Origin of the sequence: Alicyclobacillus hesperidum subsp. aegles (assembly GCF_027923525.1) — a bacterium.
GTDB lineage: Bacteria > Bacillota > Bacilli > Alicyclobacillales > Alicyclobacillaceae > Alicyclobacillus > Alicyclobacillus aegles.
Map to the genome: position 1 here is coordinate 169,388 of NZ_BSBJ01000072.1, position 49,370 is coordinate 218,757.

The window sequence follows — 49,370 nt, forward strand, 5'->3', positions numbered from 1 at the left end:
CCAAGAAGAGAACGACATGGACTTGTTCGCCGAGGCGAACACGATGGCTGAGAAGCTGAAGGACGGCATCGATTCGTTCGAGCTCCAGTTAATGCTGTCGGGTGATTACGATGCCAACAATGCCATCGTCGAATTGCATCCAGGTGCAGGTGGCACGGAATCTCAGGACTGGGCATCCATCCTGCTTCGCATGTACACGCGCTGGGCGGAAGACCATGGGTACAAGGTTGAGGTCTTGGATTATCTGCCCGGTGACGAGGCTGGTATCAAAAGTGTGACGTTGCGGATTAAAGGCCATAACGCGTACGGCTATCTGAAAGCGGAAAAAGGTGTCCACCGCCTTGTGCGTATCTCGCCGTTTGACGCCTCCGGGCGCCGCCATACGTCGTTTGCGTCGGTCGATGTCATCCCTGAGATCGCAGAGGATGACACGACGATTGAAATTCGTCCGGAAGAATTGCGGATCGATACGTATAGGTCAACGGGGGCAGGTGGGCAGCACGTCAATACGACCGACTCAGCCGTGCGGATCACGCACCTACCGACAGGTATCGTCGTCAGTTGCCAGAGCGAGCGTTCACAGATTCAAAACCGCGCCGTTGCAATGGAATTGTTGAAGGCGCGTCTGGCTGCCAAGCGCCAGGAGGAGCGCGAGGCGGAACTCGCCGAACTGCGCGGAGAGCAAAAGGAAATCGCATGGGGCAGTCAGATTCGCTCCTACGTGTTCCATCCGTACTCGCTCGTCAAGGATCACCGCACGAACCAGGAGGTTGGCAACGTTCAGGCTGTCGTCGATGGTTTGCTCGATCCGTTTATTCACGCGTACCTGCGATGGCAGCTCGCGCGCGAACAGGCACGCGAGTCAGGCCATGCCGCGCAATAAGTCATAAACATTGGCTACGAGTCAAAAACTAATGCCAAGTCGGCATCATTTGCCGCTTGGCATCTGTATGATCGCAATCGCTTGATGTACAATGAGTCCCGGAATATATACAAGAGATTGGGGAAGTGGTTGGAGTGGAGATGGAGAACAACACTCGTCAATTGCCGCCGCACGTCTTTGTCCTATTCGGTGCCACGGGCGACCTCGCCCATCGTAAACTGTTTCCGGCTTTATACCAGCTTGAGAAGAAGGGCCTCATGCCAGAAGGGCTGAGCATCGTCGGCACGGCGCGCCGCGACTACACGACGGAAGCGTTCCGCGATGAAGTACATAAGGCGCTCGTCTCCTTCGTGAAGGAAGGTGTGGAAGACGACGTCTGGTCGCGTTTTATGGCGCGTGTCTTTTATGTTCCAGGCAATGTCGACAACGAGGACGACTTCCGCAAGTTGCATCAGTTTGTTCTCGACATTGAAAGCAAGAAAGACCACGGCGGCAATCGCTTGTTCTATCTGTCGATGGCGCCGCGTTTCTTTGGTGAAACGGCGTTGTATCTGAAGAAGGTTGGCCTTGCCGATACGAAAGGCTGGCGCCGCCTGATTATCGAGAAGCCATTTGGCCACGACTACAAGTCGGCAGCCGAATTGAACGACCAGCTCTCGAGTGCCTTCGCGGAAGAAGAGATTTACCGTATCGATCACTACCTTGGTAAAGAAATGGTGCAGAATATCGAGGTCATTCGCTTTGCCAACTCGATGTTCGAGCCACTTTGGGACAACCGTTCCATCGCCTCGGTACAGATCACCTCGAGTGAGACGGTCGGCGTTGAGGATAGGGCATCGTACTACGAGACGTCAGGCGCGTTGCGTGACATGGTGCAAAACCACATGCTGCAAATGGTCATGATGACCGCCATGGAGCCGCCTAGCCGCTTGCACACGGAAGCTATCCGCGACGAAAAGGTGAAGGTGTTGCGTTCCTTGCGCGCGTACAAGGAAGATGAAGTCGGCCAGTATGTCGTACGCGGTCAGTATACGGCTGGCGAGATCGGCGGCAAGGCAGTTCCGGGTTACTTGGAAGAGCCAGGCGTTGCTCCGGATTCCAAGACCGAAACCTTTGTTGCGGCAAAGCTGTTCATCGACAACTTCCGTTGGGCGGGCGTGCCATTCTACATTCGTACCGGCAAGCGGATGCCGGTGAAGTCGACCGAGATCGTCATCCAGTTCCGCAACATGCCGAAGCACCTGTACTTTAACCAGGACGGCAATCTCGGTCCGAACCTGCTCGTCATTCGGATCAATCCGGTGGAAGGCATGTACATGCAGATGAACGTCAAGCGCCCAGGTACAGACAACGTCGTCGTGCCGATTGCCATGGAATTCAGCCAATCGGCAGATAAGTCACCGGAGGCCTATGAGCGCTTGTTGCACGATGCAATGCATGGCGATTCAACGTTCTTCACGCGCTGGGACGAAGTATCCCTGGCATGGAAGTTTGTCGACCCCATCGCACACGCGTTTGCCAACAACACGGTACCGTTGCACACCTATAAAGCTGGTGAATGGGGACCAAAGGCTGCGCATGATCTCGTCAAGGAGCAGCCGGGTCTGTGGTGGCCTCTTTACGGTAATGAGTCGCCGATGGATAACCTTGAGCATGCGACCGGTCACCCGGTGGAGGTGAAACGGTAAATGGCGAAGTTCTATGATATCAGCATGCTGATCCATGCTGATATGCAGGTGTACAAGAATAAGGACGAAAAGCGTCCACAGTTCGAGACGACATCCGACTTCACGACTGGCAGTGCGCACGAGACGCGTTTGCATCTCGATGCGCACACCGGTACGCACATAGATGCGGAACTGCACATGGTTCCGAATGGAAAGACCATTGAGGCTATCGGGTTGGAGAAACTGATTCGGTCCTGCCGCGTGATCGACCTAACGTCGGTCACCGGAGGTATTTCGAAGGCGGATTTGGAGCCGCACAATCCGCAGGCAGGCGAGTTTTTGCTGTTCAAGACGCGTAACTCATTCGAGGAGACGTTCAACTTCGAATTTATCTACTTGGCTGCGGATGGTGCCGAGTACTTGGCGAGTATCGGGGTTGGCGGTGTTGGCATCGATGGGCTTGGCGTCGAGCGCGCGCAACCGAATCATGAGACGCACGTGTCGCTTCTGTCGAAGGACATCGTGATTTTGGAAGGCTTGCGCCTGAAGGACGTCCCGGCAGGTCGTTATTTCATGGTTGCGTTACCTTTGAAATTGACGGGGATTGACGCAGCACCTGCGCGTGTCGTGTTGTTTGAGGGCGTGCCGGAGATTACATTTGCATGAGCGACAAGTGTCGAGAGTCACGTGTTGTAAGCGGGGGCTTTATGCCGACTCTTGCCAGTGTGAACAGAATTTCGATTAAGTTGTGAGTAATGGGCGTGACAAGCCGGTGTGGCTATGCTATAATAAGCATTGTCGCACCGGGCCCATAGCTCAGTTGGTTAGAGCGGCCGGCTCATAACCGGTTGGTCCTAGGTTCGAGTCCTAGTGGGCCCACCAGTGAGAACTGTGGATTAACAGTATATGCGGGTGTAGTTCAATGGTAGAACTCCAGCCTTCCAAGCTGGTAGCGTGGGTTCGATTCCCATCACCCGCTCCATAGGTCTATAGAAAGAATTAAGGCCGTTGCCCGGTGTGAGGTAGCGGCCTTTGCGGTATGGTTACGAACTTTAGTGCATTTCTACTTAGAAACTTTAACTATATAAGCTGATATCCCGTCTATAGTATCCAATTTGTATCATCAAGGGGATTAAGTGTCATTTGGTCTTTACTATAGTCGTTAAGACCTCATACAAGTATGTTTACAACGACGCTGGACGATGTATTGGAGCAACGCATGAAAGTATTTTGAGTTGGGCCGAGCGTTCTCAGTTCCATATCAAAGTTTAATTACAATGCCCTAGATTGCGACTGTGGCGCTTCTTAGCCTTGGTCTGTTTATTAGCTTCCAGTAGTGCATTCACACTGAAGTGTCACGATTGTTTGAAATTGTTTGCATTGAAATGTTGTGTCTCACTAGGAATTTGGTAGTGATGGTTAGCGTGTCACGAAGCGGGTGCGTATCGGTATAATTGTGGCACCGAGCCCTACTTTGCCGCTCGTTATGGTGGTTGCCATGAAAAGGCGTGCATTAGCCTCATTCAAACGAAATTCGACGTAGGCGAGTTGCGCCTTTTTAAGTATGCTTAGTGCTGTAAATAAAAATCTATAACTTTGGGGGCCGAGAAGTTGCGTATTATACATACTCTTCCATTGATGGTGCGGTTGGCATCTCAAAATCAGGATGTTGAAATGTTAAAGACATGTCTGTCTACATTGGGTAAGTCTGAGGAGAACAACGTCGTTATTTATAACCAAGGTATCTTGTCGAACCATGATATTCAGCTCCTAGCGGCGCAGACTGGTGTTAAGGTGGATATCATAGGTGACGGGTTGAATGTTGGTATTCCCGAATCCAGACAGGCTATGTTCGAACATATATGGGATAGGTACCCGTCCATTCCTTATATATCAGAGATACACGTGGATATGGCGTTTCCGAAAGATTGGTACGTTGAATTGATAGATTTCTTGGAACGAACAGATGAACCTATGGTCTGCCCTGGTATTGTAACGCAAAACGGCTCAATGGAGCCTGATGGTGTGCACGGAATTGACTTGAGAGAGCTCTCTACCGAATTGCTTCTTCAGTTGTTGCGTAGTTTGCAACAAGATAAAGTTGCCCTGGGCTTTGTTCATCCAGTGATTCATAAGGCGGAAGTCTTAAAAGCGGTTGGTGGTTATGATACAGGTTTTTTAACGGGGAAACAGGGGTTTGAGGATGATAGCCTTCTGCTCGGCTATTTGTACTACATGGGGATTCGTACGGCTTGGCGTCCCAAGTGTGTTTTGAAGTCGAGAGTCTATCACGCGTATATGGCTCAACGAAAGCACTTAGAGAACATCCATGGCGAGTTGCAAAGAAATCTAAGTGGGCTATTTAACCAATATGGCGCCTATGGATTTAAGCACCTGAATGACATACATCCCGACAAAGACTTTTTCGAAACGCTGTATCAGCAAGTGAAGGTGTCATGGAAAAATACATAAGGTAGGTGTGATAAAACACAATGGTGACAGATGGCGTGGTGTGGGAAGGGCCTCAAATGGTCAATAGCAGTCTGGCATTGGTCAATCGATATTTGTGCTTAGAACTCATTCGTAGAGGTGTCCCACTTTCTGTAATCCCAACGCAACGTGACACATTACCGGATGACTGGTTTCAGGGTGCTACTTCGTTGAGATCCTGCTATGAAGCGAGTTGCACAGCGAATTGTATACACGTTCGACAGCAATGGCCACCAGTTTTAAAACCGTCGAATGCCCGGATCCAAATCTTTTTTCAGCCTTGGGAGTATGGGCCTATACCTGAGGATTGGGTATCATTTATACGTACGCACGTGCATGAGGTCTGGGTGAATAGTAAATATACAGAGCTCGGTTATTTGAGGTCAGGTATTCCTCAAGAGATGATATTCAGTTTTCCACTTGGAGTTGATACCGACATATTTAAGGTAGATGGTCCAATATATCCATTAGAAACTAGTAAAAAGTTCAAGTTCCTTTTTGTTGGAGGAACAATTTTTAGAAAAGGTATTGATAAGGTCCTTGAAGCATATATAACGGCGTTCAAGCCGAGCGACGATGTTTGCCTCGTAGTGAAGGATTTTGGAACTAGGACCTTTTACGCAGGGCAGACGTACCACGAAAAAATTTTGGAAGCCTCTCTAGATCCGAATTTACCCGAGATACTCTATATCGATGATGAGTTAGCGCCAAATGAGATGGCTGCATTGTACCGAGCTTGTGATTGTCTTGTGCATCCATATCGCGGTGAAGGTTTTGGCTTACCTATTCTGGAGGCTATGGCATGCGGCATTCCGCCCATCATTCCTGACTTGGGTCCTGCGGTTGAGTTCACATCGCCGAAATGTAGTTATCGTGTCAAATCGAAAGCCACCACTTTTTCGAACGCTGGTGACCTTAGGACCGCTCTTCCAGCAGAAATTATTGATACTGACGTGCCATGCTTGGTGAAAACCATGAAGTCTATTGTTCAACATCAGGAATTGAATCGTGCAGTTAGCCTCGAAGCTGCTCAGCATGCTAAGCAGTTTACTTGGAGTGCCATAGGGGATATCGTGCATCACCGACTGATGGGGCTGCAGGCGAAAATGACAAGTACCACGGATGCGACTCAATCAGGTTCCTTCAGGGAACTAGCAAAGCGTTCGCTAAGGATTTTAGAACGAAGATATAAAACGGATTTGGTTTCATTTGACACATATGCACCGATTTTACTTAAAGGATTGCACGAGCACGCTCATGTTTTGGACGTCGGTACGGAAAATTGTTCATGGGTAGAAATCATGCAGTATCATGGCGCTTCGGTCATGCAAACGGAACCTTCCGCACTTGTGCAATTGATAGATGAAGCCCCTTGTCACAAACGTCATATGGAGAAATTTGACGTTGTGTTTTTGCGAAATGTCATAGAAAAGTTTCAGCCAGATACATGTCTGGCAATCTTTCTGGCTCTGTTATCTCGAATGAGTTATCGAGGACGTATCTTCATTGTGACAACCGATAGTGAGAACTCGGCAGTAATGTCCCAAGTGTTTTGGACCAACCCAGCGAACGTACGATTATATCCGGCAAGTCTTATAACAAATCTGCTTATAGAGGCCGGATTCCGAGTGGCGGCTGCCGGTAAGATGCCGGGAGGCGTTGACAGCCTGGTATTTGGCTCCCGTTTATCGGACGACAATCCATTCTCATAAGCGATATACTACTTGGGCAAGGTAAAGTAGCCTTGTTACAGGGAGTTGACCTGTATTACGTCTGTTACGCCATGGCGATCTGTTCCCAGAGGAGATATGATAATTTAAGGCTGTTTTCGTAAAGATTGTTGCTATGCGACAAGAGCACGTGTTCTTCGTTAAAAATAGTCGGCTCTTTGAGCAAAGTTTTAAATTGAGCCACAATCTTTACTTCAACAGCCGAAAATAATCGGGTTTATTGATGTCTAAAAGCAACAAACTTTGCGAAATGAGCCTAATTTAAAAAGAGGTTGTTCTGCAATCCAGTGACGCTGCCCAGATCTACGGCCGTATCTAGACACCGGAAGATCCACCAGTACTGTGTGCCGACCACGGTATGGCGGAACATATTGTGCTCCGATACATTGTCTTTAAGCGTCAATTCAACCCCACATGGCGTTGGCCCTCCCGCTGCTTGAAAATGTCCTCATCAAGCCACGGGAGGGTTCTTGTATGCGAGATCACATGTCTAAGCAAGAGCGCCGTGAACTTTGGCGCGAGCGCATCTCCGCCTTCTACGACAGCGGTCTGTCCGCTGCCCAGTTCTGCGCCGAACACGCTCTAAACCTCACCAGTTCTGGTACTGGGCTCGGTGCTTTCGGTATGAAGCGTCGCATGGCGTCATTCCGGCCTTTGTCTCGGTTGTGACTGACGACGCTCAAACGACCACAGCATCCATCACCCTTCGCGTTGGAAAGGTCGAAATCGACGTGAGGCTCGGCTAGAACTACGCCTACAGGCGGAGCTTGTCCACATGCTTGTGATGCGGCCGTGCTAAGCGCCGACTTCACCCAGGCATATCACGCCTACCCTGCCTGTAGGCCTACGGATATGCGCAAGTCCATCGACGGACTCGCGGCCTTGGTCCAGGTGTCGTTTCAGCTTGACCCGTTTTCGCCTTGCTTGTTTGTCTTCTGTAAACGGCAGCGGGACAAGCTCAAAATCCTGCACTAGTTTCACAACGGGTTTTGGCTCTACTTCCGACGCTTAGAGCGCGGCCGGTTCGCTTGGCCGGAAGTCAAGGATGCGAAAACGCTCATCATCAAGCGCTGGGAGTTGAACTGGTTATTATACGGCCTGCCCCTCGAACAACCGAAAGTGTATCGAGCCGTTCACGCGCGCTCCGCCATTTGAGGGTACAACAGAGGATTCCGATCCGCGGTATCGAATGCGTAAGGCATGTCCAACACAAACGGAACCGTCACGATCCAACAACAAGAATATGACATCCTCAAGGCTTTGGAGGTTCAAAATGCGCAACTGCGCCAGCAAGTGGGGGACCTGGAGGGGCAGGTGCGTTTGCTGCGCCACCGTTTATTTGGTGCATCGAGCGAGTGCCGGACGAAAGTGTCCTCCACGCGGACGGTGTGCAGCTTTCGCTCTTTAACGAAGCCGAGGTAGAGGTCGACTCCTCCCCTGTCGAGGAGCCCGAGGCCGAGACGGAAGTCATCACGTATGAGCAGAAGAAGCCCCAACCTAATAAGGCACGGGAGGTTTGGCTGTGGGCGCGTCCGGCAGATGAAGTTGTGGAATACCGCCTGCCAGAGGATGAGCAAGTGTGCCCGACGTGTGCGGGCAAACTGCGCGAGATGAGCCGGGAAGTGTCGCGACGAGTGAAGATCATCCCGGCGCAGATGCGGACGGTCGAGTACGTACGGTATGTGTACGCGTGTCGGCACTGCGAAACCCATGATACGGAGACGCCTGTGTTGCGTGCGCCGATACCTAAGCCGGTTCAGGCGACGAGCATGGCGACGCCGGAGGCCGTGGTGTAGGTGATGACGAAGAAAGTCGTGGTCGGGATGCCCCTGTACCGGAAGAAGTAGCAATTTGTGCGGCACGGATACCCGCTGTCTCGGCAAACGCTCCCGAATTGGGTCGTGTATGCCGCCGGGACGTGGCTTGGGGGCAGGCGCTATGTGTAAAATGATCTACGTTTATGGAATGTAATGTAATACATGGACGGTTTGGAGTTTGTCGATGATCGCTCGCTTGGAATGGGATTCTAAGTCACAGTTCATGTTACTGCGAACGGTTTTGTGTTCCCTATATCTTGTGAATCTGAGCGTTTTCAGACCCAAATGTATGGTACGATCGCAAGAGTGGATAGGCACAAGGTGGAGGGAGCCAATGGTCTGTGTCTGCCATTTCCATGTTTACGGAAGCGGAAGAGTTACTCTTAAATAACCGCTTACGCTAACTTTTTCCTAGTTGGAATCCAAGCTCCTTTCCTCAACTAGGTTGGGAAAATAACTGTGGGCCTTTTTGGAAAGTTGGTTAGTGAACACTGGGGTTACGCTTGTACCTATTTATATCTAATAGAAAAAGATAGAGGGGCACGTTCCAGACGGTCCAAAATGACCTTCCACCGACCTCTAAGCCATCGCCTGAGAAATGATCATCTCGGTCGTGTCCAACGTTTCGAAAGTTCCGTGAATCCAATTGTACTCGTTCGCCCTGTCAATACCCAAGAAGCGGTCGCGTGGCCTTGAGTCGAGGGGGCAGCACTCATGTCCGTAGAGTTTGTTATCAACTCGGATGACGGGGCCCGCCTTTTTGGGCGCATCTGGGCTCCGGAAGATCGAACAGCACCGCGTGCCGTTGTGCAAATTGCCCACGGTATGGCGGAACATATTGCGCGCTACGATACATTCTCTCAGTTCCTGGCCAGTCAAGGCATTGTCGTCTATGGACACGATCATCGTGGCCATGGTCAGACCGGTATGGAGCTTGGATTACTTGGCTATTTCGCCGATCGCGATGGGTTCGAAGCTGTTGTGAGGGACATCGAGGCGGTAACCAAGCGGATTGAAGGCGATTACCCGGGAGTTCCTATCTTTCTATTTGGGCACAGCATGGGCTCGTCGTTATCGCTCCGTTACGTTCAACATTACGGAAAACGGCTAGCAGGCCTAATCCTTTGCGGGTCAGGGTGGTTTTCCAAGGCAACACTTACGCTGGCTTCGTGGCTTGCGGCACGTGAGGTGGCGAAGCGGGGGCGCAGGGAACCGAGTCCCTTTCTGCATCGGCTGACCTTTGGTGGTTTCAACAAGGCGTTTCGCCCTAATCGAACTGACATGGATTGGCTCAGTCGAAATACAGCACAAGTTGACGCATATTTGGCAGATCCTTTCTGCGGGCATGTGCACACAGCTGGTTTTTTCCACGATTATTTCTTGGGGTTGCGAGTTTTAGAGAAACCTGAACAGATGGCTCGCATCCCTCGGGAACTTCCGGTACTCCTCATTTCCGGCACGCGCGATCCGGTGGGGAACTTTGGCCGTGGTGTGCAAAGGTTAACTGCAGTGTTGAAGCGCGCGGGTGTATGGGATGTCGAAAACAAGTTATATACCGACGCTCGCCACGAGCTTTTAAACGAGATTGGCTATGAACAAGTTTACGCTGATATTTATGCTTGGATAGAGAAACACCTGAATCAATGACTTCGTTTGTCACGTTCTGCCCATGCCCTTCGTCAAACAAGTATAGATTCATACTGTTCTGACGAAAGGGTGCTGTCGATATGAGAAAATGGATGAAAAAGATGGGCGATGTGCAGGGGAGAGGTTGGCCTTCGCGAGCTTTTATCGCGATCGGCGCTGGGATTGCTCTCCTGGGAGCTTCGACGGGCACAGCATGGGCCATGGGTGCGCCCGCTACGAGTACAAATACGGCAGACGTGTTGGCACCCAACACCATCACGGTTGAAGGCGTTGCGACGCTGCCAATACCAGATCCGGTGACCGACATCACCTATGCGATGACCATCAGCGATTCGTCGGTTGCAGCGGAAATGAAGGATGTGGCGATGCTTAAACAACACGTGCAAAGCATATTAAAGCACGATGGCATTGCCAACGGGAATATTCAGTTCACAACACCATCGTTTAGCGAGGGCAATTCCGGCACGCAGATGAATCTGCAATTGAATGTTATCGTGCCCAGCGCCGGGCAAGTTTCGAACGTGATCGCCAGTTTGGGAAGTTACAGTCCGAGTTTCTTGCAAAACAACTTTATGAGTGATCAGGTGGTACCCCTCAACCCGGATGCGCTATGGCCAAAGCTTTATCAGGCGGCTTTGGACAATGCACACGCTCAAGCAGTGACCTTGGCAAACGAGGCGGGTGTGCAACTTGAATCTGTCAACGCGATTTCTACAGTCACGTCCAGTGGCGGCGTGCAACCACTTACCGGTCCATATCCAACAAGTCCGTCCGTTCCTGGTCTGCAACTTGTGTATAACAACGGGAATCAAGCGGGTGAAGTTATGGCCGAGCTGTATGTGACGTATTCAATCAGTTCGTCAAATGCGTAGTCCATCATTGGTGGAGTTTTAGATCAAGTAAAAGTTGCGAAGATGAGCGTGTCATCATGTATGATCAGCTCGGAAGGCGGCCCTAAGGTCGCCTTCCACGGTGCAAGGTTGAGGGGATTGAAGCATCATAACCGCTCTGACACAGCCTTCGCCTGCGTGAATTGCAACAGATAGTCGTGGCCGCCGGCCTTGGAGTCGGTGCCAGACATGTTAAATCCACCAAACGGATGCACGCCGACAAGTGCGCCGGTTGACTTGCGATTAAAGTACAGATTGCCCACTTGGAAGTTGTTGCGGGCATACTCCAAATGATCTCGATCCCGACTGAACACCGAACCGGTGAGTCCATAATCGGTTCCGTTGGCAATGTCGATGGCCTCTTCAAACGTACGTGCCTTGATCAGCGCCAGCACAGGTCCGAAGATTTCCTCTTGAGCGATACGCGCCGTTGGCTGGACATCTCCAAAGATGGTCGGCTCAATGAAATATCCTTGTTCGCTCGCTGGTTTGCCACCACACAGCAACGTGCCTTCGCCCTGGCCGACTTCGATATACGACATCACCTTTTGAAAGGCGCCTTCGTCAATCACCGGACCGACGTGGCTATCCTGGCTTTCCGCATCGCCAACGCGCAAATCCCTCGTGATAGCGAGCAAGCGTTCCACCATCTCGTCGTAAATCGACTCGTGCAAAATGGCCCGACTGCACGCAGAGCATTTTTGTCCCGCGAAATAAAATGCTGAAGCGACAATTTGCCGGGCGGCATCGTCGAGATCGGCATGTTCGTCGACGACGATGGCGTCTTTGCCGCCCATCTCCGCGATCACGCGTTTCAACCAAATTTGCCCCGGTTGTACTTTCGCTGCCCGCTCATAGATTCGGCAACCGATGCGGCGTGATCCGGTGAACGAGATGAATCGCGTCTGCGGGTGATCCACCAGCGTTTCGCCGACCGTCTCACCCGCACCGGGCACAAACTGAATGACACCAGCTGGGACGCCAGCCTCTTTCATGATCTCCATAAATTTTGCGGCAATCACAGGTGTTTGCATGGCTGGCTTTAAGACCACGGTGTTGCCCGAAACGATGGCTGACGTGGTCATACCCGTCAGAATGGCGAGTGGGAAATTCCACGGCGTGATAATGGCGCCCACGCCCAGCGGAATGTAGTAGAGTTCATTGTCTTCTTCGCGAATGCGGGTAAGTGGCTGGGGCTCGCCGAGTCGCATGGCTTCACGTGCATAGAACTCCAGAAAGTCAATTGCCTCTGCCGTATCTGCGTCCGCCTCTGCCCACGTCTTGCCAGCCTCCAAAATCATCGTCGCTGACAGTTCAAATTTGCGTCGGCGCATGATTGCTGCTGCCTTAAACAGATAACGCGCCCGCTCTGCAAACGTCTTTTTGCTCCACGACACAAAAGCGCGCGTTGCCCCTGCGATCGCCTGTTCGGCATGTTGGCTGGTTCCTTCGTATACGCGACCCACAACTTGGTCTTTCCGCGAGGGATTTACAGAATCGATCACCGCGGTCGTCGTGATCGATTCGCCGTCGATGTAAAGTGGATAGATGATATCTTGTTCACGTTTGACTGCTTCAAGGGCAGCAAGCATCTGTGACCGAACGTCAGGATTGGAAAAATCACTGAATGGTTCGTTCCGAAATGCAGGCAACATGTAAATTCCTCCTCGTTTACATTTGGGGTGGACGTGTCACAGTATTTAGTCGCTTTCGAGATGGTACTGTTTCATCTTGTAGTACAGTGCCCCGCGAGAAATGCCAAGTAAGCGCGCGGCAATGGTTTTGTTGCCTTTGCTTTGTTTTAATGCTTCCTCGATGCGTGTGCGTTCGGCCGCTTGGGAAACGACGGCAAGAGGCGTGGCGTCTCCGGTCAACTGCGCCAAACTGCCCTGCGCAAGTGCCATCGGCAAATCCTCTTTCGTCAATGTGCTGCCTTGGCACACGGTTACCGCGTGCCGCAGTGTTTGTTCCAGCTCAGCAACGTTACCCGGCCAATCATACGCTCGCAACAAGGCGAGCACTTCGTCCGACAATTGCGGGACTGGGCGCCCCATTTCTCGTGCAAAACGCGATAAGAAAAATAGACAGAAACCTGCAATCTCTTCCTTTCGCTCTCGCAGGGGCTGCACGTCAATCCGATGGAGAACCAATTCGAGTGCCGGATCGAGCTTGGCACCGGGGGTGGCTGATGCAACGACCTGGCAGTTAATAGGTTTGCGATCAGCGCTCCCCACGCGTGAAAAGGCTCCGACGCGCATGGCCTTAGCCAGTGATCGCTGAACGGGGAGGGGCAGTGTATGCACATTTGCCAGATACAACGTGCCACTGGCGGCCTGTTCAATTCGCCCGACTCGCCCCTCGGATGCTTCGGACAGCAGGCCTCCTTGAAATCCGAACAACTCCACATCGGCAAGCGCGGGGGGGAGGGCATCGCACGCAATGGGTACGAAGGGTCCATTGTCTTGCATACGTCGAAGCATGGCCTGCGCGATGGTGCGCTTACCAGTACCGGGTTCACCCATCAACAAAATAGGTGCGTGATGGCCAAGCAGAGGCGTGTGCGTCAACAATTGCAACACAGTTTGCGCTGAGGGACTCATGTACGGGCCGTCGATGGCATCCACTTTTTGCGCTGCTGTACGCATCTGCTCCTCGCTCATGCGGACAAGATGGGTAATATCTTGCTCGACGGCCACGGCACCAATCAATTCTCCGTCCGTGTCGTACAGCGGTTCGGCTGAAATGAAAACATGGACATCGGAGCGAGGCTGATGATAAACCTGGTGCAATGATTCCCCTGTGCGCATCACGTTGAACAGCATAATGGACTCGGTCGGAAAGAATTCGCCAATGGGGTGGCCGAGAATCTCCTCCTCTCCAATTCCGTACAGAGCCTGCGCAGCGGTATTCCAGACAGTGACGATACCTTCTGTATTAATGGCCGTGATGGCATCGTGAATTAAATTGAGAACGGGTTCCGTTACGTCGTATGGGCCCGGTACGTACTGCATGAGGTTGCCCACGCGCTCGCTTCCTCTCTCGTCTAGGACCAGCTTCTTTTGTTTGGCCAACTTGTGTTCAAACCGTAATCGACCATAGAGTGCATATGACCACGATTTGGACGGGCAATCCATGGTACCCATGTATTGCGCTTTCACATATCTGTGTCTAAAATGAAACCACGATACGAAACAGATGTCAACTTTATGGTCGATGTGTTCAAAAATTAAACACATAAGCACACTTCGATATGGGGGAATTCGTTGTGGAACAGTGGATGCGCAGCACGCTATTGCAGCTATCGCAAAATCGCAAGGTCGAACATATGGCGCGTCGCTTCGGCCCGCGGCTGGGGGCATCGCGCTTCGTGCCGGGTGAAACCATTGAGGACGCCGTCAAGGCCGTACGGATGTTGCAAAGTAAGGGGTTGGCGACAACGCTTGATCATTTGGGTGAGTTCGTCGACAGCCGCGAGGAAGCCGTGGCCGCCGCGGACTTTTGTGTACGCACGTTGCAGGCGACCGAAAAGGAAAGCAGCGATGTCTATCTGTCGGTGAAGTTGACACAATTGGGGCTCGATATCTCAGAGGAACTGTGCCATGAGAATATGCGAAAAATTGTCCGGCAGGCGCGCGATCTCGGCCGCTTCGTTCGCATCGACATGGAGGATTTTGCGCGCAACGAGAAGACACTTCACATGTATCGCGCTTTGTGCGGAGAATTTGGTTCCGATGCCATTGGTACCGTGATTCAAGCGTATCTGTACAAAAGTATGGAGGATTTGGATGCGTTGAGGCCACTTCGCCCAAACCTGCGCTTGGTGAAAGGGGCATATAAGGAACCCGCGAGCGTCGCCTATCCAGAAAAGCGCGATGTCGATGAAAATTATAAGCGGATGATTGCAACACAACTTGAGGCGAACTGTCCGACCGCTGTGGCCACCCATGATGAACTGATCATCAATTGGGTGAAAGCGTTTGTAAAAGAACACGGTATTCCACAGTCGATTTGGGAATTTCAAATGTTATATGGCATCCGTCCACAATTGCAAGAGTCACTTGTACAAGAAGGGTATCGCGTGCGCGTGTACGTTCCATTCGGTGAAGATTGGTATGGATACTTTATGCGCAGGCTCGCCGAGCGTCCCGCGAACGTTTCTTTCGTATTGAAATCACTTGTCAAAGCGTAAAGTTCACTTGTCAAAGCGTAAAGTAGTTCACCAAACCCCGTGCGTTACACGGGATGAAGAGGGTGAGTGCGTTGACGATGCAATCCGAGACCGTCCAACAAACGTCAGGGGCACTACGACAAAGTCTGCGCATGCGGCACATGACTATGATCTCGTTGGGTGGCGTGATCGGCGCAGGCTTGTTTGTGGGAAGTGGCGCGGTTATCCAAGCAACGGGGCCTGCGGCCATCATTTCCTATACAATGGCGGGAATATTGGTCATCTTGATTATGCGTATGCTTGGTGAAATGGCCGCGGCAAGGCCATCGGTGGGATCATTTGCGGAGTACGGCCGAATTGCGCTCGGGGAGTGGGCGGGCTTTCTTATCGGCTGGCTGTATTGGTATTTCTGGGTTATCGTCGTGGCTGTCGAGGCTACGGCAGGCGCCTTAACCTTGCATAATTGGATACTTCCAGGTGTGCCACTGTGGCTTCTATCACTAGCATTGCTTGTCATCTTAACACTGACCAATGTCTTTTCGGTGCGATCGTATGGTGAGTTCGAGTATTGGTTCGCGTTTATCAAAGTCGCTGCAATCGTTGTTTTCATTGTTCTTGGGGCCCTCTTTGTTCTTGGCCTTTGGCCGCATGCTCACCTCGATTTCGCCAATTTGACGAAGCACGGCGGATTTATGCCATTTGGTGTAGGAGCGCTGTTTTCAAGTGTGACCACGCTTATATTCTCATTCTTTGGTTCCGAAATTGTCACGATTGCGGCAGTTGAGTCCAAAGAACCAGCCAAGGCAGTCGCTCGTGCCACCAATTCCGTCATCTGGCGTGTGCTCGTCTTCTATGTCTTATCCATTTTTCTCATCGTGACTATCCTGCCTTGGAACGATCCGCACGCGCTCGCAAGCCCGTATGTAAACGCTTTAAAATTATTGGGGGTACCTGGTGTTGCATCGGCCATGGATATCGTCGTGGTGACAGCCGTACTGTCGTGTTTAAACTCCGGTCTGTATACCGCTTCTCGCATGTTGTTTGCTTTAGCTCATCAGGGAAATGCACCGAAGAACCTGTTACGTGTCAATCGGCGCGGCGTACCTGTGCGCGCCATCCTCGTCTGCACGATTGTCGGCTATTTGTCCATTATCATGGACTATGTTTCGCCGCAGCACGTGTTTTTGTTCTTGCTGAATTCATCGGGCGCCGTTGGCCTTTTTATCTATGTGCTCATCGCTTGTTCACAGCTTCGACTGCGCCGAAAGCTGAATCGTGATCGAGCAGAACTGCCGGTGAAAATGTGGCTATTTCCATACCTAACTTACCTCTGTATCGCTGGTATGGTGGCAGTGATGATCTCGATGGTCTTTCGCAAAGGCGATGTCTCAGAACTCGTTTTAAGTCTGGTTAGCGTCGCTGTGTTACTTGTAATCTACTGGTTTCGATCCGCCCTTTCTCGACGGTGATTGCAGTTGCAGGTCGCTTGGATAGTTTGCGCAAAGTCAAAAGGCACCTCGCCGTTTGTGGCGAGGTGCCTTTTCTCCAAGTGCCAGCATCTTGACCTGTGACAGATAGATTTCGTATGCTTTCGTAGTTATTTCTTTGTAGGAACATCATGGGGGATGATCCATGACGGGAGGACAGGTAGCATGCAAATTACAAATCAGCAATTGTTGACGTACGAAGACGTGGAACAGCGCATGCTCGCTTTGGTCGATGAGCACTTTTTCCGTGGGAACTTCCTGCAAACCTTGTGCCGCGGCGACTACAACAGCCGCCAGCTACGCTATTTTGCGTTTCAGTATGGATACTATAGTCGGCATTTTCCCCGTGTGCTCGGTGCTGCTATTGCAGCCATGCCTCCGATCGACGAGTGGTGGGTGCCTGTGGCTGATAATTTATGGGATGAGGCCGGACGGGGCGAACCTGGCCGCGCACATGAAAAATTATATCTAACCTTCTTAAAGTCTGTGGTACCAGATGCCAAGCTGGATTGCCATGGAATACCGGATGTCCCCATGTCGCCGGCTGTTGGGAAAGCTGTTGCAACCTTTATTCAATTTTTTCGGGAGGCGACACCACTGCAGGCCATGGCAGCGGTAGGGCTTGGGTCAGAACTTTTTGCTGGTGCTGTTATGGCGCGGATTGGCGAGGGGTTTTTGCATCCGCATTATCAGATGGCGGGAACGCTCAATACCTTGTTCTGGCAGGTTCACGCTGACGAACATGAGCCGCGACATTATCAGCTTTGCAAGCAAATCTTACAAAGTCATACATCGCCAGAGGAATTACAGCTCATGTATGAAACCGGAAGATACATCGCCTTGTCGGAGGCAACGATGTACGAGGAACTTCACGCTGAAATGGTGGCACTCACCTGACACCACTTGTGAGGGATACCCCCTCGCTGCGCCTGCGCCGGTATGAGGCTATCCAGTGCAGCGAGGAAGATGGGTTCCTTTGGGTTCCAAACCACGTTCCATGAGATAGGGATCTCCTCTTATTCCAACGCTTCACCTTTCGACTCACGCCATAAAGACGCAAAAATAATGACGAGAACAGACGCGATCGCGACGGAATACGTCATCGCCGCAGCGAGTCCGCCCACCGAGGATGCTACCGAAGAGACGATGAGTGGGACGATGGCACCGCCAAGCGCTGCGCCGATATGATAGGTGGTGCCTTGCCCGGTCGAACGAACGCTCGTGGGAAAGTGCTCTGCCAAATAGGTTGGAATGACCGACCAGACGCCTCCAATCGAGAAAAAGCCAATCAAGAACGTGAAGATATCGCGATCCGCTTGGTTTGCGATGTGCAAAAAGACAAATGAACTCGCGGCGGTACCGATTGAGGAAATCACCAGTGTCCAGCGGCGGCCGATAGAATCGGAAACCCAGCCGCCAATCAAGTTGCCGAGGATGCCGGCGACGTTCAGAATGATAATGGTATTGGCAACGACGTCAGTCGAAAAGTGGCCGTCTTCCTTAAGTAGTGTCGCATAGAACGTGTTGATGGGATAGGTGACGCTAAAGGCGATAATCGCAATCAGTGTGGCATGGACGGTGTTCCACGTGCGACCTTTCCCGAAAATGGATGATATGGGTATGCGCTTGGTTTGCGTGTCGTGAGCTTGCTTCCAACGGCGGGACTCGGGCAACGCTCGCCCAATATAGATGGCCACGAGAACGGCGGGGACACAGGCGATGAAGAAAAGATTGTGCCAACCGAGATCGTTGTACCACACACGATACAAGATAGCTGCGAAAATATAGCCAAACGAGAAGCCTGATTGCATCAAGCCTGATGCGAAACCACGCCACTTGGCAGGCATCATCTCCATGAGCATAGGTGTGCCGTTAGCATACATTGCGCCCATGCCGATGCCATAGAGAATACGCACGATGAACAACAGTGAGAAGCCAATAGAAAAACCGGTGAGACACTCGAATACGCTGAACCAGATAATCGAGATGATGAGGCCAATCTTGCGCCCGGCGGCATCGCCCAATAGACCGCCGAGAAAGCCGCCGCCCAGTCGGGCAAAAGTGGTGGCAGACGAAACGGCCGCGGCCAGGGTCAACGGGACATGGTAATCTTTGATAATGTCAATGAGTACAAATGTTAAGATAGAGAAGTCCATGGCGTCAAAAGCCCACACCAGTGCGATGGATACAAGCGCTTTCACAAACGAGTTAGATGTTTCTGGTGATCCTGCAAATTGCGGTTCACCGATTTGGGGACTGCTGGGCATTGCTATCACCTCTCGTTACATATCGGTAATATTTCTATTCTCGAATGATTATATTAAAGCAGCCAGGGTTAGAGAATGGTTAGGTAGAAATATTTTTTGCCCATGTGTTCTCCAGCAGAAAACGTTTTATTGATTTTGATGTAAGGACAAGTGTCACAAGGAAAGGCGTGAAACCGGTGAGTGTGGACTGGGAGTCACTACAGACGTTGTTAGGCGTGGACAAGGTAGGCTTGGGCGAGAGTGTACGGCGAACGCATGCTCGGGACGAGTCGTATCATCCCGAGCGGCTGCCAGACGCCGTGGTCTTTGCCGAGTCGCTTCATGACATTTGTCAGACCGTGGAGTTTGCCCGGCAAAACCGCGTGCCGATTGTACCGTTTGGCGCTGGATCTGGGTTGGAGGGACAGGTCATTCCGGTTCACGGCGGCATTTCGCTGGATTTGACACGGATGAACCGCGTGATCGAGGTGCGGCCAAACGACTTTCTTGTCTGTGTAGAACCAGGTGTCACGCGTCGAGCCTTGAATGAGGCTTTGCGGCCTTATGGACTCTTCTTCCCAGTCGATCCCGGTGCCAACGCCACACTGGGAGGCATGGCGGCGACCAATGCCAGCGGCACGACGGCCGTTCGCTACGGCGGAATGAAGGACAACGTTCGGAGCTTGGAAGTCGTCTTGGCTGACGGGCGTGTCATTCAGACCGGATCGCTTGCGGCCAAGTCGAGCTCGGGTTATCACCTGACCGAGTTGTTTGTTGGTTCAGAAGGGACATTAGGTGTATTTAGTAAATTGTGGCTGAGGGTGTATGGTATACCGGAGCGCACCGTTGCTGCTGCGGCGGAATTTGGCAGCGTCCAAGCTGCAGTACAAGCGGTCTGCACACTGTTGGGGGCGGGCCTGTTGCTGACACGATGTGAATTGGTCAGCCGACAGTATATGGAGGTTATCAATAAGCAGCTAGGTACGCAATATGCAGAAACACCGACATTGTTCCTTGAACTCTCTGGCTCTGAAGCCAGCGTGCAAGCGGATACGGAGTTGGTGGAGGCCATCCTTCGCGACGAGGGCTGTGCGCAGTTTCGAGCCGTTCAGTCAGAGGAGGATCGGCGTCAGTTGTGGACGGCCCGGCACAATGCGGCCTATGCGCTGATGCGCTCATACCCCGGCCTGTTTCACATGAGCACCGACGTTTGTGTTCCGATTTCACAGCTACCAGAGGCCATCGCGATCGCGGAGACGTGGATGGAACGCTTGCAAATTCGCGGCGGGATCATCGGGCATGTGGGAGACGGCAACTTCCACGTTGGCGTCATGGTAAATACCGACGATTCCGAGGATTTGCGGCGGGCGGAGGAATTTTCGCACCATTTGGTGGATTTTGCTTTGTCGGTCGGGGGTACGTGCACAGGCGAACATGGTGTAGGCCTCGGCAAGCGCGCGTACCAAGAGGCTGAGCATGGGCCGGCTCTTGCGATTATGCAGAATATCAAGCGCATGCTCGATCCTTTGGGCATTTTCAATCCTGGCAAACTTGTCGATTAGCAAGACTGACTCTGAATGAGTGGCAAAAGGATGGCCTACACAAGGGTTGCGTCAGGCGAACAAGGGTTATCTTTTACGCCTGTCGTGTCTAGATGCAGACCACGTCTGACGCAACCGTTTGACCAATAAGCATGATCTGCTCACTTGAACACGCGCTGCGCATGGAGCGGCGGAAAGCGCGACAAGATTAGGTTACCTTATCGGCTGTTCACCTAGGGTGCCGCGTTGTAGGAACTGTGCAACCAGTCGTACGGGAGTTCGACTTCAGCGATTGTCCCACGCGGATCATTCCTTCTAAACGTCAAGGCTCCGTGATGATCCTGAATGATCTTCTTCGTAACCATCAGGCCCAGGCCTGTTCCCTTCTCCTTTGTGGATATAAACGGTTGCCCCAGGCGCTGCAACAAGTGCTCAGGAATGCCTGTTCCTTCATCTATTAGACGAACCACGATACGACGAGCACGTGGATTATCCACACCTTCGATGCGGACGGTGCCGCCATCTGGCATGGCCTCAATCGCGTTTTTCAGCAAGTTGATGAAAACCTGCTTCAACTGATGCGGATCACAATGAATACGTGGCAATGTGTCAGGCACAACGAATTGAATCGACACCTTGTTCTTCCGCGCATTACCGGTCATCAGTGTGATGACGCCTTGTAGCACGTCGTGAATGTGTACATAGCCATGTTGTGCCTCATGTGGCTTTGCCAGCGTGAGAAGTTCCCCGACGATACTGTCAATCCTATCCAATTCAGCCATGATCATATTCAGTTGATCCAGGCTGTCTGGGTGTTTGCTACGCAACGATTCCATTGCCCATTTGATTCCTGCCAGTGGATTACGTACTTCATGCGCAATGCCAGAGGCAAGTTGACCGATGGCTGCGATGGTTTCGGATCTGCGCAATGCTTCCTCTGCCTGGTGCCGCCGGGTGACGTCTCTGCCAATCAGGATGAGTCCGCTACGTTGGCCATCGTTGTGAAAGACGGGGGCTTTCGTGACTTCAAACGTCATGGGCACTCCGTTGGCTTGCTCAAGCAAAATCTCTTCGCGCACAGGTTGAGCGAGTTCCCACACACTCTCATTCGTTGCGTTAAACTTGTGGAGCCACGTAGAACGCACCGAATCTTGTTTGACGATCTCGTCCGTTTGCAGGCCTTGGTAGGTGTCCTTGTTCAGTCGGAATAAATCGATGGCTGCCGCGTTCGCCAGCAACCAATGTCCGGCACCGTCCTGAAAGATGACCACGTCTGGCATGGTCTTGATGAGTACGTCTATTTTTTCTTCCTCAAGTTTTCGGGCTGTGATATCGTTGCGGAAGGACACATACTGATATGGTTTTCCTGACTCATTGAGTAAGGGAACGATGATGGTGTCCATCCAATAAAATGAACCGTCTTTCGCTCGATTCTTTACCTCTCCAGTCCAAATGCGTCCATTTGCGATGGTTCGCCACATATCTTTAAAGAATTCCTTTGAGTGATAACCGGAGTTAATAATTCGGTGATTTTGGCCGAGCAATTCTTTGCGGCTATATTTGGAGATCTCACAGAACTTTGTGTTCGCAAACGTAATGTCGCCGCGAACATCTGTGATGGCTACAATTAACGCCTTGTCGAGTGCAGTGTTCAGATCGGTCAATCGTTTCACAATCAACTCCAGTGACTGCAGGGACTCTTTCAGCATGACCTCACCCCCATGCGTAACCGAGCTTTATCTGTAAAATGAGTTGGATTGATTTCGGACATCCTCAAACACTATAACACGACATATATCGCAGGCCCACCCATTTGAACTATCTGGTATAGTCCATCCGGACTAGATGATTGGTCGGTTAAGACTAAAGGTGTCTCTATGAAGATGGCTCATTCTTGTCTACGCAGATGGCTCACTCGCGCGTAATGTGATCTTGCAGGGAGTGTTCGCTTGACTACTCACGGAAACGTAGACATACACGGATTTTAATGAATTGGAGGGATCAGTCAATGAAGAGAACTGCGTGGGTTGCCGCTGCTCTTCTTGTTATGGGTGTTGCGGGGTGTGGCACAGCTGGGCAGGCGAGTCCAAATGCACCTGCCGTTTCGAATTCCGGGTCGACAACGAATACGGCAGCCAAACTGAGCATGCAAACCGTTGCCTTAACGGTATTGCCCGGTTCACGCTTGGGTGCAGATGGAAAGCTGCATGATACGTTTACCAATCCCAATTTTACGGTCGTAAAGGGCGTGCCGGTCAAGTTGAGCGTGTACAATTACAGTGCTAATCAATACACACTTGTGAATACCATGCTTGGATTGCGATTACACATTGCGGCGGCACCGAGGCAAGGCGTGCCCGGGGTTTCCACGATTACCTTTACGCCAACAGCGGAGGGGGCCTTTTCATGGCAGTGTACAGCCTCGGCTGATGGTCACCTCGATCACTGGGCATTGAATCATCAAGGGTTTATGGAAGGGATCATGCACGTGGTGCCCTATCAGAACAAACAATATATTTATCTTGCGATTAAGGACGGGTTTCACTACGCGGTCGCGGATGGCAAGTTGCACGATTCCTATTCGCCCGCAGATTTTACTGTGCAAAAGGGTATTCCCGTGCAGGTAACCGTCGAGAATTTCGATACAGGTAGCCACAGTCTAACCGATCCCGGCCTTGGTATTAACGAGGTATTCACGGGCGCGAACGGGGCAGGCACACCCTCCGAAACGACGTTCACATTTACGCCAAACAAGACCGGTACGTTTCCGTGGAACTGTATCATTGCATGTGATACCGGAGCAGGTGGATGGGCCATGATGCATAATGGGTACATGATGGGCGATATTTCCGTGACATCATGATAGGATGCTAGTGGAATCTAGCTATAGATTGTGAGGTGTATGTGGATGTCAGAGCGGACAGATCCGATTCGCGTGTTACTTGTCGACGACCACGAGCTATTCCGCCAAGGTGTAAGTGCAATCCTTGGGGGGGTTCCGGAAATTGAGGTTGTAGGTCAGGCTGAAAACGGCCAGGTCGCACTTGAGTTGTGCGCGACCCAGCAGCCCGACGTCGTATTAATGGATATTAACATGCCTGTTTGTAGTGGCCTTGAAGCTACGCGCATGATTAAGCAGCAGTTTCCACGTATCAGAATTCTGATCCTAACGGTATCAAGTGCGGAGGAATCACTGTTCGATGCAATTAAGAGTGGCGCGTCTGGATATGTATTGAAAAATGCGAATCCCGTCGCGGTAATCGAAAGTATTCAGCGCGTGTACGCAGGAGAGCCGGTCATACCCAGCGACTTGGCCATGCACATTATTACCGAGTTCTCATCGCCACAGAAAGCGCAGGCGAAACCGGAAGTAGATGCTTTAACGGAGCGTGAACTTGAGGTGTTGCGCAAACTGAGTACGGGCGCAACCAACCGCGAGATCGCAAAAGCCTTATATATTAGTGAGAATACGGTGCGCAATCATGTGCGGAGCATTCTCGAAAAGTTGCATCTAAGTAATCGCGTGCAAGCCGCCGCATATGCGCTGCGGGAAGGATATACGAACGAAGAAGGATCTGAATAATGGGTACAGAGAATAGCGGTTAGTTGTGGACTTTTTGCAGTTGTGGCGGCTACTCCTTGAGTAGACGCCTATTTATGGTGACTATTTCTTTTCCATTTCTTCAAACAACTTTTCCAATCGAGAAAGTTCATTCATGGCCTCATCGACAGAATGATGGTTTTGTTCATCTCGAATTGGGAAAAGCAAAAACCGTACCGCCGCCAACGAGGTTCGAATGTCGTTGGATACGTGCCAAGGCATGACCTGATCGCGGTGAGTCATGGCATTCTGCCCCCTTTGCTGCAGGACGTTTTGTTCCTGGCGATGCTTAAAACCGAGACGGGCCACAAGTAGATAGCCGACGAATTCGAAGAGCGCCGTTGTCAGCGTCGCGTTGAACCCATGTCCTGTTTTGACGCTTAAAATAGTCAGAACTACGGAGACGAATAAAGATAGCGTCGCCCCTAAAGTAAAAGCAAGAGCGCCGACGCCTACAATCGCGATCGAAAAGCCCAAGTGCTGCGTAACGATTCCCCACACACAAAGGCCCACCACGACAACGGCTGTCGCGAGATTGGTGTGGCCATCGATGGTGCGTACGACGGCGCGGTCCGTTTTGGCGAGCCAAGACTGTACAGCATGCAATGAACGACTCCATTTCACGAGAACCACCGACTTTCCCGTAGGCACTGTATCGCTGCTTGGAACGAAATCTACTCTAAATTGGCTTCCCCCACTATAGCAAGACTGCTTACAATCCGCACGACCCTTTTGTACTAGTTACGTCAGCACATCTGCTAATTGCATACAGCATAAAGGGGCTACTCCCACTGTGGGGAGCAGCCCTGGCCTTCTTCCATCTTCTTGTCAACGGTTGCGGAAAAAGTCCCTGTTGATGGAAATCCACGGTTGTTCCTCATCCGGCACGCTGTCTTCCTGAAAAATGGCCGAGACAGGACACACAGGTTCACAGGCGCCACAGTCGATGCAAACGTCCGGATCAATCAAGTAGGTTTCACCGGCGTCATGGATGGCATCGACCGGACAGGCTTCGACGCAATCTGCGGCTTTTTCACCAATGCACGGCGATGTAATGACAAATGCCAATGGCCTTCCTCCTTTCGCTTCAGGAAGCCATCTCAGCTTACGACGCTCCATCGCAAGCCTCTGTGAGCTTTGTCACGACTTGAGGTATGGAGCACCAAAGGCCTAGTCGTTTCTTCGTTAGGCACATCGTACTAGTCCAAACGGATCACGTTCCTATGGAAGAAAAGGATGAATGGAATTAGTTCGCTTATGCCTTCAGCCAACGGTGCACCGGGGGTAAGCTGGAGCCGTCCCTTCGCTAAGGGGCGTGTAGAAGGCAAACGAGAACAGTTTGTGAACACCATCCCGCGTCGCTGTCAGGGTGTGATATTTCGCACACATGTCGAAACGCGTCGGGTGCTACCCTTCAGGCGTCGAGGGAAACTAGGAGGCTGTAAGACTCTACTTGCCGATTCGAGGTAACGAGAATCAGCCTCGGACACGAAGGAGTGAACAGATTGAAAACGGGGCACAGTCCACGCCGAGCAAAAAGCCTCACATTTTTGAGCGCGGCCCTATTGGTGCTCTTTGCGACTGGCTGCGGGCGCCAGTACATGGTGCTCGATCCGGCCGGGCCTGTGGGGCGAGAAGAATTGCATCTTATTGTGATGTCTGCGATCCTCGTGGGCATTGTCATTATTCCAGTTCTCATCCTGCTGTTCTACATTGTTTGGCGGTACCGCGATAAGCCGGGAAACACCGCGCCGTATACTCCGAAATGGTCAGAGAGTAAAGGGCTTGAGGTCGTGTGGTGGGGAATCCCAATCGTTATCGTAGGGGTCCTTGGCGCATTTACCGCAAAAACGACGTTCGCTCTGACCAAACCGCCTGCTGAGTCAGCGGATGTCACACCAATCACCATTCAAGTGACATCACTTGATTGGAAATGGTTGTTCCAATATCCCGGGCAGGGTATCGCAACCGTGAACTACGCCGAAATTCCAACAGGTGTACCGATTCAATTTGAGTTGACATCCGATGCACCTATGAATTCATTCTGGGTTCCACAACTAGGTGGGCAAGAGTACACGATGCCGGGCATGGCGATGCGCCTCTGGCTCGAAGCCGATAAGGCTGGAACCTATTACGGGCATGGCGCGAACTTTACCGGAGCTGGTTTTGCTCACATGGACTTCAACGTGATCGCAACATCGGATAGCAACTTTCAAGCTTGGGTGAAACAGGTCAAAGCTAGTTCGCCGGCTTTGACGAAAGCTGGCTACGCTCAGCTCAAACAGCCGAGCGTGATTGGAACAAAGTCATATAGCTCGTTCCCACCAGGATTGTTTAACGGCACGATTTGGGCGGATGGTGGGCAGTATATGCCGAACATGATGAGCCAGACTGGTTCGCCGCTCAAAGCAGGGTTGAATACAAACTCTATGGGAGTCGGCTCGGGCGACAGTATGTCAGGTATGAGCAATATGACCAACATGAGCGCGATGTCCAGCACCGGCACGAGCTCTTCACAGAAGTGAGCGGAAGGGAGTGTGGCAGATGCCATCAGGTTTTATGCAATTCGCTGACAAATATCTGATGTGGAAAGAGGGCCCGATGATCTGGGGCTCCGACGTGGCGATTCTATTGGTTTCCATCGGGATCGTGTTCGCCTTAACGTATTTTCACAAGTGGAAGTGGTTATGGCGAGAGTGGATCACGACGGTCGACCATAAGAAGATTGGTATCATGTACCTGATTTGTGCGTTGTTGATGCTGTTCCGTGGTGGTGCAGATGCCGAACTGTTGCGCACACAGTTGGCGATACCCAACAATCACTTTTTATCCGCCGAACACTACGATCAGATTTTTACGACCCACGGTACCATCATGATTTTATTTATGGCCATGCCGTTTATCTTTGCACTTTTTAACATTGTCGTGCCACTGCAAATTGGCGCGCGCGATGTGGCGTTCCCATACTTGAATGCCATCTCGTTCTGGTTGTTCTTCTTTGCTGCCATGCTTTTCAACCTGAGTTTTGTTTTCGGTGGTTCGCCGGACGCAAGCTGGGTCAGTTATCCGCCCTTGTCGGAACTCGGGTTTGATCCAGGTCCAGGCGAAAACTATTACTTGCTTGCTTTGCAGATCACGGGTATCGGCAGTATTGCGACAGGCATCAACTTCCTGGCGACGATTTTTAAGATGCGCGCACCTGGCATGAAGTTGATGCACATGCCTCTCTTTACGTGGTCGACCGTAGCGGCTTGCGTCGTCATCATCTTTGCGTTTCCGGCTTTGGCGATTGCGATTGCCTTGTTGACACTTGACCGCATCTTCGGTACGCACTTCTTTACCATCCTGCATGGTGGGAATCCGATGATGTTCGTCAATTTGTTCTGGGTCTGGGGACATCCGGAAGTCTATATCGTCGTGTTGCCGGCGTTTGGCGTGTATTCCGAGGTTGTTGCAACGTTCGCGCGTAAACGGATTTTTGGTTACAGCTCTATGGTGGCATCGCTCATGCTGATCAGTGTCATCAGTTACTTCGTCTGGGCTCACCACTTCTTTACGATGGGCGCCGGTGCCGATGTCAATACCTTTTTCGCAGTCGCGTCGATGCTCGTGGGTATACCGACGGGTGTCAAAGTGTTTAACTGGCTATTCACCATGTACCGCGGTCGGATACGCATGACGTTGCCCATGTTGTGGACGATTGCCTTCGTGCCGTGCTTCGCAATTGGCGGTGCGACAGGGATCATGCTTGCCGCAGCACCAGCTGACTACCAATATCACAACAGCTACTTCCTCATCGCACACTTCCACCAGGTATTGATCGGTGGTGTCGTCTTTGGGATGTTGGCTGGCATGTACTATTGGTGGCCCAAGATGTTCGGATTCAAACTGGACGAAAGGCTCGGTCGTTGGGCGTTCTGGTTCTTCAATATCGGTTTCTACGTTTGCTTTATGCCACAATACGCACTTGGCTTCATGGGTATGCAGCGGCGCATGTATACCTACCCGGCGGACATGGGATGGAACACGCTGAACCTGATTTCGACGATTGGCGCGTACATCATGGCTATTGGCTTTGTATTCATCGTGATTCAGGTCCTTTACAGCGTGAAGTACGGCGAGCGCGACTTGACTGGCGATCCGTGGGACGGCCGTACGCTTGAGTGGTCGCTTCCGTCGCCGGCTCCACACTACAACTTTGCCGTCATTCCAACCGTTACGAGCCGTGATGTCTGGTGGGAACTCAAGGAACAAGGTAGAACCGACGAACTCAAGCCAAAGGCAGAGGACATCAAGCCGATTCACATGCCGAAAAATTCGGCGCGTCCGTTCCTCATGGGTCTCGCTTTCTTCGTAGCAGGTTTCGGATTTGTCTTTGACTTATTGTGGTTAGGGTTCCTTGGGCTTGCGGGAGTGGTTGCGTGCTTGATTGCCCGTGCGTTGGAATACAACGACGATTATCACATTCCGGTGCACGAAGTCGTTGAAACAGAAGCTACACTCGGGAGGTTGGGATGATGGCAATGCCAGATGCAATGTACGGCGGTCATTCCGGGGTTACGTCGAGTGACAAGCCTCTGGAGTACAGAGATCCAAACCAGTCTGTCAAAATTCTTGGTTTCTGGTTGTTTCTCGCGACCGACATGCTGTTGTTTGGCTGCTTATTTGCGACCTATTTGGTGGTTCGCACACATACGGACGGTGGGCCAACGGCCCGGTCTATCTTTGATATTCCAGGGTTTACTCTTGAGACCTTTTTCCTTTTGACAAGCAGCTTTACTGGCGGACTGTCGACACTCGCGATGCGCAATGGAAACAAAAAGGCTCTGGTTTCCTGGTTAGCTGTTACCATTGCCCTTGGTCTCGCCTTTATCGGACTGGAGGTTCACGAATTCATCGGCGACGTAGCTGCCGGTGCAACGTGGGAGCGAAGCGCATTTTTGTCCGCTTTTTTCACCTTGGTTGGGACGCACGGCAGCCACGTCACCGTAGGGCTTGTCTGGATGTTCTTAACGCTTTTGCAGGTCGCAAAAAGGGGTATTACACCGATTACCGCGCGCAAGGTATTCGTGGTCAATCTGTACTGGCACTTTCTTGATGTGGTTTGGGTGTTCATTTTCACGGTCGTCTATTTGTCAGGGAGGGTGATGTAACATGGCGGTGCACAGCGGCGTCACCCGGGAGCCGGGGCACAAAAAGCACAAAGCCACTCAGTATATTGTCGGCTATCTCAGTTCCTTGATTCTCACAGCTGTAGCGTTCGGCCTGGCACTCACGCATACCATGCGCGTTGGACCATTGATTGTCGTTCTCACTATCTTGGCCGGATTGCAAATTGTCGTTCAGTTGTACTTCTTCATGCACATTACAGAGGGAGACGGACCGCCGTTTCACGCGTTGTTTTTAGTCTTAGGGCTCATTTTCACGTTCGCGATCGCGTTGATGTCAGTCTGGATTATGGGCTTTCCGGCATTCATGGCGCAAGTTTCGTAACAGGACACCATGTGGGGAAACTGGTGCGCGAAAGCGGCTGGTTTCCTCAAAACCAAAGTTGGCTAATTGAATGGAAAGGTGGGGAGGTTATGAGTATCTCCCATGCAAATCAAGCTTCAAAAATGGATGTATCCAAGATAGCCCATGCAGTCCGCATTGCAAAAGCCTATTTAACGTTGACCAAACCACGCATTGCCGTACTTCTGCTATTCACCGCTTTTGCGGCAATGATCGTGGCTGGACACGGGGTCCCGTCCGTGTCTAAGGCCATCCTTGGACTCTTGGGATTAGGTTTGTCTGCTGGCGGTGCAGCCGCCATTAATATGTGGTACGACCGCGATATCGATGCCATCATGACACGCACATCGAAGCGACCGCTCCCAGCCGGTATGATGACTCCGCGCAAGGCATTGACATTTGGATTGGCCTTGGGTGTTCTATCCATACTATTACTCGCGCTTACTGTGAACTGGATTTCTGCAGCTTTGGCAGGAGCAGGCTATGTCTACTACGCCGTCATATATACCATGCTTCTTAAGCGACGCACACCGCAGAATATCGTGATCGGCGGGGGGGCAGGGGCTTTCCCACCGTTGGTTGGCTGGGCTGTGATCACTGGACACTTGAGTGCAATGGCGTGGCTCATGTTTGCAGTGATCCTTCTGTGGACGCCTTCCCATTTCTGGGGTTTGGCACTGTACAAGAACGAGGATTATACGCGGGCAGGTGTGCCAATGATGCCTGTTATAAAGGGGGCACGCTCGACAAAGTTTCAGATGGTGACGTATGCGGTTGCATTGTTCGCGGCATCACTGGCCTTAACCCCCGTGATGCACGCGAAGTTGCTTTATCTTGTAGCGGCGAGTGTACTGGGTCTTGCTTTCCTTTGTGTCAACGTGCGCCTACTTGCCGAACCTGATACAAAATGCGCATGGGCTAAGCGCACTTTCTTTGCTTCGCTCTTATATCTTCCGGCAATCTTTACAATCATGGCCATCTGTGCACTTGTGTAAAGTCATAAACACCTTGTAGAAAAACGTTTCCGTTCGGGTGATGTGAAGGACGTGATCGCCTATGGGAAGAGAGCACCGGCGCAGTGCAAAAAACTCGCCGCGGAAACACTCTGGCGTATATTGGCTGTCCGTGATTACACTCGTCCTCATCTTTATCGTGAATACACTTGGTTTTACGGATACCATTACGGGATCTGCGATGGGGTGTGGGCGCAACTGGCCTTTGTGCAACGGGCAGATCATTCCCTCTGTTTGGACCCGTGCCACGTTTATCGAGTACTTTCATCGGTTGAGCGTGCTCTTGGGTGGAGGGGTACTCATTGGCTTTACCGTGGCTGCATGGCGTTCATATGGACGGATTGTGAGCGTGCGCATTCTACTTGGCCTTGCATTGCTTGGCGTCGTATTAGAAGGAGCACTGGGTGCCCTTGCCGTATTGTTTGTCAATCCGCCCGCCGTGATGGCAGCGCATATGGGCATCGCGCTGATCACGTTCGTCGCCATGGTGCTTATCACCGGCGTCATCGGTCAGGCGGATGGCAGGCGTTTCGGTTCAGCGGGCGTCGCGGGTATCAGGTGGATGGGCGGGAACGAGCAGGAAAACGAGCGTTGGGCGAGAACCTTCTCGCGGCTTGTTTGGTGGTCCGTCCCTTACGGATACGGAGCGATTTACGTCGGGGCGTATGTTGCAAGCACGGGATACGGATCCTTCTTCCGTGGATTCCCGGTCCCGACGGAATCGTTTGCAATCGCGGGGACAGCACTATGGATTGACATTCTGCATCGCTCGATCGCGCTGGGCTATGTCATTTGGATGGCAGTGTTGGTCTATCAGTCATGGCGCCATCGACATTCGCATCGACGGCAGTGGATTTTAAGCTGTGCGGCCTTCGTACTTGTCTGTTTGCAAGCCTTTTTCGGGTGGCTTCTCATCGCGACGCATCTCTCGGAGATTGCATTTTTATTGCATGTGACAAACGTCTCTTTGTTGTTTGCGACGCAGTGTTATATGGGCTGGACGATGCTACAAGAGCGCCATCTACGGCGACATCAAGACCGTGGAGCCTTGCTTCGGATCAGCTAGGGGTCAAATTATAGGATATTTGAGCCCTTGGCTTGGGTCATACTGCATCATCGGGAGGGATGCTTTGATGTCGGTGTCTGCGGAACTCTTAAGACAGATTTCGCTGTTTAAGGACCTGACAGCGGAAGAGTTGGCACACGTCTATCAACTTACGGTTGAGCACCACTATCAACGGGGCGATTACGTTTTCATGGAAGGGCAAGAACGGGAAGCTGTCTATTTTATTCGCCGTGGATTGATTAAGACGTTCAAAGTGGACGACGAAGGACGAGAGCATATCATCAATATTCTTGGCCGTGGCAGTATGTTCCCGCATGTCGGTTTTTTTCAGGACACCCCGTATCCGGCCACCGCAGAGGCGATGGAGCCAAGTATTCTCTTGTCCATTCGTTGTCGCCCATTCGATCAGTTATTGACGGAAAAGCCCGAAATTGCACGCAAAGTCATGCGAGTGATGGGCGAGCGAATTCTCTTGCTACAGTCCAAACTGCAGGAACTGGCATCATACGATTCACATGATCGCGTGATCGCACTGCTTCGGCACTTCGCCGAAGAATATGGGGAGCCGCATGCAGACGGGATTCATGTAAAGCTCCCCATCACGCACGGGGAAATGGCGAACATGATTGGCATGACACGCGAGTCAGTCAATCGCATATGGAACCAGTTGCGACGCGAAGGTGTGCTCAGCGGCCAACGGGATGAATGGATATTCAACTTCGAAAGATTGCAATGAAGGGTTGCATGGCAGGAGATGAATGGTTAACACATGAAAGCCTACACGGAGAGTCCCACCGGTAGATTGTCGGGGATATTTGTGGGTCTAGCCTTTGCGAACTTCCTTGTCGGTGCCAGTCTAGGGGGATGGATGGCTATTCAGCCGCTATCGTGGGCGCGAATTGGGATGATACATGCCGAAATTAACCCGTTTGGATGGCTTACCATGCTCATCTACGGTATGACGTACGCAGTGCTCGCGATATCTGCAGGCCTTCGCCCGCCAAAGGCCTGGGTGGGGTGGATCCACGTGGCATGCGCCGAACTGGCGATCGCGCTGACGGTTTGCGCAGTAGTCTATGGCTGGAGATTGGGCCTTGTGCTAGGCCTCACCTTGCAATGTGTGGCGCCAGCCATTTTCCTTGCAAATATTCTATTGTCCGTCGCCGTGCGCAAGCGGTTACACAGCATGGCGGATCGAGTCGACAAGGGGGAGCAGGATACAAACCTGGCACCTGTGCTGGTTTCGTTGCGCCGTTCACCACAATTTCAGGGCACGGATCGCATTGGGCAAAGAGGAACAGACATTTCGCTGATGCTCTTCTTGGTAGGGACAGGATGGATGCTTGGATCCGCCATTCGCAGCCCTAGTACCACAATGCTCACCACACCAGCAAGCGAATTCTTGGTGTACTATGGTTGGATTGGTGGTGCCATTTTCGCTGTATCGCTTCATCTTTTTCCGCGCTTTATGAGAGTTCGTTTGGGTGGAAGGCTCGCCAATAGCTTGCAGCACATTTGGGTTGCCGCTATCGTTTGTGGCGTGGCAGGTGAACTCTTTGACTCGGTCATCTCACACATCGCAAGTCGCATCCTAGGAGCTGTCATTGTCGTATACGGAGCTGTGTATCTACTTGCATCACGTGCATACAAACCAAAGTTGACAGGTGTGTACCCGTCCAGCGCGAGTCGCATCGCTTGGATAGCTGCCTGGACATTCTGCGTGACACTTGGAGTTGCGTTGATCTGTGGCGTAAACCCCTTTTCTTTATTGGCGTTGCACCTTCTATTTCTTGGTTTTGCTACGAACCTCGTGTATGGCATTGGCTATATGCTCTTTCCTCATCTCTTGCACCGGCAACCGCCTGGGTATGTCATCCCTTTGGCCCAAATCAGCTGTTCCATTCTGGGTTCTTTGCTGCTGGTTCTGGCCTTTGGCGGGTTACAACTTGGATTTCCAGGTAATACGTTTTTGCTTCTCGCCGCCGGTGGCTCTTTGGCATGGGGTGGCGCCTTGGGTTTCATCTTAATCTGGGTGTTTGCCCCTGTGCGGAACCAGAAGGTATGAGTCACAAATGGTCGTCCGGTCTTTTGCCGCCAATTGTCAGTACATGGCGTAGGGACAAGAACAAAAGCATGCTTCCACCGGTCATCGCGAGATCGCTTACCCAAGAGGCCCATCTGACCAAGCTACCCTTCCCAACAGTGAGCGCTATGGCACCGACGATCGTGCCCCCAAAATAGAGTAGCATACTGGTCAGGGCCGTTCGCCGCGGCACCATATCATCGATGAGAGGCGCAGTCTTCCTTTCTGGGCGTTTGCTGAATCGATATTCAAACCATAGAAATGGGACGATTTTCTGCATATATGCGTACATGAGAGCCACGAGTCCGCCAAACCCGAAAACGTAGATGGAGACAAACAGCATTGAGTGTAAGGAAACAAGTGTTGACATTGCAATGCCCAGTTCACCCGCGATACACAATGCCATTGCAGCCAGGGCTTCATATATAGGAAAGGCAATTCTTCTTTTTTTCCGCGCTCTGACGATCCGAAACATATCGCGTGTATAACCTATCAAGCCAATAAGCAGGGTCGTTATACCGACGTCTCTCAATACGTATGTTGTGTTTCCTGCTGAATACCAAGTCGAGACAATCCAGAGCAACACGCCACTGTAATAGAATGAGGCGGTGGCAGCCAAGGACACCCGACAGCCATGGCTAATGACGAACATCGGTACCAACTTGTACGACAAGACCATCACGAGACCGCCCCAAAATGCTAAACCACCGAGCATGATATGTGTCAACAAAACAGCCAGAAACACCTTGTTTGGAAAGGTAGCTTGGAACAGGCCGAGCAGCATGACGAACCATAAGACCGTTACAGGGAGACCTAGGATTCGGTACACGGGCGTCTTGTTACGTGCCCGAACATAATGATGACCGACAAAGGCGAAGTATAAAGCAGTGTTTGCGAATAGAATAGCTCCACCTGCTGCGACAACGGTAAAGCTTGAGGTGATAAATCCAGCCGTCATGGAAGCAACCGAAGCCACATGTATAGGGAGATGCCAGCGCAGAACATGGCGCGGTATTGGTGGAGCCTGAAAGGCAATGGGTATTATCTGAAACAGGACACCAAATGCAACGGTGAGCATAGAACCTAGTATGAACAAATGGATGGCAGCGAGCGACAAGGGGAATGTCACCTCGCCGCGCCGCCAGTCTGGCAATAGGACACCGAGTGAAGCCAAGCTGGGCCAACCCAGACACAGACCTGTGAGGAGGTAGTACACCGTAGCTGAAAGACGCTTTTTTGTCGGGATTGCATCACGCATTCCGCATCGGACTCCTTGTTTTCACTCATCAAGTGTCACATTTTCATCACGCGTAGCCGCCAGTGCCCAGGCTCCACTTCCGTAGTCACGACATTTAATCCCAGGCCTTTAATCGCTGAAATAAGCGGCCCAGGTCGATGCGGCGTGTGGATTTCACATAGTGTCCCGAAGGGGGCCTGATCTACCATCTGAAGAATTTCATGTCTAGGATGAAATCCGTTGCGAATGGCTTCACGCGCATCTATGCTCAAGACTGCACCACTGCGATGCACCACCAGCTGTTCAGCAATATCCATGCGATTCTTCCTTTCCCCACTATTGTTCCTTTTTTGTCACGATGCTCCGGCGTGTACGAATTCCACTCTTACGGCACAGTGTGATACGGGATCAAGCGTTGTGTAACCGTGCCGAGCGATGTGGCTTTGGCAGTATTTGCGCATCTCGAACCGAGCGCTGAGGCTGCCACGTCGAGGTATCGTTTTCATCGAATTGATCCAGGTATTCAATGACCATTCGGGTGATCGCACTCGGGGTTGAGGCTCCTGATGTCACAGCAACGGTCCGCACACCACGCAACCAGTCAGGCCGGATCTGTGCCACGTCGGAGACGAGATGTGCAGGGATCTGGGCAATTTCTTCGGCCACCTGCGCTAAGCGATTCGAGTTGTTGCTGCGCGTATCACCAACAACGATGCATAGGTCTGCCTGACCAGCGAGATCGGCAACAGCTTGTTGGCGCAGTTGTGTAGCCATACAGATTTCGTTATACACTTCGGCCGTCGGAAAGCGACGTTTGACTTGCTCCATCAGTAGTGCCGTATCCCACTGGCTTAGAGTCGTTTGATTGGTCACCGCAATTTTTTCCGAGTCGATGTGCAGTGCCTCCAAATCAGCTGGCGTTTCAATGAGATGTACGTGCTTGGGGTCGATCCCTACTGCCCCTTCTGGCTCTGGATGGCCTTTGCAGCCGACATAAATCACTTCATATCCGTTTGCGACGCGATCCCGAATCAACTCATGCGTACGTTCTACGTCCGGGCATGTGGCATCAATCACGTGTAAGCCCCGTTCCGCTGCACGTTTGCGAACTTGTGGCGAAACGCCGTGCGCGGTAAAAATCACGGTACCACTCGTTACCTGATCAAGAAGTTGCGCACGCGTTCCACCGTCCAGGGTTATGACGCCCTCACGATCAAAGGCATCCACGACATGGTGGTTGTGAACGATCATCCCTACGATGTAAATTGGGCGAGGTAGCGAGGAATTGTCGATAGCGGTTTGGACAATGTTCATAGCCCCGACAACCCCGTGGCAATACCCCCGTGGTGTAATGCGAATGACGCGCATCGTATTCGCCCCCCATTTCATTTGCTGCGTATTCAGAATGACAGAAGTCCACACAGCGGAATGTGTGTCGGATCACATAGAGGGTTCGTGACTTGGGTCACAGGCAGGGAAAGTGAGGCACGCTAACATGCTAGACGGGGGGATTTTATGCCGCATCGACTTAAGAGTTCGAGGCTTTGGGCGGTCATTAGTATTGGGGCTTCTCTGTTGGTCGCTGCAACAGGGTGCTTTGCGCCACAAGCAAAAATGCATACTCTGGATCGCCGGGCAAATCAGGATAGCCAACGTGCGTCGGGATCATCGCCGGCCATAGATGGCTTAGATCAAAAGCCAAAACGTGCCCTGGTTGTACGCAATGGGAGCCGCGTGTCAATCACAATGTACACTGAAGAGACCAAGGTTACCATCGCACCCGGAGTACAGTTTCCTGCATGGACGTTTGACGGTACGGTCCCTGGCCCCGTACTTTATTTACGCCAAGGCGACCATGTGAAGCTGACCTTGGTGAATTTAGATCCACGCATGGCTCACTCAATTGATCTTCATGCCGCACAAATTCCACCAAACCAAGCCTTTACCGATGTGCCTCCTGGGTCTTCGAAGACAATTGAATTTGATGCGTCGACACCGGGCGTGTTTATGTACCACTGTGAAAGTGCACCGATGGCTCTACATATCGCTCAGGGAATGTTTGGTGCCATCATCGTGACACCAAAGGGAGGAATGCCGCCAAATTACGTGATCGTACAAAGTGAGTTTTACAAGCCTTTGGACATCAACGAGGTCCTCAAAGGATCTCCAACATATGTAGTGTTTAACGGTGAAGCGAACGAGTATGTCGATCATCCGCTTATTGTCAAAGTGGGCCAACCTATTTCGATTGCGTTTGTGAATGCAGGGCCGAATGACTTTTCCGCCTTTCACGTCGTGGGGGCCATTATGAGAGATGTACAGGAGTCTGGGGACCCCAGGAACAACACATATGGCGTGCAGACATGCACAGTTGCACCTGGGGATGGTGTGCTAATCCACTTGCTCTTCACAGCTCCTGGCGAGTACTCGTTCGTATCGCACGCAATGAACCAAATGGAAGAAGGTGCGACGGGGGAGTTTGTCGTACACCAATAGTCCGCGAAAACGAAATCCGGTTCATTCGATCTCCTGAGCCATGTTGCTAACTGCGATGGTTTCACAGAAAGCTCCCATTGCATTTCGTTCCGAATTCGATAACAACGGAACAAGATGCGATGGGAGCCGATTTCCCTGTAGGAGCGGACGGAACCTGTCACGCGGATTGATCTTCGGGCAAGTACTTTTTAGCCATATCGTACAGTGCCGCCATTCCTCCATATAAAGTAAAGAAAAAGGAGTCTGGCGCATCTAAAGAAAAGGATCGGTATTTTCTTGGATCCACGCCAAGTATGAACTCGAAAAGCTCGGCGCTATCGTAGGCATAGAAGCAAAAGCTCGTGTAATCGAAGGCAGGCATCTTCTCAAAAATCGTCACAATATCGTGCGCATATGCCTTTACGTTGCGCGACGCCTCGTCGATCATGTGTATAGCGTCAGTGAGATCTACAGATATGCGGATTGTGTGTTCATTGATGAGTTGGATGTCCGCCATATATTCCCTCCTGTTCGCATTGCGAGGTTCTTTCGAGTGGGAAGCAAAGGGCATTTTTCTCTACTGCAACCCGGTAGACAGATAGCGGCAAAAGTTCATCAGGTGACGGTACTTGCGGGCGAATCTGCAGATACCCGTCATCGGCCGTCTCGGGGTTTTCTGAACTTAGCAATGTTCCGTCTGACACAAGTTTGGCTATCACCGAAAGCCCCCACCATAAGGACGGATCGTCCACCCTCGCAGCAGTCGCCAACTGCTTGACCCGAAATACCGACTCGTACGGCATGTGTGCCAAATTGATGACGTGGCGTAAAATTCCGTTTTCATAGACCACAAAAACACGACGATAACCATGTGTCACGTGGCCAAGGGGTAGCCACTCGACGCGTGCAGTCATGCTCCAGTTCGCCCGATTCGTATGCGGAAAGTTTCAGGTCCTCGTTCAAGGTATTCCCATGAGAAAATGCCTGGGCGTTCCAGTTCGAACTGATAGTGTAACGGCTGCGGATCGTGATCATTGACCAGCAACATGGCTTCGCCTGGGCGGAGATTATCAAAGGTCTGGAAAATCACTTTGTGCTTTTGGTGCGGTGGATATTCGGTCGCGTTTACGGTCGCCGCAAATTCATTCACGATAATGGCCTCCTTGGACTGTTATCTGGTTACACCGTGAAGTCTACGCTGGCCGAATACGCGAGAACGTGACGAAAGTCACATTCGATGCGCAGGAATACGCTTAGTCTAAACGTGCGAGAGTGAGGTTTGCGGGAAAACTGGCTGTCTTCTCTCGGTGGTCTTGCATGGGGCGGCGTTTCGCATTCGTCCCTGCGTAAAGCTTTGTGTTATCAAGCAGGAGTAGCTCTGTCATGGTGCGGAAGAGGCGAAAAGGGGAGAGTGGCATGAACTATTTTGCGGCGGCCATCGACGTCCGCCAGTTTGCATCGAAAGTAAAGCATCATGCAATTTTCTCAATTTGGAACGCACTCAGCCCGGGTTCAGCGATGCTCATTATCAATGATCACGACCCGAAACCATTGTATTACCAATTGGATGCAGAGTGCGGGCAAGAATTCCAATGGAATTACCTGGAGCGGGGGCCGGAATGCTGGCAGGTGGAGATTCGAAAAGTTAGACCTGCAGCTGTTAGTTTGGTGCAAGAGGTCGAAGTGGAATAACCATAGGGGGGATTCGTATGTCAGGGAAAATTGTTTCATTGGATGTCCGAGAAATCCTTCGAGCAAAGGGAGAACCCTTCCAGCTCATCATGGAGACGGTCAGCACAGTGGGTGATCGCGACGTTTTTGAACTTCACGCTACCTTTAGGCCTGATCCTTTAATTCGCGTGCTTGCAAAACAAGGATTTGCAAATTCCGTGGTAGAAGAGGAGCCGGATCACTTTATCGTGCAATTCTATAAGGAAGACACGGACATTCCGTATTTTCATTTGGACAATCGTGAACTCGATCCGCCCGGCCCCATGGTTCGAACCCTTGATTTTCTGGACAGTCATAAGGCTTGCACTGAGGGAGAGCTTGGTCTGGAAATTTGGAATGTACGGGTTCCTGCATTCTTATTGCCGGAGTTGGACGAGCGAAACTACAACTTCCAGGTAGAGGACGAAGGGGATGGGACAGTTCGTGTAAAGATTCGTCGAGCATAATTTTTTCGAAAGAAGGTGGGTTTCTTGCAAACGTCTGCGGGCGCCCCTGTGATGGGGGGGATCAGCACAAGCCAATCGCCACCTTTCGCAGTGCCTATCCGCTATATGTTGCTTGGTGTCATATGTTTTGGATTGTTTGCGGTAGACTTCGCATTCCAATCCTTGACGTTTGCCCGCGGTGTACCAGGCACGCCGAATGTGGTTGCTCTTACACACGCTTTGACACTAGGGGCGCTTTTGTCCTTTGTTATGGGGGCAGTTTATCAGCTCACGACCGTTGCTTTTCTGATTCCCATTGCAAGTGTCACCGTGGCTCGATGGAATTTTTGGATATACCTAATTGGTGTCGTTGGATTGTTTACGTCCATGAGCCGATGGTGGCCGCTTGGATTGCTCGTCTTTGGCTTTGTCACAGTGATCTCACTATATCTGTATTGCGCCGTAATGCTCACTTCGCTAGTGAAGACCAAGGCCCGTGGGCCAATGTTTGGGTTTGTCCTGTCCGCACACGTGTATCTCATACTCGCAGTCAGTGTCGCGGTTTTGCTGGTTTTAGCTGATTCGGGATTTGTTCCAGCACTCAATTTGGCTATCGGGCAGTTGATTGCAACACACATTGTATTGGCAGCTGGCGGTTTTTTTACGTTTTTGATTCTGGGTTTCAGTTTAAAGCTTTTGCCTATGTTTACCTTGGCTCACGGGTTTTCGACATGGCGCCAGAAGTGGACACTTCGCTTGGCACATGTGAGTGTCTGGGTGATCATAGCCGCGATTTGGGTTGCCATCCCCATTCTGTTCTGGTTAGGCGTGATTTGTGGTTTACTGACTTTAATAATCCATTTATGGGATATGAAGGACATTATCAAGAACCGTATGCGAAAAAAGGTGGAGTGGCCTATTTGGGGGGTTGTTTCTGCAGTCGTGATGGGGTCTTTCGGGCTGTGTTTGTTCTTACTGCGCCTGTTCTGGCGCGGTGGTGAGGCTGGCTGGCAGATCATCGTGATGTTTTATATGCTCGGGGTCGTGACCATGACCGTCATGGGGTTTGCATATAAAATTGTTCCCTTTCTTATTTGGACGAAGCGGCACAGCAGGGCGCAGGCAACGCGCCAGGGTAAGCCTATACTCATTTCCGATTTAATTGACGTAAGGCGTTCCCGGCCAGTGTTTATTGGGCTCATTGCCGGGATCATCGCAGGCACCACTGCGGCGTCGGTGTCGTGGGCTCCAGGCGTGATTGGGGGATGCATGGTCATTGGCCTTGCTATCGTTATGTTTAGTGTGCAAATGCTGCGCGTCTTAAAATTGCCGACGCTGAGAAAGGAGTTATTTCGCCATGATTGATATGGATGATGTGCGCGCAAAGTTACAACAAGTTTATGATCCCGAAATCGGTGTCAATGTCGTAGATCTGGGTCTTATTTATAAAATGGAAGAGCGTGAGGAAGGAAGTTTATATATTGAAATGACCATGACAACGCCGGGCTGTCCAGCACATGATATGATTAGCGAAAACGTAGAGTGGGCAGCAGCGCAGGCCTCTGGTGTCGCAATGGTCTACGTCGACGTCGTCTGGGACCCGCCTTGGTCGCCTGAGATGATGAGTATCGATGCACGCAGGGAATTGGGATTCATCTAAGCAACAGTCGGTTAGGCCTACTGATTTCGGGATATCTGAGTCGACGTTCATTGTGTTGTGTGTGCGGAAAAACTGCATGTCGTGCGTCGCGTTTTTCCGCATCATTGCCCCTCTGAATCTTTGGGTATGCGCATCAGCCACCCCTCGTCAACCATTCCATTCGTTCTCGATTCGAAGCCGTGCTGATGGCTACGAATCGATTTCGATTTCGACAAATTCATTGTGAATTCGTACGCGGAAGGTCTCCAATGGAATGGTGCACGGCATGCGTGTAGCATCACCTGTTCGAATGTCGAATGCTCCACCGTGACATCTACAAACAATCTCATTTCCGTCTATATCACCATCGGACAAAGAACAATCTTGGTGAGTACAGATGCCAGAGGTTGCGAACCATCCGTCCTCAAGGTGGTAGAGATTGACCTCAATCCCGTTAACAGAGAAGCCTTGCACACTCCCCACCGCTACGTCTGAACTATGACAAACACGATACCAAGACACGACACTCATCCTCCTCTATTTCGGTGATGACAATTCCCAATCGGCAAGCCGAAACCAGTAAGTCCTTTTTAAACGTGGGCAGACAGTATTGTTTCCTGCAATTGTGGGTCGCTGTGTGAAGAATGTGGATGGATAAGCACCCAGATTCCAGATCCCCCTGGCCATATTCGCTTTTCCAATCGATACTCAAAGCAGCAATCGTGTAAGGTGTATTCGAGTTGGCGAGTGAACTTAGCCAGATCTTCACTGGGCAAGATGAGCAGCGCTGGTGGTTGTACCTGCTCTTTCGCAACGTCGAACAACCAACGTAGCAGTGTGCGGAAGGACTTTGAATCTTGTTCACGCGAGTCTACGAGAAAGCGATTGATTCCCAGACCAGCAGGGTAATATTGTGTCATGAAATCCGTAGTTGTAATTTCTAGGGTAGTATGCAGATATCCATAGGACTCCATGGTGCGGTGAAGCGCGATCGGACGAAATGGTGTGCGCACTTGTAATACCAGGTTTGTATCATGAATATGAGCGGATTGTAAAAACGAGTTGAGTAGCGTTAGATCAGCCAGTGATCCACCTCGAGTGTCGACTTCTACGATTTTCATGGCTATCTTGCCTCCGTAGATGTACTCTTTGAGCCTAGTTCGACAATACGGAAGGTCGTTAACCTATCGTGTGAGATGTATCACGGTTTACCCATATACGTTCGCTCGTTCTTTAATCGTTCAGAATACAGATGCATCTTGGCACGTGAAATCGTGACGTAACGCACAGAAGTAGAGCCCAAAGTATGCCACGATTTCATTAGGCAACATCATCTGCCGTGGTGCTCGAAGGATGCGAGTGCCAATGGAGGGATTCTGCATGGTGGAAAAGATCTCACTACAATTTCGAGACAAGCAAGTTCAAGGCGTTCTCCAACGTGATGAGACGAAATTTGTACAGCTTTCGTTGGCACCCCATAAAGGACTGACTAAACATCGTACTCCACACAATCTCACGGTATTGGTTCTAACAGGTAGAGTGCTATTCACGATTGAGGAACAGTCGTTTGTGCTTGAGGCATCGGAAATGCTGGCCGTCGATCCGGGAGTGGAGCATGCGATTGAGGGTATTGAACAAAGCACGGTCCTCCTGATCCTGACCCCACATCTTAAGCTGTCGGAAACCACCCCCGTTTTACCAGAGACTCAAACTTTGGAGCACGAAAACGCCTATCGACATCCCGAGCTTATTGAATACATTGCGCCGGAATTACGGCCACTCGTCGATGATCATATAGCTTTGTGCAAGGTATTGGAGGCCGTAGCAAGGGTGCCAAATGAGAGGGAGATTCGTTCTGCTTTGGAGATGATCCAAGCAGAACTGCAAACGCATTTTGTGGCGGAAGAGCAAGTCGTTTTCCCGCGCATGGCGGCACACGTAGGGGGGCAAGATGTCGGCCCTGTGGCCCGGTTACTTGCAGAACATGCTCACATCAGGCGCCTCTATGCAGAAGCGAGAGAGTTGCTCAAAACGTGGGAAGAAACCGGCGATGCTCACATACATGAGCTGGTGACAGATAAGATTCAGCAATTGTCTGCTTCACTCCTGAATCATCTCGGGAAAGAGGATAGCCATTTATTCCCCATGGCGAGTAGGTTATTAACCCAAGAGGAGAAAGTCGCCGTTGCCAAAGAGCTGCAGGAGTATATGCACAAGACGTCGTGATCAATGGGCGGGATTAAAGGTCGAAGGATATGCCAAGGCGTTCATACTGATGCATAAGCCCGACACAAATGAGAAGTGGAGGGATGGTCTTGATTACCAACGAACAGGTGCTTGAAGCACTTCGTGACGTTGAGGATCCCGAGGTTCATCGAAGTATCGTTGAACTGCAGATGGTGAAATCGATAGAAATCAACGGTGCCCACGTTCGCGTAGAGGTGCTGCTTACCATTCGCGGTTGTCCCCTTCATACGACAATTGAAAGAGCGGTTCGTGAGAAATTGTTATCGCTTGATGGAGTGCACACTGTCGAAGTTGCAATTGGGCACATGAGCGACGAAGAGCGCGCGCGCTTTGCTGAGATTGTGCGCGGGAAGCGATCACAAACGGCTATTCCAGCCATCCTTGACCCAGCTCTAGGTATAGAATTTATCGCGATCGCGTCCGGAAAAGGGGGAGTCGGCAAGTCCACGGTTACGGCGCACCTTGGCTATGAACTGGGCCAGTTAGGGCTGCGCGTGGGAATCGTCGATGCGGATATATACGGGTTTAGTATTCCTGGGATTTTTGGAGTACAGTCACAAAGGCCGACGATGATCGACGACTTGATTATGCCAATTGAACTAGGAAATCTGCGTTTAATTTCGATGCAGTATTTCGTTCCGGACAACAGTCCGGTTGTTTGGCGAGGCCCTATGTTGGGCAAGATGCTGAGAAATTTCTTCGGCCAAGTGTACTGGGGCGAACTGGATGTGATGCTGCTCGATTTACCGCCGGGAACAGGTGATATTGCGCTTGATATACATCAGTTGATCCCAAAGAGTAAGGAGATTATTGTTACAACCCCACATGCCGGGGCAGCTGAAGTCGCCGTTCGGGCGGGACTCATGGGGTTGCGGACAAATCACGAAATTTTGGGCGTCGTCGAGAACATGTCATATTTCGTGTGCCCTGGTTGTGGGGAAAAGGCATACGTGTTCGGTCAGGGTGGGGGAGAACGTGTTGCTCGAGACCTGCAGACAGAACTTCTTGCACAAATCCCCATTTCAAACCTAGGACTGGAGACTACTAGCCCTTTCGATACGGTGGGAACGCAGCGTGAATCGTATCAGCGATTGGCTGAAAGGGTCATGTCGGTGGTCAGATTGAGAGGATAGTCGGTGTGGTTTACTCTTGATTTAAAAGCGGATGTGCGAGGAGGAATCAATCATGAAACCGCGCATCGATTACACTCGGGTCGAACCCGAAGCCGTACGCGCAATGTATGGATTGGAAGACTACATTCGTTCTACGGGTCTGGAACGCAAGTTACTTGAACTCGTCAAAACGAGAGCATCCCAGATTAACGGATGTGCGTACTGTTTGGACATGCACACGAAGGATGCAAGAGCTGCTGGCGAGACGGAGCAAAGGCTATACGCTTTGTCCGCATGGCGCGAGGCCCCTTTTTACTCAGAGCGCGAGCGAGCTGCTCTTGCTTGGACAGAAGCCGTGACGCTGGTATCACAAACGCACGTCCCCGATGATGTATACGAACTCGCGAGGGCGGAATTTACCGAAGCGGAGCTTGTTCAGCTGACTATGGCAATTGTGGCCATCAACGGTTGGAATCGATTGGCCATCGCAATGCGATCAATACCGGGCGACTATCAACCCAAGAAGCGATGACCGCGTATTGCGAGAGTACGCTTCCCACCCAACGGGTGATTCGGGCGGCTGGCCGGGCGTTCCATCGGAACATCGAAACGGGGCTGTCACAAAAGTGCAGGCATGGGTGTTGACCCATGCCTGTCCTATTTGAATGGCTGGTTGAAGCATCTGGTAAAGTCGGTCCATCAAACACGCGAGTCGTTTTGAAGAGTCGTTACACGTATTTTTGCAAGGCTTCTACCAATGCGTAATACCGACCAACAATAAAAGGCCACTCATGTTTTGTGTAACGTCGAGCTTGGGTTTCTCGCATTCGGCGCATGACTTGGACAATATGCGTCAAATCATCTGTTTCAAATGAAAGTAACCACTCGTAATCACCCAATCCAAAGTTATAAACCCCATTCGTTAGAATCCCAGGGAATTCGCGTCCGGCTTCACCATGTTCTTTAAGCATTGCCCCACGTTGATCAGAAGGCAGCAGGTACCACTCGGCAGTACGGATGTACGGATAGAAGCACAGGTACGCCTTCGTTGGAATGCCTTGCAAAAAGGATGGGACGTGCTCTGGGTTAAATTCCGCTGGATGGGTCATGCCCACAAACGACCAAGGTATATTTGTTGCTCTTCCTAATTTCGAACGGCGAAGATCCAGTTGTAGATTTTGCAGGTCGACAGGATTATGAGCATACATCCACAAGAACACGTCTGTATCGGCGCGGAAGGCTTGTGTTACGTATGAACCTCGAAGTGTCACGCGAGCTGCGTAATCCTTAAACAACTCGATCGCTTCACCCGCGGCTAGTTGCCGAGCTGCCGGCGTTGTCTCATTCCATCGATCATTAAACTTCAGTGCAAGATGTGCCGTAAAAATGGTTTCCATAACCATCCCTCCGTGGATAGCGGGCGTCGAGTAGTCATTTCGGGCTTTCCAAGGCTATCATGCGTCATGTGGGGACGGCTGCGTTTGATCTGGATCACAATCGAGAATACATGTTTGAAAGTCTGGATGAGTGGGAGGAGAGATCTGGGCGGTTTTTAGCTTTCGGCAAGGAATGATGGGACTAACCAATACATGATTCCCTGTCATACCCTGCCGGAGATATTTGAGACGTTTTCAGACGCGGAGTTGGTCACTCTGTAAAGTCATTGATTTGTGGATTTCTCGCGGCAAGCAGGGCAAATTCCCTTGACCTCGACATGATAATCTTCGATTTCAAACCCTGTGGCTTCCGGCGGCAATTGGAACTTCGGCTGTTCCTCCATGTAAAAGTCGATGAGGGCACCGCATTGTATACAAACCAGATGATGGTGTGGCTTGACATTGATATCGAAACGGCTCGGCCCATCCCCGACTGTGATTTCCTTGACCAAGCCGAGTTGGGCGAAGTTCTTCACCGTATTGTACACAGTCGAAACACTCATGCTTGGGAAGGTCGGATGAACAGATTGATAGATATCATCGACCGTCGCATGTCCCTGGTAATCCATAAGAAACTGCAGAATAGCCTCTCGCTGGGGAGTTACTCTGAGACCGGACTTTTTAAGCAACTGCACGATGTTCGTGGTCTGTCCGTACACGTGCCTCCCCTCCTTTCTCTTCTCCATTAAATGTATCAGATGTGTTTTGACAAAGCCAAGTGTATTTTTTATAATCTGACCTAGATAATAATTATTATCAAAAAGGATGTGATATTATTTAAAATCGAGTAGGAATAGTCGTTTTTATCTACGGCGGCCATCGTATAGCCCTCGTATAGATGATGTCGGCATGTGAGCGATCTTGAAGGAGGAAATCAGACATGTCTCTCATAGGAACCGAAATCAAACCGTTTAAGGTTACAGGATACCGTAATGGCGAATTCGTCGAAGTTACCGATGCAGATTTAAAGGGCAAGTGGAACGTCCTTTGTTTTTACCCAGCAGACTTCTCGTTTGTGTGCCCAACGGAATTAGAGGACTTGCAAGATCAATACGAGACGCTGAAGTCGCTTGGCGTCGAAGTGTACTCCATTTCTACAGACACCCATTTCACACACAAGGCATGGCACGATGCGTCGCCTGCCATCGGCAAAATTACGTACACCATGCTCAGCGATGCGGCACATACTTTATCGCGCAACTTCGATGTCCTTATCGAATCGCAAGGCATTGCGGAACGTGGGACCTTTGTTCTGGACCCAGACGGTGTAATACAGGTATACGAAATCCATGCCGACGGTATTGGCCGCGACGCAAGTACGCTGGTCAATAAAATCAAGGCCGCACAATACGTGCGTAACCACCCAGGCGAGGTTTGTCCAGCGAAGTGGAAGGAAGGGGAAAAGACGCTCAAGCCAAGCCTCGACCTGGTCGGCAAGATTTAAGGAGGTCGAGCAATGGTACTTGATGATGACATCCGCGGACAGCTGATGCAATACCTCCAGTTGATGGAGGGCGATGTGATCATCCGTGTGAGTGCAGGATCGGACGAAGTATCGAAGGACATGCTGGCCCTCGTCAATGAGTTGGCCGGCATGTCGGGACATATTCGCATTGAACATGTGACGCTGCCGAGAACTCCGAGTTTCACGGTCAATCGGGTCGGCGAAGATACGGGCATCGCCTTTGCAGGCGTTCCTCTGGGTCACGAATTCACTTCGCTAGTCTTGGCACTCTTGCAGGTAAGCGGTCGGACGCCAAAACTGGATGAGACGGTCATTCGGCAAATCAAAAGTTTAGATGGCGACTATCATTTTGAAACGTATGTTAGCTTAAGCTGTCATAACTGTCCGGATGTCGTCCAGGCTTTAAATGCGATGAGCGTTTTAAATCCTCGTATAACGCACACGATGATCGACGGAGCAGCATACAAGGCAGAAGTTGAAGCAAAGAACGTGATGGCGGTGCCCACTGTATATTTAAACGGCGAATTGTTCGAAAGTGGGCGCATGTCCGTCAGCGACATTTTGGCGAAGTTGGGCAGTACACCAGATGCGGCGGAAATTGCGGATCGCGATCCATACGACGTATTGGTGCTGGGCGGTGGCCCTGCGGGGGCAAGCGCCGCCATTTACAGTGCGCGCAAAGGGATTCGCACCGGTATTGTCGCCGAGCGGTTTGGCGGTCAGGTTTTGGATACGCTGGGGATTGAAAACTTCATCAGCGTCAAATACACCGAGGGGCCGAAATTCGCGGCTCATTTGGAAGAACACGTACGGCATTACAACGTAGATATCATTTCATCACAACGCGCAAAGCAGTTGCGTAAGGGTGACCTTGTGGAAGTCGAGCTGGAGAATGGCGCGGTGTTGAGGAGTAAAGCGGTGATTATCGCGACAGGGGCACGTTGGCGGACACTGGGTGTGCCAGGAGAGGCGGAACTTAAAAACAAAGGTGTCGCGTATTGCCCGCACTGTGACGGCCCTTTATTCCAAGATAAGCACGTCGCGGTCATTGGCGGAGGGAACTCTGGAATAGAAGCGGCTATCGATCTCGCTGGTATTGCCCGGCATGTGACCGTTCTTGAATTCCTACCTGAGTTGAAAGCCGACGACGTATTGCAAAAACGGCTATTTAGTCTGGCGAACGTCACTGTGCTCACCAATGTCGAGACGAAAGAAATTACTGGTGGCGATAAGGTTGATGGTATCACCTACGCGGAGCGGAGTTCGGGGGAAATCAAGCACATTGAGTTGGACGGCGTCTTTGTGCAAATTGGACTCGTACCGAATACCGATTGGCTGGGAGATGCCGTGGAACGTACGCGTATCGGTGAGATCGTCGTCGATAGTCGGGGAGCGACGAGCGTACCTGGCGTCTTTGCGGCAGGGGATTGCACGAATGCTCCATACAAGCAAATCATCATATCGATGGGATCGGGCGCAACTGCTGCCTTGGGTGCATTTGATTATCTGATTCGAACCTGACGGTGGCTTGTAGCTAAAACCGGAAGCGCTCCGACGTTTCCGTTATCTTTCCGTTATCACAATGAAGTGAGAGGCCAACAGCCTTTGTAATAGGGTGGTACCGCGAGCAAAGGGGCTGTCCCAAAAGTGCCAAGCGCACTTAGGGGGAGCCCCTTATTTATGAAAATCTGTTTGAATGTTGCCCTACATGTCCACAAAAAGAATCGCCCTTCCGGTAAAATGTAAGTGCGAACAAACATCAA

General features: G+C 51.3%; 49 protein-coding genes, 2 tRNA genes and 1 pseudogene (1 of these 52 cut by a window edge). 36 read left to right on the forward strand and 16 right to left on the reverse strand.

What is annotated here, in order from left to right; translation table 11 throughout:
- The 12 genes and pseudogenes from prfB to QMF38_RS14390 all read left to right on the forward strand — a co-directional run.
- Positions 1–883 (forward strand): peptide chain release factor 2 gene (prfB, locus tag QMF38_RS14335; protein WP_281759832.1); it begins 264 nt to the left of the window's first position. Within the gene, positions 1–883 belong to an annotated coding region that runs on past the window's edge; the region does not span the whole gene.
- 140 nt (positions 884–1,023) lie between these two features.
- Positions 1,024–2,571, forward strand: a complete 1,548-nt coding sequence (gene zwf / locus QMF38_RS14340; protein WP_281759873.1) for a glucose-6-phosphate dehydrogenase — start codon at positions 1,024–1,026, stop codon at positions 2,569–2,571.
- Positions 2,572–3,216 carry a cyclase family protein gene (locus tag QMF38_RS14345; RefSeq protein ID WP_281759833.1) on the forward strand — a complete coding sequence of 215 codons (645 nt, stop codon included), beginning with the start codon at positions 2,572–2,574 and terminating at the stop codon, positions 3,214–3,216.
- A 139-nt stretch (positions 3,217–3,355) separates the two neighbouring features.
- A tRNA-Ile gene (locus tag QMF38_RS14350) sits at positions 3,356–3,432 on the forward strand.
- Positions 3,433–3,458: 26 nt separating this feature from the next.
- Positions 3,459–3,532: transfer RNA gene (locus QMF38_RS14355), tRNA-Gly, on the forward strand.
- Between the two features lie 629 nt (positions 3,533–4,161).
- A complete protein-coding gene (locus QMF38_RS14360) occupies positions 4,162–5,022 on the forward strand; it encodes a hypothetical protein (RefSeq protein WP_281759834.1) in 861 nt (286 codons plus the stop codon).
- Positions 5,023–5,387: 365 nt separating this feature from the next.
- Positions 5,388–6,752 (forward strand): glycosyltransferase, encoded by a 1,365-nt coding sequence (locus QMF38_RS14365; RefSeq protein WP_281759835.1) that lies wholly within the window; start codon positions 5,388–5,390, stop codon positions 6,750–6,752.
- Between the two features lie 492 nt (positions 6,753–7,244).
- Complete coding sequence (gene tnpA / locus QMF38_RS14370; protein ID WP_281759836.1) at positions 7,245–7,439, forward strand: IS66 family insertion sequence element accessory protein TnpA; 195 nt, start codon at positions 7,245–7,247, stop codon at positions 7,437–7,439.
- Positions 7,440–7,562: 123 nt separating this feature from the next.
- Positions 7,563–7,925: pseudogene (gene tnpB / locus QMF38_RS14905) on the forward strand (IS66 family insertion sequence element accessory protein TnpB).
- 200 nt (positions 7,926–8,125) lie between these two features.
- On the forward strand, positions 8,126–8,566 hold the full coding sequence (locus QMF38_RS14380) for an IS66 family transposase zinc-finger binding domain-containing protein (protein ID WP_281759838.1): 441 nt from the start codon (positions 8,126–8,128) through the stop codon (positions 8,564–8,566).
- A gap of 735 nt (positions 8,567–9,301) precedes the next feature.
- Positions 9,302–10,234, forward strand: a complete 933-nt coding sequence (locus QMF38_RS14385) for an alpha/beta hydrolase (RefSeq protein ID WP_281759839.1) — start codon at positions 9,302–9,304, stop codon at positions 10,232–10,234.
- Between the two features lie 80 nt (positions 10,235–10,314).
- Entirely contained in the window at positions 10,315–11,106 is a 792-nt protein-coding gene (locus tag QMF38_RS14390; protein WP_281759840.1) for an SIMPL domain-containing protein, read from the forward strand.
- Between the two features lie 125 nt (positions 11,107–11,231).
- Here QMF38_RS14390 and pruA read toward each other — a convergent pair whose 3' ends face one another.
- Positions 11,232–12,779 carry an L-glutamate gamma-semialdehyde dehydrogenase gene (gene pruA / locus QMF38_RS14395; protein WP_281759841.1) on the reverse strand — a complete coding sequence of 516 codons (1,548 nt, stop codon included), beginning with the start codon at positions 12,777–12,779 and terminating at the stop codon, positions 11,232–11,234.
- Positions 12,780–12,824: 45 nt separating this feature from the next.
- A complete protein-coding gene (locus tag QMF38_RS14400) occupies positions 12,825–14,147 on the reverse strand; it encodes a sigma 54-interacting transcriptional regulator (protein WP_281759842.1) in 1,323 nt (440 codons plus the stop codon).
- A 242-nt stretch (positions 14,148–14,389) separates the two neighbouring features.
- Between QMF38_RS14400 and QMF38_RS14405 the strand changes: the two genes are divergently transcribed.
- The 3 genes from QMF38_RS14405 to QMF38_RS14415 all read left to right on the forward strand — a co-directional run bounded on the left by QMF38_RS14405 (position 14,390) and on the right by QMF38_RS14415 (position 17,676).
- A complete protein-coding gene (locus tag QMF38_RS14405; protein WP_281759843.1) occupies positions 14,390–15,313 on the forward strand; it encodes a proline dehydrogenase family protein in 924 nt (307 codons plus the stop codon).
- Positions 15,314–15,390: 77 nt separating this feature from the next.
- Entirely contained in the window at positions 15,391–16,761 is a 1,371-nt protein-coding gene (locus QMF38_RS14410; RefSeq protein WP_281759874.1) for an amino acid permease, read from the forward strand.
- A 183-nt stretch (positions 16,762–16,944) separates the two neighbouring features.
- A complete protein-coding gene (locus tag QMF38_RS14415; RefSeq protein ID WP_281759844.1) occupies positions 16,945–17,676 on the forward strand; it encodes a TenA family transcriptional regulator in 732 nt (243 codons plus the stop codon).
- A 119-nt stretch (positions 17,677–17,795) separates the two neighbouring features.
- Here the strand turns inward: QMF38_RS14415 and QMF38_RS14420 are convergent, their stop codons facing one another.
- On the reverse strand, positions 17,796–19,046 hold the full coding sequence (locus QMF38_RS14420) for an MFS transporter (protein WP_281759845.1): 1,251 nt from the start codon (positions 19,044–19,046) through the stop codon (positions 17,796–17,798).
- Between the two features lie 176 nt (positions 19,047–19,222).
- On the opposite strand from QMF38_RS14420, the gene QMF38_RS14425 reads away from it, so the two are divergent.
- Positions 19,223–20,587 (forward strand): FAD-binding oxidoreductase, encoded by a 1,365-nt coding sequence (locus QMF38_RS14425; RefSeq protein ID WP_083496275.1) that lies wholly within the window; start codon positions 19,223–19,225, stop codon positions 20,585–20,587.
- Positions 20,588–20,799: 212 nt separating this feature from the next.
- On the opposite strand, the gene QMF38_RS14430 is transcribed toward QMF38_RS14425, so the two are convergent.
- Positions 20,800–22,275 (reverse strand): PAS domain S-box protein, encoded by a 1,476-nt coding sequence (locus QMF38_RS14430; protein WP_281759846.1) that lies wholly within the window; start codon positions 22,273–22,275, stop codon positions 20,800–20,802.
- 299 nt (positions 22,276–22,574) lie between these two features.
- Here QMF38_RS14430 and QMF38_RS14435 point away from each other — a divergent pair, with 299 nt between their 5' ends.
- Complete coding sequence (locus tag QMF38_RS14435; protein WP_281759847.1) at positions 22,575–23,429, forward strand: cupredoxin domain-containing protein; 855 nt, start codon at positions 22,575–22,577, stop codon at positions 23,427–23,429.
- Positions 23,430–23,474: 45 nt separating this feature from the next.
- Positions 23,475–24,149 (forward strand): response regulator, encoded by a 675-nt coding sequence (locus QMF38_RS14440; protein ID WP_281759848.1) that lies wholly within the window; start codon positions 23,475–23,477, stop codon positions 24,147–24,149.
- 81 nt (positions 24,150–24,230) lie between these two features.
- Here the strand turns inward: QMF38_RS14440 and QMF38_RS14445 are convergent, their stop codons facing one another.
- Together QMF38_RS14445 and QMF38_RS14450 are read right to left on the reverse strand one after the other, a co-directional pair.
- On the reverse strand, positions 24,231–24,791 hold the full coding sequence (locus tag QMF38_RS14445; protein ID WP_157057310.1) for a hypothetical protein: 561 nt from the start codon (positions 24,789–24,791) through the stop codon (positions 24,231–24,233).
- Positions 24,792–24,995: 204 nt separating this feature from the next.
- On the reverse strand, positions 24,996–25,235 hold the full coding sequence (locus QMF38_RS14450; protein WP_058095784.1) for an indolepyruvate ferredoxin oxidoreductase subunit alpha: 240 nt from the start codon (positions 25,233–25,235) through the stop codon (positions 24,996–24,998).
- Between the two features lie 428 nt (positions 25,236–25,663).
- On the opposite strand from QMF38_RS14450, the gene QMF38_RS14455 reads away from it, so the two are divergent.
- From QMF38_RS14455 to QMF38_RS14490, 8 genes are all read left to right on the forward strand, one after another.
- Positions 25,664–26,692: a ubiquinol oxidase subunit II gene (locus QMF38_RS14455; protein ID WP_281759849.1), complete on the forward strand. Its 1,029-nt coding sequence runs from the start codon at positions 25,664–25,666 to the stop codon at positions 26,690–26,692.
- A 19-nt stretch (positions 26,693–26,711) separates the two neighbouring features.
- Positions 26,712–28,685 (forward strand): cbb3-type cytochrome c oxidase subunit I, encoded by a 1,974-nt coding sequence (locus tag QMF38_RS14460; RefSeq protein WP_058095782.1) that lies wholly within the window; start codon positions 26,712–26,714, stop codon positions 28,683–28,685.
- On the forward strand, positions 28,682–29,320 hold the full coding sequence (locus tag QMF38_RS14465; RefSeq protein ID WP_083496271.1) for a cytochrome (ubi)quinol oxidase subunit III: 639 nt from the start codon (positions 28,682–28,684) through the stop codon (positions 29,318–29,320). Before QMF38_RS14460 ends, QMF38_RS14465 begins: the two co-directional genes overlap by 4 nt.
- A 1-nt stretch (position 29,321) precedes the next feature.
- The gene (locus QMF38_RS14470) at positions 29,322–29,660 is read left to right on the forward strand and encodes a cytochrome C oxidase subunit IV family protein (protein ID WP_281759850.1); all 339 of its coding nucleotides are present in this window, start codon (positions 29,322–29,324) and stop codon (positions 29,658–29,660) included.
- A gap of 89 nt (positions 29,661–29,749) precedes the next feature.
- Positions 29,750–30,673, forward strand: coding sequence for a heme o synthase (locus tag QMF38_RS14475; protein WP_281759851.1), 924 nt, complete (start codon positions 29,750–29,752; stop codon positions 30,671–30,673).
- Positions 30,674–30,734: 61 nt separating this feature from the next.
- On the forward strand, positions 30,735–31,757 hold the full coding sequence (locus tag QMF38_RS14480) for a COX15/CtaA family protein (protein WP_058095779.1): 1,023 nt from the start codon (positions 30,735–30,737) through the stop codon (positions 31,755–31,757).
- A 67-nt stretch (positions 31,758–31,824) separates the two neighbouring features.
- Positions 31,825–32,493 carry a Crp/Fnr family transcriptional regulator gene (locus QMF38_RS14485; RefSeq protein WP_058095778.1) on the forward strand — a complete coding sequence of 223 codons (669 nt, stop codon included), beginning with the start codon at positions 31,825–31,827 and terminating at the stop codon, positions 32,491–32,493.
- Between the two features lie 33 nt (positions 32,494–32,526).
- Positions 32,527–33,822, forward strand: a complete 1,296-nt coding sequence (locus tag QMF38_RS14490) for a hypothetical protein (RefSeq protein WP_157057309.1) — start codon at positions 32,527–32,529, stop codon at positions 33,820–33,822.
- Between the two features lies 1 nt (position 33,823).
- On the opposite strand, the gene QMF38_RS14495 is transcribed toward QMF38_RS14490, so the two are convergent.
- The 3 genes from QMF38_RS14495 to QMF38_RS14505 form a co-directional block, all read right to left on the reverse strand.
- Positions 33,824–35,098 carry a hypothetical protein gene (locus QMF38_RS14495; protein ID WP_281759852.1) on the reverse strand — a complete coding sequence of 425 codons (1,275 nt, stop codon included), beginning with the start codon at positions 35,096–35,098 and terminating at the stop codon, positions 33,824–33,826.
- A 35-nt stretch (positions 35,099–35,133) separates the two neighbouring features.
- Positions 35,134–35,394, reverse strand: coding sequence for an amino acid decarboxylase (locus tag QMF38_RS14500; RefSeq protein WP_281759853.1), 261 nt, complete (start codon positions 35,392–35,394; stop codon positions 35,134–35,136).
- A gap of 91 nt (positions 35,395–35,485) precedes the next feature.
- Complete coding sequence (locus tag QMF38_RS14505; RefSeq protein WP_281759854.1) at positions 35,486–36,445, reverse strand: 4-hydroxy-3-methylbut-2-enyl diphosphate reductase; 960 nt, start codon at positions 36,443–36,445, stop codon at positions 35,486–35,488.
- 147 nt (positions 36,446–36,592) lie between these two features.
- Here QMF38_RS14505 and QMF38_RS14510 point away from each other — a divergent pair, with 147 nt between their 5' ends.
- Positions 36,593–37,573 (forward strand): multicopper oxidase domain-containing protein, encoded by a 981-nt coding sequence (locus tag QMF38_RS14510; RefSeq protein ID WP_281759855.1) that lies wholly within the window; start codon positions 36,593–36,595, stop codon positions 37,571–37,573.
- Between the two features lie 157 nt (positions 37,574–37,730).
- Here QMF38_RS14510 and QMF38_RS14515 read toward each other — a convergent pair whose 3' ends face one another.
- Genes QMF38_RS14515 through QMF38_RS14525 form a run of 3 tightly spaced genes read right to left on the reverse strand, consistent with a single transcriptional unit; the run spans position 37,731 to position 38,702 of the window.
- On the reverse strand, positions 37,731–38,069 hold the full coding sequence (locus QMF38_RS14515; protein WP_281759856.1) for a hypothetical protein: 339 nt from the start codon (positions 38,067–38,069) through the stop codon (positions 37,731–37,733).
- Positions 38,044–38,466: a hypothetical protein gene (locus tag QMF38_RS14520; protein ID WP_281759857.1), complete on the reverse strand. Its 423-nt coding sequence runs from the start codon at positions 38,464–38,466 to the stop codon at positions 38,044–38,046. The genes QMF38_RS14515 and QMF38_RS14520 overlap by 26 nt, the downstream gene beginning before the upstream one ends.
- Complete coding sequence (locus QMF38_RS14525; RefSeq protein WP_006448243.1) at positions 38,463–38,702, reverse strand: DUF2249 domain-containing protein; 240 nt, start codon at positions 38,700–38,702, stop codon at positions 38,463–38,465. The genes QMF38_RS14520 and QMF38_RS14525 overlap by 4 nt, the downstream gene beginning before the upstream one ends.
- Before the next feature lie 266 nt (positions 38,703–38,968).
- On the opposite strand from QMF38_RS14525, the gene QMF38_RS14530 reads away from it, so the two are divergent.
- Genes QMF38_RS14530 through QMF38_RS14545 form a run of 4 tightly spaced genes read left to right on the forward strand, consistent with a single transcriptional unit; the run spans position 38,969 to position 41,368 of the window.
- On the forward strand, positions 38,969–39,244 hold the full coding sequence (locus tag QMF38_RS14530; protein WP_281759858.1) for a DUF2249 domain-containing protein: 276 nt from the start codon (positions 38,969–38,971) through the stop codon (positions 39,242–39,244).
- A gap of 17 nt (positions 39,245–39,261) precedes the next feature.
- Positions 39,262–39,729, forward strand: a complete 468-nt coding sequence (locus QMF38_RS14535) for a DUF2249 domain-containing protein (RefSeq protein ID WP_281759859.1) — start codon at positions 39,262–39,264, stop codon at positions 39,727–39,729.
- A gap of 24 nt (positions 39,730–39,753) precedes the next feature.
- A complete protein-coding gene (locus QMF38_RS14540; protein WP_281759860.1) occupies positions 39,754–41,073 on the forward strand; it encodes a hypothetical protein in 1,320 nt (439 codons plus the stop codon).
- Between the two features lies 1 nt (position 41,074).
- On the forward strand, positions 41,075–41,368 hold the full coding sequence (locus QMF38_RS14545) for a metal-sulfur cluster assembly factor (protein WP_083496272.1): 294 nt from the start codon (positions 41,075–41,077) through the stop codon (positions 41,366–41,368).
- A gap of 189 nt (positions 41,369–41,557) precedes the next feature.
- Here the strand turns inward: QMF38_RS14545 and QMF38_RS14910 are convergent, their stop codons facing one another.
- Together QMF38_RS14910 and QMF38_RS14550 are read right to left on the reverse strand one after the other, a co-directional pair.
- Positions 41,558–41,878 (reverse strand): Rieske (2Fe-2S) protein, encoded by a 321-nt coding sequence (locus tag QMF38_RS14910; RefSeq protein ID WP_390854757.1) that lies wholly within the window; start codon positions 41,876–41,878, stop codon positions 41,558–41,560.
- A 59-nt stretch (positions 41,879–41,937) separates the two neighbouring features.
- Positions 41,938–42,468: a hypothetical protein gene (locus tag QMF38_RS14550; protein WP_281759861.1), complete on the reverse strand. Its 531-nt coding sequence runs from the start codon at positions 42,466–42,468 to the stop codon at positions 41,938–41,940.
- Positions 42,469–42,727: 259 nt separating this feature from the next.
- Here QMF38_RS14550 and QMF38_RS14555 point away from each other — a divergent pair, with 259 nt between their 5' ends.
- The 3 genes from QMF38_RS14555 (at position 42,728) to QMF38_RS14565 (ending at position 45,238) form a co-directional block, all read left to right on the forward strand.
- The gene (locus QMF38_RS14555) at positions 42,728–43,573 is read left to right on the forward strand and encodes a hemerythrin domain-containing protein (RefSeq protein WP_281759862.1); all 846 of its coding nucleotides are present in this window, start codon (positions 42,728–42,730) and stop codon (positions 43,571–43,573) included.
- Positions 43,574–43,662: 89 nt separating this feature from the next.
- Positions 43,663–44,727, forward strand: coding sequence for an Mrp/NBP35 family ATP-binding protein (locus QMF38_RS14560; RefSeq protein WP_281759863.1), 1,065 nt, complete (start codon positions 43,663–43,665; stop codon positions 44,725–44,727).
- Positions 44,728–44,779: 52 nt separating this feature from the next.
- The gene (locus QMF38_RS14565; RefSeq protein WP_058095700.1) at positions 44,780–45,238 is read left to right on the forward strand and encodes a carboxymuconolactone decarboxylase family protein; all 459 of its coding nucleotides are present in this window, start codon (positions 44,780–44,782) and stop codon (positions 45,236–45,238) included.
- Between the two features lie 196 nt (positions 45,239–45,434).
- On the opposite strand, the gene QMF38_RS14570 is transcribed toward QMF38_RS14565, so the two are convergent.
- Complete coding sequence (locus QMF38_RS14570) at positions 45,435–46,103, reverse strand: chlorite dismutase family protein (protein WP_281759864.1); 669 nt, start codon at positions 46,101–46,103, stop codon at positions 45,435–45,437.
- 263 nt (positions 46,104–46,366) lie between these two features.
- Positions 46,367–46,801: a Fur family transcriptional regulator gene (locus tag QMF38_RS14575; RefSeq protein ID WP_281759865.1), complete on the reverse strand. Its 435-nt coding sequence runs from the start codon at positions 46,799–46,801 to the stop codon at positions 46,367–46,369.
- A gap of 221 nt (positions 46,802–47,022) precedes the next feature.
- Here QMF38_RS14575 and ahpC point away from each other — a divergent pair, with 221 nt between their 5' ends.
- Both ahpC and ahpF read left to right on the forward strand, forming a co-directional pair.
- Positions 47,023–47,586, forward strand: a complete 564-nt coding sequence (gene ahpC, locus QMF38_RS14580) for an alkyl hydroperoxide reductase subunit C (RefSeq protein WP_281759866.1) — start codon at positions 47,023–47,025, stop codon at positions 47,584–47,586.
- 12 nt (positions 47,587–47,598) lie between these two features.
- A complete protein-coding gene (gene ahpF, locus QMF38_RS14585) occupies positions 47,599–49,128 on the forward strand; it encodes an alkyl hydroperoxide reductase subunit F (RefSeq protein ID WP_281759867.1) in 1,530 nt (509 codons plus the stop codon).
- Positions 49,129–49,370: the final 242 nt, after the last annotated feature.

Coding starts and splice junctions, on each gene's coding strand:
- zwf (WP_281759873.1), top strand. CDS start 1,024: ATGGAGAACAACACTCGTCAATTGCCGCCGCACGTCTTTGTCCTATTC.
- QMF38_RS14345 (WP_281759833.1), top strand. CDS start 2,572: ATGGCGAAGTTCTATGATATCAGCATGCTGATCCATGCTGATATGCAG.
- tnpA (WP_281759836.1), top strand. CDS start 7,245: ATGCGAGATCACATGTCTAAGCAAGAGCGCCGTGAACTTTGGCGCGAG.
- QMF38_RS14385 (WP_281759839.1), top strand. CDS start 9,302: ATGTCCGTAGAGTTTGTTATCAACTCGGATGACGGGGCCCGCCTTTTT.
- QMF38_RS14390 (WP_281759840.1), top strand. CDS start 10,315: ATGAGAAAATGGATGAAAAAGATGGGCGATGTGCAGGGGAGAGGTTGG.
- pruA (WP_281759841.1), bottom strand. CDS start 12,779: ATGTTGCCTGCATTTCGGAACGAACCATTCAGTGATTTTTCCAATCCT.
- QMF38_RS14410 (WP_281759874.1), top strand. CDS start 15,391: ATGCAATCCGAGACCGTCCAACAAACGTCAGGGGCACTACGACAAAGT.
- QMF38_RS14415 (WP_281759844.1), top strand. CDS start 16,945: ATGCAAATTACAAATCAGCAATTGTTGACGTACGAAGACGTGGAACAG.
- QMF38_RS14420 (WP_281759845.1), bottom strand. CDS start 19,046: ATGCCCAGCAGTCCCCAAATCGGTGAACCGCAATTTGCAGGATCACCA.
- QMF38_RS14430 (WP_281759846.1), bottom strand. CDS start 22,275: ATGCTGAAAGAGTCCCTGCAGTCACTGGAGTTGATTGTGAAACGATTG.
- QMF38_RS14435 (WP_281759847.1), top strand. CDS start 22,575: ATGAAGAGAACTGCGTGGGTTGCCGCTGCTCTTCTTGTTATGGGTGTT.
- QMF38_RS14440 (WP_281759848.1), top strand. CDS start 23,475: ATGTCAGAGCGGACAGATCCGATTCGCGTGTTACTTGTCGACGACCAC.
- QMF38_RS14460 (WP_058095782.1), top strand. CDS start 26,712: ATGCCATCAGGTTTTATGCAATTCGCTGACAAATATCTGATGTGGAAA.
- QMF38_RS14465 (WP_083496271.1), top strand. CDS start 28,682: ATGATGGCAATGCCAGATGCAATGTACGGCGGTCATTCCGGGGTTACG.
- QMF38_RS14470 (WP_281759850.1), top strand. CDS start 29,322: ATGGCGGTGCACAGCGGCGTCACCCGGGAGCCGGGGCACAAAAAGCAC.
- QMF38_RS14475 (WP_281759851.1), top strand. CDS start 29,750: ATGAGTATCTCCCATGCAAATCAAGCTTCAAAAATGGATGTATCCAAG.
- QMF38_RS14480 (WP_058095779.1), top strand. CDS start 30,735: ATGGGAAGAGAGCACCGGCGCAGTGCAAAAAACTCGCCGCGGAAACAC.
- QMF38_RS14485 (WP_058095778.1), top strand. CDS start 31,825: ATGTCGGTGTCTGCGGAACTCTTAAGACAGATTTCGCTGTTTAAGGAC.
- QMF38_RS14490 (WP_157057309.1), top strand. CDS start 32,527: ATGAAAGCCTACACGGAGAGTCCCACCGGTAGATTGTCGGGGATATTT.
- QMF38_RS14495 (WP_281759852.1), bottom strand. CDS start 35,098: ATGCGTGATGCAATCCCGACAAAAAAGCGTCTTTCAGCTACGGTGTAC.
- QMF38_RS14500 (WP_281759853.1), bottom strand. CDS start 35,394: ATGGATATTGCTGAACAGCTGGTGGTGCATCGCAGTGGTGCAGTCTTG.
- QMF38_RS14505 (WP_281759854.1), bottom strand. CDS start 36,445: ATGCGCGTCATTCGCATTACACCACGGGGGTATTGCCACGGGGTTGTC.
- QMF38_RS14510 (WP_281759855.1), top strand. CDS start 36,593: ATGCCGCATCGACTTAAGAGTTCGAGGCTTTGGGCGGTCATTAGTATT.
- QMF38_RS14515 (WP_281759856.1), bottom strand. CDS start 38,069: ATGGCGGACATCCAACTCATCAATGAACACACAATCCGCATATCTGTA.
- QMF38_RS14520 (WP_281759857.1), bottom strand. CDS start 38,466: ATGACTGCACGCGTCGAGTGGCTACCCCTTGGCCACGTGACACATGGT.
- QMF38_RS14530 (WP_281759858.1), top strand. CDS start 38,969: ATGAACTATTTTGCGGCGGCCATCGACGTCCGCCAGTTTGCATCGAAA.
- QMF38_RS14535 (WP_281759859.1), top strand. CDS start 39,262: ATGTCAGGGAAAATTGTTTCATTGGATGTCCGAGAAATCCTTCGAGCA.
- QMF38_RS14545 (WP_083496272.1), top strand. CDS start 41,075: ATGGATGATGTGCGCGCAAAGTTACAACAAGTTTATGATCCCGAAATC.
- QMF38_RS14910 (WP_390854757.1), bottom strand. CDS start 41,878: ATGAGTGTCGTGTCTTGGTATCGTGTTTGTCATAGTTCAGACGTAGCG.
- QMF38_RS14550 (WP_281759861.1), bottom strand. CDS start 42,468: ATGAAAATCGTAGAAGTCGACACTCGAGGTGGATCACTGGCTGATCTA.
- QMF38_RS14555 (WP_281759862.1), top strand. CDS start 42,728: ATGGTGGAAAAGATCTCACTACAATTTCGAGACAAGCAAGTTCAAGGC.
- QMF38_RS14565 (WP_058095700.1), top strand. CDS start 44,780: ATGAAACCGCGCATCGATTACACTCGGGTCGAACCCGAAGCCGTACGC.
- QMF38_RS14570 (WP_281759864.1), bottom strand. CDS start 46,103: ATGGAAACCATTTTTACGGCACATCTTGCACTGAAGTTTAATGATCGA.
- ahpC (WP_281759866.1), top strand. CDS start 47,023: ATGTCTCTCATAGGAACCGAAATCAAACCGTTTAAGGTTACAGGATAC.
- ahpF (WP_281759867.1), top strand. CDS start 47,599: ATGGTACTTGATGATGACATCCGCGGACAGCTGATGCAATACCTCCAG.